The organism is Candidatus Chlorohelix allophototropha (assembly GCF_030389965.1).
Classification (GTDB): domain Bacteria; phylum Chloroflexota; class Chloroflexia; order Chloroheliales; family Chloroheliaceae; genus Chlorohelix; species Chlorohelix allophototropha.
On sequence record NZ_CP128399.1, the window covers coordinates 173,015 to 230,685 of the forward strand.

General features: G+C 46.1%; 47 protein-coding genes (2 of these 47 running past the window's edge). 24 read left to right on the top strand and 23 right to left on the bottom strand.

Annotated features, from left to right (window positions below; translation table 11 throughout):
- The 7 genes from OZ401_RS00800 to OZ401_RS00830 form a co-directional block, all read left to right on the top strand.
- Positions 1–462, top strand: the 3' portion of a protein-coding gene (locus OZ401_RS00800; protein WP_341468808.1) for a hypothetical protein. The gene continues 135 nt to the left of window position 1, outside the view; the window shows 462 of its 597 coding nt (coding positions 136–597); its start codon lies beyond the left edge, outside the window; its stop codon occupies positions 460–462.
- Positions 463–473: 11 nt separating this feature from the next.
- Positions 474–1,823, top strand: coding sequence for a TldD/PmbA family protein (locus tag OZ401_RS00805; protein ID WP_341468809.1), 1,350 nt, complete (start codon positions 474–476; stop codon positions 1,821–1,823).
- Positions 1,823–3,592, top strand: coding sequence for an ABC transporter substrate-binding protein (locus OZ401_RS00810; RefSeq protein ID WP_341468810.1), 1,770 nt, complete (start codon positions 1,823–1,825; stop codon positions 3,590–3,592). Before OZ401_RS00805 ends, OZ401_RS00810 begins: the two co-directional genes overlap by 1 nt.
- An 11-nt stretch (positions 3,593–3,603) precedes the next feature.
- Positions 3,604–4,788: a sensor histidine kinase gene (locus tag OZ401_RS00815; RefSeq protein WP_341468811.1), complete on the top strand. Its 1,185-nt coding sequence runs from the start codon at positions 3,604–3,606 to the stop codon at positions 4,786–4,788.
- Positions 4,785–5,441: a response regulator gene (locus OZ401_RS00820; RefSeq protein WP_341468812.1), complete on the top strand. Its 657-nt coding sequence runs from the start codon at positions 4,785–4,787 to the stop codon at positions 5,439–5,441. The genes OZ401_RS00815 and OZ401_RS00820 overlap by 4 nt, the downstream gene beginning before the upstream one ends.
- A 174-nt stretch (positions 5,442–5,615) precedes the next feature.
- Entirely contained in the window at positions 5,616–6,599 is a 984-nt protein-coding gene (locus OZ401_RS00825) for an ABC transporter ATP-binding protein (RefSeq protein WP_341468813.1), read from the top strand.
- A 28-nt stretch (positions 6,600–6,627) separates the two neighbouring features.
- Complete coding sequence (locus tag OZ401_RS00830) at positions 6,628–7,710, top strand: ABC transporter permease (protein ID WP_341468814.1); 1,083 nt, start codon at positions 6,628–6,630, stop codon at positions 7,708–7,710.
- 55 nt (positions 7,711–7,765) lie between these two features.
- On the opposite strand, the gene hflX is transcribed toward OZ401_RS00830, so the two are convergent.
- The 3 genes from hflX to OZ401_RS00845 all read right to left on the bottom strand — a co-directional run bounded on the left by hflX (position 7,766) and on the right by OZ401_RS00845 (position 11,737).
- Positions 7,766–9,238: a GTPase HflX gene (hflX, locus tag OZ401_RS00835; RefSeq protein WP_341468815.1), complete on the bottom strand. Its 1,473-nt coding sequence runs from the start codon at positions 9,236–9,238 to the stop codon at positions 7,766–7,768.
- A gap of 208 nt (positions 9,239–9,446) precedes the next feature.
- On the bottom strand, positions 9,447–10,409 hold the full coding sequence (gene miaA, locus OZ401_RS00840) for a tRNA (adenosine(37)-N6)-dimethylallyltransferase MiaA (protein ID WP_341468816.1): 963 nt from the start codon (positions 10,407–10,409) through the stop codon (positions 9,447–9,449).
- Entirely contained in the window at positions 10,409–11,737 is a 1,329-nt protein-coding gene (locus OZ401_RS00845; protein WP_341468817.1) for a peptidylprolyl isomerase, read from the bottom strand. Before OZ401_RS00845 ends, miaA begins: the two co-directional genes overlap by 1 nt.
- A gap of 372 nt (positions 11,738–12,109) precedes the next feature.
- Here OZ401_RS00845 and OZ401_RS00850 point away from each other — a divergent pair, with 372 nt between their 5' ends.
- Entirely contained in the window at positions 12,110–12,565 is a 456-nt protein-coding gene (locus tag OZ401_RS00850) for a response regulator (RefSeq protein WP_341468818.1), read from the top strand.
- A gap of 140 nt (positions 12,566–12,705) precedes the next feature.
- Here the strand turns inward: OZ401_RS00850 and OZ401_RS00855 are convergent, their stop codons facing one another.
- The 6 genes from OZ401_RS00855 to OZ401_RS00880 all read right to left on the bottom strand — a co-directional run bounded on the left by OZ401_RS00855 (position 12,706) and on the right by OZ401_RS00880 (position 18,164).
- Positions 12,706–13,044, bottom strand: coding sequence for a hypothetical protein (locus tag OZ401_RS00855; RefSeq protein ID WP_341468819.1), 339 nt, complete (start codon positions 13,042–13,044; stop codon positions 12,706–12,708).
- A 135-nt stretch (positions 13,045–13,179) separates the two neighbouring features.
- The gene (gene dnaX, locus OZ401_RS00860) at positions 13,180–15,006 is read right to left on the bottom strand and encodes a DNA polymerase III subunit gamma/tau (protein ID WP_341468820.1); all 1,827 of its coding nucleotides are present in this window, start codon (positions 15,004–15,006) and stop codon (positions 13,180–13,182) included.
- Positions 15,007–15,099: 93 nt separating this feature from the next.
- Complete coding sequence (locus tag OZ401_RS00865; RefSeq protein ID WP_341468821.1) at positions 15,100–15,441, bottom strand: response regulator; 342 nt, start codon at positions 15,439–15,441, stop codon at positions 15,100–15,102.
- A 257-nt stretch (positions 15,442–15,698) separates the two neighbouring features.
- Positions 15,699–16,232 carry a CRISPR-associated protein Cas4 gene (locus tag OZ401_RS00870; protein ID WP_341468822.1) on the bottom strand — a complete coding sequence of 178 codons (534 nt, stop codon included), beginning with the start codon at positions 16,230–16,232 and terminating at the stop codon, positions 15,699–15,701.
- Positions 16,233–16,234: 2 nt separating this feature from the next.
- Complete coding sequence (locus tag OZ401_RS00875) at positions 16,235–17,422, bottom strand: M48 family metallopeptidase (protein WP_341468823.1); 1,188 nt, start codon at positions 17,420–17,422, stop codon at positions 16,235–16,237.
- A 19-nt stretch (positions 17,423–17,441) separates the two neighbouring features.
- Positions 17,442–18,164, bottom strand: a complete 723-nt coding sequence (locus tag OZ401_RS00880) for a hypothetical protein (RefSeq protein WP_341468824.1) — start codon at positions 18,162–18,164, stop codon at positions 17,442–17,444.
- A 178-nt stretch (positions 18,165–18,342) separates the two neighbouring features.
- Here OZ401_RS00880 and OZ401_RS00885 point away from each other — a divergent pair, with 178 nt between their 5' ends.
- On the top strand, positions 18,343–20,235 hold the full coding sequence (locus OZ401_RS00885) for a universal stress protein (protein ID WP_341468825.1): 1,893 nt from the start codon (positions 18,343–18,345) through the stop codon (positions 20,233–20,235).
- 14 nt (positions 20,236–20,249) lie between these two features.
- Here the strand turns inward: OZ401_RS00885 and OZ401_RS00890 are convergent, their stop codons facing one another.
- Positions 20,250–21,587 (bottom strand): helix-turn-helix domain-containing protein, encoded by a 1,338-nt coding sequence (locus OZ401_RS00890; RefSeq protein WP_341468826.1) that lies wholly within the window; start codon positions 21,585–21,587, stop codon positions 20,250–20,252.
- A 275-nt stretch (positions 21,588–21,862) separates the two neighbouring features.
- Between OZ401_RS00890 and OZ401_RS00895 the strand changes: the two genes are divergently transcribed.
- A complete protein-coding gene (locus tag OZ401_RS00895; RefSeq protein WP_341468827.1) occupies positions 21,863–24,829 on the top strand; it encodes an alpha-mannosidase in 2,967 nt (988 codons plus the stop codon).
- A 46-nt stretch (positions 24,830–24,875) separates the two neighbouring features.
- Here the strand turns inward: OZ401_RS00895 and OZ401_RS00900 are convergent, their stop codons facing one another.
- From OZ401_RS00900 to OZ401_RS00910, 3 genes are read right to left on the bottom strand one after another with little or no spacing between them, the layout of a single operon-like run.
- Complete coding sequence (locus OZ401_RS00900) at positions 24,876–27,080, bottom strand: glycosyltransferase family 39 protein (RefSeq protein ID WP_341468828.1); 2,205 nt, start codon at positions 27,078–27,080, stop codon at positions 24,876–24,878.
- A complete protein-coding gene (locus OZ401_RS00905; protein ID WP_341468829.1) occupies positions 27,077–28,384 on the bottom strand; it encodes a nucleotide sugar dehydrogenase in 1,308 nt (435 codons plus the stop codon). Before OZ401_RS00905 ends, OZ401_RS00900 begins: the two co-directional genes overlap by 4 nt.
- Complete coding sequence (locus tag OZ401_RS00910; protein WP_341468830.1) at positions 28,374–29,612, bottom strand: glycosyltransferase family 4 protein; 1,239 nt, start codon at positions 29,610–29,612, stop codon at positions 28,374–28,376. Before OZ401_RS00910 ends, OZ401_RS00905 begins: the two co-directional genes overlap by 11 nt.
- 259 nt (positions 29,613–29,871) lie before the next feature.
- Here OZ401_RS00910 and OZ401_RS00915 point away from each other — a divergent pair, with 259 nt between their 5' ends.
- Positions 29,872–30,609, top strand: a complete 738-nt coding sequence (locus tag OZ401_RS00915; RefSeq protein ID WP_341468831.1) for a hypothetical protein — start codon at positions 29,872–29,874, stop codon at positions 30,607–30,609.
- An 86-nt stretch (positions 30,610–30,695) separates the two neighbouring features.
- Here the strand turns inward: OZ401_RS00915 and fusA are convergent, their stop codons facing one another.
- The gene (gene fusA / locus OZ401_RS00920) at positions 30,696–32,750 is read right to left on the bottom strand and encodes an elongation factor G (RefSeq protein WP_341468832.1); all 2,055 of its coding nucleotides are present in this window, start codon (positions 32,748–32,750) and stop codon (positions 30,696–30,698) included.
- Positions 32,751–33,007: 257 nt separating this feature from the next.
- On the opposite strand from fusA, the gene OZ401_RS00925 reads away from it, so the two are divergent.
- Positions 33,008–34,099, top strand: coding sequence for a glycoside hydrolase family 172 protein (locus OZ401_RS00925; RefSeq protein ID WP_341468833.1), 1,092 nt, complete (start codon positions 33,008–33,010; stop codon positions 34,097–34,099).
- Here OZ401_RS00925 and OZ401_RS00930 read toward each other — a convergent pair.
- Together OZ401_RS00930 and OZ401_RS00935 are read right to left on the bottom strand one after the other, a co-directional pair.
- On the bottom strand, positions 34,096–34,665 hold the full coding sequence (locus OZ401_RS00930) for a glycerol-3-phosphate responsive antiterminator (RefSeq protein WP_341468834.1): 570 nt from the start codon (positions 34,663–34,665) through the stop codon (positions 34,096–34,098). The two genes, OZ401_RS00925 and OZ401_RS00930, sit on opposite strands and share 4 nt — an antisense overlap.
- 5 nt (positions 34,666–34,670) lie before the next feature.
- On the bottom strand, positions 34,671–35,066 hold the full coding sequence (locus OZ401_RS00935) for a c-type cytochrome (RefSeq protein ID WP_341468835.1): 396 nt from the start codon (positions 35,064–35,066) through the stop codon (positions 34,671–34,673).
- Between the two features lie 101 nt (positions 35,067–35,167).
- On the opposite strand from OZ401_RS00935, the gene OZ401_RS00940 reads away from it, so the two are divergent.
- On the top strand, positions 35,168–37,243 hold the full coding sequence (locus OZ401_RS00940) for a beta-galactosidase (protein ID WP_341468836.1): 2,076 nt from the start codon (positions 35,168–35,170) through the stop codon (positions 37,241–37,243).
- A 105-nt stretch (positions 37,244–37,348) separates the two neighbouring features.
- On the opposite strand, the gene OZ401_RS00945 is transcribed toward OZ401_RS00940, so the two are convergent.
- Complete coding sequence (locus OZ401_RS00945) at positions 37,349–38,527, bottom strand: hypothetical protein (RefSeq protein WP_341468837.1); 1,179 nt, start codon at positions 38,525–38,527, stop codon at positions 37,349–37,351.
- A gap of 410 nt (positions 38,528–38,937) precedes the next feature.
- Here OZ401_RS00945 and OZ401_RS00950 point away from each other — a divergent pair, with 410 nt between their 5' ends.
- Both OZ401_RS00950 and OZ401_RS00955 read left to right on the top strand, forming a co-directional pair.
- The gene (locus OZ401_RS00950; RefSeq protein ID WP_341469882.1) at positions 38,938–40,437 is read left to right on the top strand and encodes an acyl-CoA carboxylase subunit beta; all 1,500 of its coding nucleotides are present in this window, start codon (positions 38,938–38,940) and stop codon (positions 40,435–40,437) included.
- Positions 40,438–40,621: 184 nt separating this feature from the next.
- Positions 40,622–41,857 carry an SDR family oxidoreductase gene (locus tag OZ401_RS00955; protein ID WP_341468838.1) on the top strand — a complete coding sequence of 412 codons (1,236 nt, stop codon included), beginning with the start codon at positions 40,622–40,624 and terminating at the stop codon, positions 41,855–41,857.
- A 144-nt stretch (positions 41,858–42,001) separates the two neighbouring features.
- Here OZ401_RS00955 and OZ401_RS00960 read toward each other — a convergent pair whose 3' ends face one another.
- The 6 genes from OZ401_RS00960 to OZ401_RS00985 all read right to left on the bottom strand — a co-directional run bounded on the left by OZ401_RS00960 (position 42,002) and on the right by OZ401_RS00985 (position 48,360).
- Positions 42,002–42,187 carry a hypothetical protein gene (locus tag OZ401_RS00960; protein WP_341468839.1) on the bottom strand — a complete coding sequence of 62 codons (186 nt, stop codon included), beginning with the start codon at positions 42,185–42,187 and terminating at the stop codon, positions 42,002–42,004.
- 110 nt (positions 42,188–42,297) lie between these two features.
- Positions 42,298–43,980 carry a zf-HC2 domain-containing protein gene (locus OZ401_RS00965; protein WP_341468840.1) on the bottom strand — a complete coding sequence of 561 codons (1,683 nt, stop codon included), beginning with the start codon at positions 43,978–43,980 and terminating at the stop codon, positions 42,298–42,300.
- Positions 43,977–44,732: an RNA polymerase sigma factor gene (locus OZ401_RS00970; RefSeq protein WP_341468841.1), complete on the bottom strand. Its 756-nt coding sequence runs from the start codon at positions 44,730–44,732 to the stop codon at positions 43,977–43,979. The genes OZ401_RS00965 and OZ401_RS00970 overlap by 4 nt, the downstream gene beginning before the upstream one ends.
- Positions 44,733–44,989: 257 nt before the next feature.
- Positions 44,990–45,448, bottom strand: a complete 459-nt coding sequence (locus tag OZ401_RS00975; RefSeq protein ID WP_341468842.1) for a zinc-ribbon domain containing protein — start codon at positions 45,446–45,448, stop codon at positions 44,990–44,992.
- A gap of 445 nt (positions 45,449–45,893) precedes the next feature.
- Positions 45,894–47,597 (bottom strand): CTP synthase, encoded by a 1,704-nt coding sequence (gene pyrG, locus OZ401_RS00980; RefSeq protein WP_341468843.1) that lies wholly within the window; start codon positions 47,595–47,597, stop codon positions 45,894–45,896.
- 112 nt (positions 47,598–47,709) lie between these two features.
- Positions 47,710–48,360, bottom strand: coding sequence for an MBL fold metallo-hydrolase (locus OZ401_RS00985; protein ID WP_341468844.1), 651 nt, complete (start codon positions 48,358–48,360; stop codon positions 47,710–47,712).
- A 307-nt stretch (positions 48,361–48,667) separates the two neighbouring features.
- On the opposite strand from OZ401_RS00985, the gene OZ401_RS00990 reads away from it, so the two are divergent.
- From OZ401_RS00990 to OZ401_RS01030, 9 genes are all read left to right on the top strand, one after another.
- The gene (locus tag OZ401_RS00990; protein WP_341468845.1) at positions 48,668–50,365 is read left to right on the top strand and encodes a spermidine synthase; all 1,698 of its coding nucleotides are present in this window, start codon (positions 48,668–48,670) and stop codon (positions 50,363–50,365) included.
- 5 nt (positions 50,366–50,370) lie between these two features.
- Complete coding sequence (locus OZ401_RS00995; protein WP_341468846.1) at positions 50,371–51,024, top strand: fused MFS/spermidine synthase; 654 nt, start codon at positions 50,371–50,373, stop codon at positions 51,022–51,024.
- A gap of 61 nt (positions 51,025–51,085) precedes the next feature.
- Entirely contained in the window at positions 51,086–51,484 is a 399-nt protein-coding gene (locus OZ401_RS01000) for a hypothetical protein (protein ID WP_341468847.1), read from the top strand.
- Positions 51,485–51,592: 108 nt separating this feature from the next.
- Positions 51,593–53,395, top strand: a complete 1,803-nt coding sequence (locus OZ401_RS01005) for an NAD(P)/FAD-dependent oxidoreductase (RefSeq protein WP_341468848.1) — start codon at positions 51,593–51,595, stop codon at positions 53,393–53,395.
- Positions 53,396–53,433: 38 nt separating this feature from the next.
- Positions 53,434–53,994: a hypothetical protein gene (locus tag OZ401_RS01010; RefSeq protein WP_341468849.1), complete on the top strand. Its 561-nt coding sequence runs from the start codon at positions 53,434–53,436 to the stop codon at positions 53,992–53,994.
- A gap of 255 nt (positions 53,995–54,249) precedes the next feature.
- The gene (locus OZ401_RS01015; protein ID WP_341468850.1) at positions 54,250–55,035 is read left to right on the top strand and encodes a FadR/GntR family transcriptional regulator; all 786 of its coding nucleotides are present in this window, start codon (positions 54,250–54,252) and stop codon (positions 55,033–55,035) included.
- Positions 55,036–55,132: 97 nt separating this feature from the next.
- Complete coding sequence (locus OZ401_RS01020; RefSeq protein ID WP_341468851.1) at positions 55,133–55,957, top strand: acyl-ACP desaturase; 825 nt, start codon at positions 55,133–55,135, stop codon at positions 55,955–55,957.
- Between the two features lie 156 nt (positions 55,958–56,113).
- Positions 56,114–57,268 carry an acyl-CoA dehydrogenase family protein gene (locus OZ401_RS01025; protein WP_341468852.1) on the top strand — a complete coding sequence of 385 codons (1,155 nt, stop codon included), beginning with the start codon at positions 56,114–56,116 and terminating at the stop codon, positions 57,266–57,268.
- 99 nt (positions 57,269–57,367) lie between these two features.
- A protein-coding gene (locus OZ401_RS01030) for a hypothetical protein (protein ID WP_341468853.1) crosses the window boundary here: on the top strand, positions 57,368–57,671 show its start. The gene runs 1,040 nt beyond the window's last position; only the first 304 of its 1,344 coding nucleotides appear in the window; it begins with the start codon at positions 57,368–57,370; its stop codon lies off the right edge, out of view.

Genomic DNA, 57,671 nt, shown 5'->3' on the forward strand with positions numbered 1-57,671 from the left:
CCCTATGCGCAACCTCGTAAAAGTGGGTTGCCCGGTTGGGTATGGCTATTTCTAGCCGGGTGGATTGGAATTATTATACTAGGCATAATAGTGGTAGTGTTTAGCCTCGCTACGGTGTCAACGTGGCGACAAGATGCACTCAATGTAAGCGACCAGTTTTTAAAAGCAGCCCGCGCCGGTAATGCCGATAAAATGTATGAACTGGTTTTGCCTTCTGCCAAAACTCGTTTGACCCGTGCCAGTTTTCAAACTTTGGTGAATCAGCGTCGCAGTTATCTATCCCGCTATAGCAATTTGACCAATATCACTTCCAAAATTTCCACAAACAACGGAAATACTGTTATAAACTTGAGTGGCAAGATAAATTATAGCGATGGGCGTACCGGAAGTTTCACTGCTGCGCTACAACAGCTTAATGATTCCTGGTATATAACGGATTACTCTGTAGGAACGCCCCAATAGGAGATATTGTTATGCCGGAGGTTCTTGGTAAAGAGCAACTTATTCGATTTTTGCAGGATACTTTAAGTTTTGCTCATGCCGACCAGACAGAAATTAGTTTCAACGGTGGTACAACCGCGCTCACCCGTTTCGCCAACAATTATATTCACCAGAACGTGCAAGAGTATAACACCGTTATAAAGGTGAGGAGTATTTTCGGTCAAAAAGTTGGGATTGCCAGCGGTAACAGCCTGAAACCGGAAGCTTTGAAAGCGTTGGTACAGAACGCTGAAAGGTTGGCTCAATTACAGGTAGTCGATCCTAATTTTAAATCATTGCCCGGACCGGAACTGGTTACAGCCGTAGATGTGCCTGAACCGGATGCAGCAACCTACGATACCGACCCACAAGTGCGCGCCCACGCTGCCGGTATAATCTGCCGCAAAGCGGAAGAACGGGGCGTTGTTGCCAGTGGCGCATTTAGAACACAGGGTTTTGAAATGGCAGTGGTAAATTCGCTAGGGCTTTCAAATTATTATCGAGGGGCAAGCAGCGATATTGTGACGGTGGTAATGGGTGAGAATAGCAGCGGTTATGCCGAACGTCTTAGCCCCCGTGTTTCTGAAATAGATGGCGAAACAATAGCGGATGAAGCTATTAACAAGACCTTGCGAAGCGCGAATCCTGAATCACTAGAACCGGGCGAGTATGAAGTAATTCTGGAAGAATATGCTGTACGCGAAATGCTCTCGTATATGAGCTTTCTTGGAATGGGCGCACAATCCGTTCAGGAAGGGCGCAGCTTTATGCAACTGGAACGGCAGTTGATGAATCCGCTCGTAACTATTTATGATGACGGGAGTGACCCGCGCAACATAATAATGCCTTTCGATGCGGAAGGGGTTACTAGGCGGCGGGTTGATATGATTGCCGCAGGAATTGCAAAAGCGGTAGTTTACGACACTTATACTGCTAATCGCGAACCCGGCAAAATTACTACCGGGCATAGCATCGGTACACAGAATGAATCAGGTGCTATCCCACTTCACCTTTTTATGGAAGCTGGTGACAGCAGTAAAGAAGAAATGCTTAAGGGTATCAAACGTGGTGTTTGGGTTACACGCTTTCACTATGTTAACCCCCTTGTGCCTGATAAAGCGATATTAACAGGTATGACCCGCGATGGCACATTCTTGATCGAAAACGGCGAGATTGTACGTCCCGTAAAGAACCTGCGTTTCACCCAAAGCGCGGTTGAAGCCTTGCGGGATTTAACCGCTATTACACGAAACCGAATTTTGTTACCGAATTTCCATTTCGGTTCACTGGTTCCGGCAATCAGGGTTGGCAAATTCAGGTTTAATAGCGCAACGGAGTTCTAATGCGATTGTTCAGGTTTCTGCTTGCAATACTGGTTTTGAATCTTATTCTTGGTGCTTGTACCGAGGAAACCGTCAATGTTACTACTCCCGTACAGCCTACCCCACAGTACACGCAAGCAGCAGTAAACGGTACACCTTCTGCTGCTATTGAGGCAACTACTCCGGCTAATTTTAAGCCCGACCGGGAATTTATTTTCGGGCTGAGTCAAGAACCGGTTGCTTTTATGCGTACTAGCCCCCTCGACCCTACTACCGGCATAGGGCTTGACCCTGCTAATTTGGTAGATCAACCTTCCTTGATCATCGTTCGCCAGATTTTTGACACTCTTTTCGAGTTTAAACCCGGTAGTATGCAATACCAGTATGCCCCTTTCATTAAACCCGATGGCGTTTATATGTCGGAAGATGGTTTAACCTATACGATTCGTATTGGGGGTGGGCTAATTTTTTCCGATGGTACTCCGTTGGATGCGGAATCTTTGCGCTGGAATTTTATTCGCTGGTCAAACCCTAATAGCATTTATCATAAGGGCGATTTCACCACTTACCGCAATTTTTTTGTGGATTTACCCGGTTATCCCGGTTATCCCGGTATTCTTGATCTAGATCGTTTAGAAGTGCCTGACTCCCGCACCTTGGTGGTGCATCTTAAAGCGCCTATGCCTACTTTCTTTCAGGTTTTGTCGATGCCGCAGTTTGCGATAGTATCTCAAAGTTCTTTCGATAAGGAAGGGAATTTTATCAAGCCGATTGGTAGCGGATCGTATATGGTGGATAAAACTTACGACCGCCGCGCCAAACTAGAGCAGCGCTATATGACTTTGAAGAAAAATCCCAATTATGCGGTGGAGAAAGACCCTGCTCGGTTGCCTGCTCGCACCATTGAAACCATCGTTTTGAAGGTGTTGGCGGGAAATCAGGACGGCTTGCGCGCTCTACGCAGCGGTGAAATCAGCGCAACCGACAAAATTAAGCCAGAGGATGTAGCCGCTAACCTTAATGACCCGCTTTTCGAAATCCAACGCCGTCCCGCCTTAAATCTAGCTTTTATCGGCATTAATCAGTCTCGTGCGCCGTTTGATCGGGTAGAGGTACGGCAAGCGCTTGCTTACGGGATTAATACTGCTGCCTTGGTGGATAAATATTATCAGGGCTTGGGGACAACTGCCGCCGGGTTTTTGCCCCCTTCCGCGCTTGGCTTCCGCACCGATCTAAAATCTTATCCTTATGATCCTCAAAAAGCGCGTGATTTGTTGGCGCAGGCTGGTTATATCAACGGTATCCCAACTCCAATAGAGTTATGGGTCATGCCTATTCCGCGCCTATACTATCCTGACCCCGGCAAAATAGCACAGGCTATTGTCGATGACCTTGCGAAAATTAATATCAAGCTAGTGTTACGCGAAGAAAGCTCTTGGGTTACTTTTAACCCCCATCGGGATGATGGACTTTATACTCTTTATATGGGTGGTTGGCAAGGTGAAAATGGTGACCCTGAAGAGTTTCTTTTCCGCTTTTTTGGGGAGGAACGCAAGGATTTAGGCTATAACAATCTGGTGGTGCGGGATTGGCTACAGTCTGCCCGTAATGATAGTAACCTTGGTAACCGACGACCTATCTATCGTCAGGTTACCGATCAATTGTTAAATGACCTTCCGTTAATACCATTGGCTTATATGGATTGGCCTGTAGCAGTATTACGTAATATTAGCGGCTATGAACCTAGCCCCAATGGCATCGAAAATTGGGCATATTTGAGCTTCAAGTAGGCGAACGGTATATGAATCGTAAATCTTTCAGGCAAATGTTTAAAAATTGGCGAGAGATATATCTGATAGCTTTTATAGTAATTATTACCTATATGACCATATTTTTAAATCCTCGCCGTTCTTTTTCTTTGCTTGAAATTATAGTGCTAGTTGTACTGGGGTTTGTATTTTTGATTATAGGTGTAGCTCTGGCGGAATATGAGAAACGCAAGCCCACACTTTTTATAAAGATTACTTATTTCGTTATAATGATTCCTCTAGCCTCATCTATAACTGTTCTAAGCGATTTATCCGGCGCTTTCTGGTTGATTATGATGCCCCTTGTTTCTATGACGATAATCATGTTATCGCGCTTGTGGCAGGTTGTGGTCAACATTCTTATCATCATGGCTTTAATATTGCCAATAGCTTTGCTTACCAGTTCGTGGGATCTTTTTGCTACCAACCTGCTTTCTTTTGCGGCGGCAGTGCTATTCGTTGCGATTTTTACCGAGTATGCTATGCGTGAAGGTAAAGCCCGGCTAGAGGTTGAACGACTTTTGGGTGAGTTGGGTGAGGCGAATCTCAAATTGCGCGAATATGCTATGCAGGTTGAAGAACTGGCAATAACCAAAGAGCGCAATCGGCTTGCTCGTGAAATTCATGATAGTTTGGGGCACTATTTAACCACGATAAATATGCAAATTGAAGCTGCGAAAGCCCTTATAGATCGGGACAAACCGCACGCCCTCGAAGCCTTGGACACGGCGCAACGTCTTACTCGTGATGGTTTATCGGAGGTAAGACGTTCGGTTGCCTCATTACGCGCCCTGCCCTTTGAAAACCGTTCTTTACCAGAAGCGATTTCGGAATTGGTGCAAGAAAATAATTCTAGCGGTATCCTGACCGAATTTGACGTAAACGGAGAGGTGCGCCAATTAGGTCCGCAATATGACCTTGCCCTATATCGCACCGTTCAAGAAGGGCTTACCAATATACGTAAACATTCTCTGGCTACTACTGGCGCATTAACGCTTATATACCAGCCCGAAAAGGTTAGCCTTACCGTACAGGATAATGGGGTTGGTACAGTAGAAAATGGTCATGGCTTCGGTTTGATGGGTTTGAAAGAAAGAATACATCTGTTGGGAGGAGAAGTAAAAGTGGAAACTGCCCCCGGTAATGGGTTTAAATTATGTGTGGAGTTGCCTGTATGACTCAAACTATCCGCCTTTTATTGGTAGATGATCAGAATCTTTTCCGCGAAGGTTTACATATTTTGCTCTCGACCCAACCTGATTTTGAAGTAGTGGGCGAGGCTTGTAATGGTGAGGAAGGGCTTAAACTGGCAGCTACACTGAACCCAACAGTGGTATTGATGGATTTGCGTATGCCTGTGCTGGGCGGCGTTGCTGCTACCCGTCGTTTGCATAGCGCACAGCCTGAAATACGAGTAATCGTGTTGACCACCTTTGATGATGATGAAGATGTATTCGAGGCATTAAAGGCAGGAGCAGCGGGTTATTTATTGAAAGATACCCCCTCGGCGCGCCTGTTCGAGGCAATCAGAACAACAGCGCGGGGCGAGTCTTTCTTGCAACCCTCCGTGACGGCAAAACTGGTAGCTGAGTTTAATCGCTTATCGGCTGCGCCTGTTCCTCCAAAACAAAGCTTAACCGAGGCACTTTCCGAACGTGAGCTTGAAATCTTAAAATTGGTGGCAGAAGGTTTTAGCAATCGAGAACTCGCCACCGCTCTGTTTATAACTGAAGGTACGGTTAAAAATCACCTCACCAATATTCTGAGCAAGCTCAATGCTCGTGATCGTACTCAGGCAGCGTTCAAAGCGCGCGAATTGGGGCTAATCTAACCCCTAAGAAATTACCGCTATAGTAATATAGACCCACTATGACCTCCGTCTAAAGTCCTATTCCCAAATATGACCACGCCTATGACTTTCGGGACATCCCCTTTTGCTCTTAACGGGCTAATATATGGTTGTGAGCAAGTATATCTAATCCAGAAAACAAAGCGAGGTTAACAGATGTTGGCAGAATTAAGTCAAATCCCTGCTGTGAATGAAACCAATCAAACCGCTACCGCCCTTGAAGTTCGGAACTTGAACAAGACTTATGGCGGCAAAAAAGCGGTAGATGATGTAAGTCTTGCAGTATTGAAGGGTGAAATCTTCGGGATACTTGGACCTAACGGTGCAGGAAAAACTACCATGCTAGAAATTATCGAAGGCTTGCGCTCTCCTGATTCAAATCCCTCCACCAGTATTAGGGTAGATAATCTGAATGTCTTAAATAGTAAAGATCGGGCAGAATTGCGCCATCGCATTGGGTTGCAGCTACAAGCCAGCGCCTTGTTTGATGAACTGACGGTACGTGAAAATCTTGAAATGCTCGCAATGCTTTATCGCACTAGCATTCCCATAAAACAATTGCTGAAGGAATATGACCTAGAAGAAAAAGCTAAATCTCGACTCGATACACTTTCGGGAGGGCAAAAGCAACGGGTAGTGCTGGCGGCTTCCCTTATAAACAATCCAAGCGTGCTGTTTTTGGATGAGCCTACCACAGCCCTTGACCCCCAAGCGCGTCGCAATATCTGGGAAATTGTGCTTAAGGAACGGCAGAGTGGCAAAACCATTATTCTCACTACTCACTACATGGAAGAAGCCGAGAAGCTTTGTGACCGGGTAGCGATTATGGATAACGCCCGTATAGTAGCGCTTGGAACTCCTGCTACTTTAATCCAACGCTACGCCAGCGCGCAACGGATTACCTGCCGTTTTGAAAATGGTGGTTTGAAAGAAGAAGTGGTAAAAGCATTACCGGCTGTCGAGAAGCTATTTCCAATATCGGGTGGCTACAATATCTATACCGGAGAACTGACTGCTACCTTACCCGCTCTGTTACATGCTTCCCAAAGCCATAACGCGCCCCTGCTTGAGATTGTAACCCAGTCTCCCAGCCTTGAAGATGTATTCCTTAACCTGACCGGTAAGGCATTGCGGGATTAAGCACACCAAATAAATTGAGGAGAAAACAATGAAAGTCCTGTTTAAGATGACCGTATTGCAGTTCAAAATGCTGCTTCGAGATAAAGCTCTAATAATCGGTAGTTTGGGTCTTGCGGTAGTTTCCATGTTAATTTTCGGCGCTTTGTTCGGTAGCAATACGCCGCAACCACTGTCAGTTGGTGTTGTCGATTTGGATAAAACTGCTACGAGCGCAAAAGTGATTGCCGCTCTAAAACAAAATGATGCAATCAATTTGGTTGATGGCGACCAGACCGCCCAAGTGGATGAACTTAAAAAAGGAAACCGCGCGGCAGTTGTTATTCTAGAACCGGGTTTTGAAACAGGCTTAGCCAATGCTGATGCCAAAGTGCAGATTTATATAGATGACTCAAATTTGATCAACTCGGCTCGCACACGTGGCTTGCTTTACGGGATATTTGATGGCTTTAACAAACAGGCAACCGCTTTCAAGCCCATAATCTCGGTGCAGGAACAGGCAGTAACGGCTCGTCAATTACGTAGTATAGATTTTCTAACACCCGGTATGCTTGGTATGACCATAATGTTTGCCAATATGTTTGTGGGCGTAGCTCTCATAAACTGGCGTGAACGCGGTACGCTGAAACGGTTAAGTGCTACTCCGCTCAAAGCATGGCAATTGATGGGCGCGCAAATTATAAGCCAGTTCGTGCTTAGTCTTGCCCAAGCCGCTTTGATACTTGGTATTGGGGCTGCCGTCTTCAATGTGCAGGTCAAAATGGAATGGTTGCCGCTTATCTTCCTGTTCGTGATTGTAGGCACTTTTAGCTTGATGTCTTTGGGTTATGTGATTGCGAATTTTGTGCAGAAGCGCGAAGCGGCTCAAAACATTGTGATGTTGGTAAGTTTGCCGATGATGTTTCTGGCTGGAAGCTACTTCCCGGTCAACCCTGATGGTTTCCTGAAGGTACTGGTGGATGTACTACCGCTTACACACCTTAACCGGGCGCTTCGAGAGATAATGCTGAACGAATCATCGTTTAGCTCGCTGGCGGTAAACTTGGGAGTGCTGGTAGCCTTTGGAGTAGTGCTAATGGCTTTCTCGGTGCGAACCTTCCGTTGGGTCAAGTAATCCGGATAAAAAATTACCCCCTTACCTGAGTTTTCAGGAAGGGGGTTTCTTTTATTTAAGAAGCCCGTTTGAAAGCGTAAGGTCTGAACATTGGCTCAAGGTGGGCGGGTATCCGTCCCTCGATATGGGTGCCTTCGTCCAGAAATTGCTCTTTGTCAATATGACCCTTTTGGTGGAACAGCGCCACTAATTTGTTCTGGCTATAGGGGATGTTCAGCTTTACCTTGACCAAACCGCCATCCAGCATATTCTGAATTCGCATTAATAGTTGGTCAAGCCCGATGCCCGTCTGTGCAGATACAGGCACATAATCATCCGGCAGTTCAAATTCCTTCGATAACTGCTGGCTGATAGTGGCAGGATTTCCGCTTTCAGGCTCTTCCAAATCAACCATCAGGTCGATTTTATTTAGCGCCATAATGCGGGGCTTATCGTTCGCCCCCAACTCTATTAGCACTTCCTCAACTGTTTCGGCTTGCTCTTGCGCATTTTGGTGCGTGAAATCCAGCACGTGAATCAGCAAGTCGGCTTCGTTGACCTCTTCTAAGGTACTGCGGAAAGCATTTACCAACCCATGCGGTAAGCGTTGAACGAACCCTACCGTATCGGTCAACAATATGTCGCGACCATTGGGCAGTTTTACGCGGCGCGTGGTGGGGTCGAGCGTGGCGAAAAGTTTGTCTTCTGCCAGCACATTGGCGTTAGAAAGCTTGTTCAATAGGGTGCTTTTTCCCGCGTTGGTGTAGCCTACCAGCGAAACCACCGGAATACCTTCGGTGCGGCGACGTTCGCGGTAAAGTTCGCGGTGATTATGCACATGCTCCAACTGCTCTTTCAAATAGCTGATGCGGGTACGGCTGGCGCGACGGTCAATTTCCAACTGCGTTTCACCGGGACCCCGCAACCCCACGCCACCACCCGTCTGGCGCGAAAGGTGCGTCCACAACCGAGTCAGGCGTGGTAAGCGGTATTCCAGTTGTGCCAGTTCAACTTGCAAGCGTCCTTCTTTGGTGCGGGCGCGTTTGGCAAAAATATCTAGAATCAGCGCGGTGCGGTCGATAACCTTAACCCCTAGATATTCTTCCACTTCGCGCTGGTGAGTAGGAGAAAGTTCTACATCGAATATCACCACATCCGCTTCCATGCTCTCGCGCATGGCTTTAAGCTCGTGCAATTTGCCTTTGCCTATGAAATATGAGCGATTCGGTGTGCTAATTTTCTGGTAAGTTTTGCCGATTACCGCTACCCCATCAGTTTCGCATAATTGCTCTAATTCCAGCAGCGAATCTTCGACATCAAACAGGTCGCCCTGTTGTCCCACGCCAACCAGTAAGGCTTTCTCTTGCGGTTCACCCGTTGGATAAACCGGAACTTTGGAACGTTTGGGCTTAACAATACGGGGTTCTTCAAAAAGATGCTCGTATGCGCTCGGTGCAATTTCAGGCGCAGTATCTCCATTATCGGAAAATTTATCGGGGTTGAGTAAGTCGTGATTTTTATCGTTTTCGGAAAAGGTCTGCGTAGGCATCCTCCGTGTACGCTTTCGCGAGCTACCTCGCTCGTGAAAGGCTAATTTTTATTACTTAAATTTACTAACACAACAAATTGTGTTGTCGGGGGGTAAATAACACTATTTATCCCCAATTATATCAACATATCCACAATGGTCAACAGGCAAAGTTTCTGACTTGCTTTTGCAATAGCAAATGCTTACCTGTATATAGTATACATCTATACTATAATACGTTAGAGCCGCTTAAAAAGTTCCATTCTCTTAAAAAATTCTCAATAGCTGCCTCAGCCTGTGAAGCATAATTACTTTCTGTAGCGTCTAACCATATAATTGCCGGGTCGCGTCTGAACCAAGTATGTTGCTGGCGTATATAGCGATGGGTGGCAAAGCGCATGCGGTTTTTTGCCTCATCAAGACTCATTTCGCCGCGCAGATAAGCCCCTACCTGCCCGTAACCAAGCCCGGTCATAGCGGGTGATGAGGGGGCGTAACCTGTTTCCAGCAAGCGTCTGGTTTCTTCGACCAACCCGCGTCTGAACATCTCTTCGATGCGTTCATCGGCGCGTTGGTATAAGGCTTCTCGTTCCAGTGTCAAGCCAAGTTTCAAAATCCGGTAGGACGCACCACGCTTACCGTGTACCTCAGAAAATTTGCGTCCGGTACTGCGGTAAACTTCCAGCGCGCGAATGATACGCCTGGCGTTATTGGGAATGATATGAGCGCAAGCTTCAGGGTCTAGCTGTTGCAACTCGAGGAAAAGAGCCTCAGCACCATGTTCGGCAACTTCTTCTTCCAGTTTGCGTCGGTACTCGAGGTCGGGCGCTACGTGAGGTACTTCCCAGCCCTCACACATTGCATTGATATAGAGCATCGTACCGCCTACTAGAAAGGGCAAATTACCGCGCTGCTGTATATCCTCAATGGCGCTGCTTGCCAAACGTTGGAAATCTGGAAGGGTGAACTCACTATCCGGGGGCACAATATCTATCAGATGGTGGGGGACACGGCGCAAATCTTCAGGGCTTGGCTTGGCGGTGGCAATATCCATCCCGGTATATACTTGGCGGCTATCCGCGCTGACAATTTCACCACAAAACTTTTCAGCCAGTATAACTGCAAGCGTACTTTTGCCGACAGCGGTAGCGCCGGTCAGCACTATCAATGGTTTTAAGGGCGTTTGTTCCACTATAAGAAGAATTTTACATTAGCCGCCTGTATTTTGGCGCGCATCCAATTATCAAAAGCCACGCTGCGTCCGTATGATAAACCAGCCAGATATTCCCATTGGCTGGCATCTAGCGGGCGGTTCGGTTCGTAGCCTGTCAACGTAACCAATATCCAGCTTCCCCCATTTTGTATGGGCGCTGCAAATTGTCCTATTTTAAGACCTTTTAGCAAATTAAATAAATCGGTTTCCACCATCTGCTCGACTACCCAACCTGCATCACCTTTACGGTAGGCAGTCAGCATATCCTGAGATTTATCCTGAGCAGCTTTAGCAAAGGCTTCCGGCAAATTTGCAATTGGTATAGCCTGCAAATCTTTCATGGTAGCCTGCGCCGTAGCCTCATCTTTAAAAACAATCTGGCTGAAGCGCCATTGTGGAACTGGGTCGCCTATTTTTGGCAATTGCGCTCTTAGCTTCTGGTCAAGCTTTCGAGAAACTACCGAAGGTTCTGCCTCAAATCTTCGATAATCATCGCGAGTAAGTCCCGTAATCTGCTTGAGCGCATCAAAGAAAGTTTGCTGACGTGCCACGGCGGTAGCAGCGGGTGACAGAATGGGATTAGGCGTTGGCAGAATAGTTGGGGTGGGCAAGGCAGTCACCCCCGGAGGCAGTGTTACAACCGCAATTGTAGCCAATTCAATCGCCGCTGCCGCCGTGTATACCGGACGGGCAGTAGCGGTCGCTTCTAGGTCGGATTGACTAAAGGTTTGTACCGGGCCAATCTGGTTTCCAATCTCAATATCTATTTCGTCGGCAGTAGCAGTAATTCCAAACTCCTTTTTAGCTTCATTTATCAGAATTATATCTTGGAGATATTGTTGTAGTTTGCGTTTATCCACCGGTTGGTAAGGCAACTCATCTAGTTGCTTTTGCAGTAACCGCAGTTGTTCAATATCCAATGCAGTCGGCTGTGGGCTTACCACAAAGGTCTGGTAAAAAAATAGGTCGCGGAAGGCGTAAAAGCGACGATAACGTAAATAATCAGCAAAGGTAATTGTTTGCCCATTCAATTCTGCTAGTAGCTGATTTGAAGGTAACGGTGTATTGGTTGGTCCCGCAGGTTGAGGGGTGTTGGTGGGAATAGCAGGTGTATCGGTTGGTAATGGAATCGGCGTAGCGTTTGGTGTGCGTGTCACAGGAAGGGGAGTACCGGGTTTAGCATTGGTAGGGATGCCTTCCGGTAGGGTGGGAGTCGCATTAAGGACTTCTCCACAGCCTTGCAATAGCACAGTTACCAACCACAGGCAACCAATCCATCTAATTACACGCAATTGATTTTTGTTCATTATATATCCAGAGGTTCAATTTAACGCCCATTAGCTTGTTTAGAACCTCAAATTGGTTATCAAACCCACTATCCTTAGTCAACGCCGTTATCTACCATCCAACTCTGTAATTCATTTGGATAGTCCGAGTATAACCTATAGAGGAAATCAGAGCAATTGGGGCAACCCTAATGAGTAAAATCAAGAATTTTAATAATAATTTTATTCTATAGGTGGTAATTTTAACCCAACTTTTATAGTAAACCTATATGATAAGGTCAAGGAAAAGTAGTTTATATAATTATGTGTTCATTAAAACATTGTTTTATGGGTATCGCTGTCTGGCAAATCACGTAGAAAACCTAATCAACGTCACACCAGAAGGCGGTATTAATGAACCTACAAATGCTACCACTCAAGGATACTTACAAGCTAAAAGCACTTTCTTCAACACCTAAAAAGATTTTGATAATAGATGATAATTTCGTGCAGGCTTCCAAAACTAAGTTTATTCTTGAAGGCAAAGGTTATGAAATCGCCTTAGTGAGAGATGGAATTGAAGGTATTAAAAAAGCTGACGAAATTCGCCCTGATCTAATCGTTCTAGATCTATATCTTCCAAAGGTTAATGGATTTGAGGTATGTAAAACTCTTAAATCCACCAATAAACTGCGTAATATACCGATTATCGTTTTTAGTAGCGAAAACAAGTTGAAAAATATGGTAACTGCTTACGAAATGGGCGCAGATTATTACGTGGTTAAAGGGGAAGAAGGGGAACATGTGTTGGTGTTGCTACTAGAGACGGTTTTTAGTCGTATGGATCGCTCTAGCCTACGCCCTTTCTAGTTTTTTTTGGACAAATAACCTGCTTAAACGGCATAAGCAATCAACCACAATCGCCCGGTCACTCCGGGCGTTTTATTTTGTGCAACAAAAAAGGCTTTGTATTAAAAAAACCACAAAGCCTTTAGAAAACCCAGAATTGTTTACATCGCGTTCGCTGGAAGCGGCGGCATTCCTTTACCGGTTGGTACATACACTACTCGGCTAAAGCTGGTGTGATAAGTGTATTCACGCCCAGAGTACTCTAGTTTGATTAAAAAGCCGGGATTAATCCCCTGTTGTTTCTTTAATCCCGCTTGCAGGTATCCCAATTGCGAGTCAGGCCATGTTACCGGAGTAACCGATACCAACTTGATTTTACCAACAAGCTCAGGCATATCTTCAATTCCGAGTACTTCCGCTAGGTCTTCCTTTGCCCGCTGCACCATTTTATCTTGGCTATTACGGGTCGCGCCTTTTACCCAAACTGCTCCTCCAGCCATATTATTTCTTCCTTTCCCAAAGTACGCAGAAAATGCCCGCGTTTAATTGCTTTTTTTACGCTAGACTCTACTTAAATTATAGCCTAAAGGCTTTGAAATAACAGAGAAAGGTATGTTAATAATTCGGGAATGAAACTAATCAAAATCCTGTACAGTAGCGTTAAAGATTCGCGCTGCTGCACGTGAACGTTCGTCCAGCGGTGAGCTACCTTTCCCGGAATTTTTAGAATCTGTACGCGCAGAACCACCCGCACTATTCGGGTTGGTACTTTCATCAGATACGCACTGGATATAAATTGTCTGACCCAATAGCTGACTATACTGCTCTTCTACAAAAATTCTGGTCTTTTCCTGAGAAATTTTCTCACGATGGAACTGGTATTTGAAAGCTAGCATAATTTGCTTGCCTTGTACTCCTATTGGTTGCGCTTCGGTAAGTAACGCTTTTACGGTGACTTGTGCGCTACCGATTTTATCCAGCAATTGTCCCCATACTTGTGTTACTTCAGCAAGAGTCAGGTTTGCGCCATCTGTTGCTGCTGGCGTAGAGGGCGTTTCTTGCTGGTTTACAGGCGCTAAGGGGCGTAGTGGGTTTATTACAGGCGGCTGTTTTTTCACCTGCGCTACTTCTGCTGGGTTTGCTGCTTTGGCAATTGGTGGCTCATCCTCATCAATAGGGGACACTATGGCTGGTTCTTTTTGCACCGCGGCAATGGCAGGACGGTGCTGATTAATGACAGGCGGTTCTCTATGCGCTACCGTCGGGGTAGGGGCAGCACGGTTAGGGACTTGGCGGGTTGTCGCTTGAGGTTGCACAACCGTTTCAGCCAACACTGCTTCCATAAGCGCAATTTCAAGCGGCAATTGGGTATAAGGTGATACCTTCAGGTTATAATCAACTCCGCTGAAAATTTTGAGTAAGGTAATTAATTCAGATAAATTTATCCGCTTTGCCTGTTCTTGCATCCGATCCAGTAGCTCGTGCGGTAAATCGAGTAATTCGCGCGCCGATGGGTTTGCCTTGAGTAGCATCATGCCGCGCAGGTGTTCTACCAATTCACGATTGAAACGCTTCAAATCAACACCACTTTGCACCAGATTGCTGATTTGCTCAAGCCCTGATGCAAGCCCACGTTCAAGCAATGCCTCTACGAAATCGGGGACAGCCTCACTATTCATTACACCAAGCATTTGCTTGACAGTTTCGAGGGTGATATTCCCATCGCTGAAAACAATTAGCTGATCAAGCAGGCTAAGAGCATCGCGCAGACTTCCGGTTGCCTGCCGCGCTACCAATTCGAGAGAAGCTTTTTCAGCCTGCACTTTTTCTTCGCTGCATACAAACCGAAGCCGTGCCACTATTTGTTCAAGGCTGATACGCTGGAAATCAAAGCGTTGACAGCGCGATAATACTGTTGTCGGGATATCTTGCGGGTCGGTAGTAGCAAGCACAAAGATGGCGTGCGGAGGCGGTTCTTCCAGAGTTTTGAGCAGCGCATTAAAAGCAGGTTCGGTCAACATATGTACTTCGTCAATTATATAGAATTTCTTGCGTAATGCGCTGGGTTGGAAATTTATTTTATCGCGTAAGTCGCGGATATCTTCAATACCCCGGTTACTGGCAGCATCAATCTCGATTAAATCCATCGCTCGCCCCTCGCTGATGCTGCGGCAAGCTTCACATTTGTTACAAGGGCGTGCGTTGATTTCAGTTTCGAGGCAATTTATTGCTTTGGCTAATAGGCGTGCGGTGGAAGTTTTTCCGGTGCCTCTGGGACCACAGAAAAGATAGGCATGCCCGACTCTTCCGGTGGTAATGGCATTTTTCAGGGTGCGCGTAACTGCATCTTGACCGACCAGTTCGCCAAAGGTTTGTGAGCGCCACTTGCGGTAGAGTGATTGGGAGCGACTTAGCTTGTCGGGAGTATCGTCACTCTCCATTGATTTCTTCACTATTGCCATTTTAAAGTCTAATCCCCACTGTATGTTGGCATTTGGAAATTTCAGATGGGCATATTATAGACCATCAGGGGGATTCTGCAAAGCTGAACAGGCTCAGTGATAGCGTTTTAGTAAGTCCAATAACTCGCGTACCAGAAAAGGTTTGAGTAGAAAACCATCGGCTAAACCGGGATTTTTGATAAGCTCAAGCTCAACTTCAGAGTAGGCAGACATTATTAATGCGACAATTTTCTGATTCTTGTTTTTTTCGCGATAACGTTTGATAAGCTCAATTCCATTGCCTTCGGGCATATCAAAGTCGGTAAGCAATATTTCAAATTTCTGAAAAGTAGCTTTATCTAAAGCATCACGAAAACCAGTAGCCTGTATCACCTCATAGCCGGCTTTTACTAGCACCTTTTCCATAGTTCTAACTAAGCCAGAATTATCATCCACAACCAGTATCTTCATCAGATTTAAGGCTAGAGCGCTCCCAGACTTTTGAATTTTTAATGAATTACCTTTGTCACTTTTATATTTTAAATCAGTTGTACTTATTGTACTAATTAAATGGCTAATTTACCAATAAATAACAACTATATTTACTTATTGTAATACTCAAAAATAGATTTGTCATGTTTAGGTAGCCCAAAGAGATTACTAATTCTACTATATATTGAGGATATTTTAATATAAACAGTCGCATTCAAAATTTATTCATGGCAGATTTGATAATAACCGCAATTAAAACAGCGCTTTGTCATATCGTGACCAGGCTCAGGCAATTTACAACCGGGCGTTGCTGCGTATTTTTCTAATTCTCTCATTTCTGAAATGATTTCTAGCAATTCGGTTTGTAAGACGCTGTCCCACTCTATTCTGAAAGTTTGCTGGGCATAGCGTAAAATGCCGTAAGCTGGTTTTTTGTGCCAGTCTTCTTCCAATAATAGACAATATGCTGCCAGTTGGAGAATATCGCTGTAGTAAGGTTGGGGCGCAGTACGTTTGGGTTTGACTTCGATCGGAATGAACCCCGTTCGGGTTTTGACGATGTAATCCGGTTTACCGGTAAGGTTGTGACGCGCACTATATAGGCTCTTTTCAACCCGTTCCCAGCCCTCGGTATCACTATAAACAATCCGATATTGAAATGGCAAACCGGTAGAATTTGCTGCATTCCTCGACCAACGCACAAATAACAAGCCCACTACAAGTAAAATAAGAGCAGTCGCAATAAGCCAAAGCATAATTAATTTGAACCTGATTCGCCTTGAGGATATCCTGAGTCGGGGTAAGGATTCAAGCCTTGCTTCCGGGCGTAATTTTCTCCTAGCCGCACTCTTTCCGAAATCGGTGGGTGGGTGTAAAAGAGCCAAATTGCCCAACCGGGTGGATTTACTTCCGCCAGATTCTGGTTAGCCAGTTTTTTCATGCATGTAATAAATGAGGCTACATTTTCAGTTATATCCAGTGCATAATAATCCGCTGCCTTTTCGCGGCTACGGCTGTAGGCGTTAGTTATCGGATTTGTAAACAGACCAAACCCTGTCAGAACCAATGCCAGCAATGGGAAGGCTGCCACATCGCCAATCTCTCGGAAACCAAAAGCGCCAAGCGTATTTTGTAGCAGCAAGTTTGCTATAAACAAACCTACCATGGTTATTATCGCATCGAAGAAAATTCCACGCCATATATCGCCATGCACATGGTGTCCTAGCTCGTGCGCCATAACCACTTCGATTTCATCGGGGGTAAAATGTTGAGTGAGGGTATCACCAAGCACAATTCGGCGGGTATTGCCCACTCCGGTTACAAAAGCATTGGAGGCGCTGGTACGACGGCTAAAATCCATCGTATAAATGCCCTTGACTCTTGCCCCGGTTTTATCGGCGAGTCGCAGCATACGTTCGCGCAATTCATCGTTTTCTAGCGGAATAAATTTATTAAATAAGGGCATTATAATTACAGGAGCAAGGTTTGACATTATTATCACAAAGAACAGGTAAAATATACCCCCTGCCAACCACCACCACTCCGGTAAGCTTCTCAAGCCCAGATACAGCAGCGAAATCAAAAATAACCCGATTATCCCTCCTATTACTGCGCCCTTGAAAACATCAATGAGCCAACCCCCTAACGTTTGGTGGGAAAGCCCGTACTTTCGAGGTAAATATAAGCTGCTGTAAAGATTCAAGGGAAAAGTCAGGATGGCGTAAGCTCCGCCCATCAAAATCATATATAACAGAACAACCAACCACTGGTTATTATTCCAGCTTTCAATCAGCTTCCGTATTTCCAGCGAAAATCCGCTGAAAAGTACCAGTAACAACGCTGCCAGTCCTAACCCGCTATTAACAAAAAAGAGCGTTCGTCGCGTTGCGGCATACTTGCTTGCCTTGCGCTGACGATTCTCGCTCATTTCAGTAGATATGGTCATTTTGCAACCTGACTTTTATCTAAAGTTTGGACACTTTTGAACTTTGATCACCCGCTTTGAGGGTATTTGTCTGATTACCCGTGACTTTTGAATATAATTGTACCGCACTTGGTGGCGCTTTGTACCATTCTCCAGAACTGGTAACACCACCCTGCGGTGGCATACCTTTGCCATCCCAATATACCCGCTCTTGTGGCTGGGGCGCTTTGCTTTTGTTGGGGTTTTTCTTTACATTTGTCGTGTAAATGAAATATCCGATGGTAAGAAAAGCGGTTACTACCAGAAAACAAATGCTCCATACTGTCGCCCAATCAAGATCATCCTGCTCCTGCGAGTGGTTTGCAATTCGCGCTAGGATTGTCCCTCCTTGAGAATCGTAGAGACTTAGTTTGAGAAGCCCATCATTGCTTTCAAACTCAGCTTCCGCGTAACAAGTCAGGCTTTTGCAATAGGCGTTAGCCACATCGTATATTGGGGTTTGTACAATTGCTTTGACCGGATTGCTGTTGCTTGCGTCGGTAATGGTAAGTACATTAAAAGTGTCGGAGCCGAAATTCTCCTGAGATATCAGAGTTACAGTACCTTTGACAAGGGTGTTTGCGGTGTTTTTAGCGTCAAGCGCATCAAAGAAAGTAAATGGGCCGATAATCAACAGCGCTACCCACGCAATTAACCCTATTATGAGGAATATACAACCGGTGGAACTGCTTGTTTTGGGCTTGGTTTTTTTTGTGTTTGCCATTTTTGCTTTCCTATCAGGTAAGGGTGCACTAACACTATTATAGCCTGTAAAAAGTAATACGCAACAAAAATTATAATGTAACAGAAAAAAATAAGAAGAAATTTGCGATTGACAAGGTTCTACGGCTAGCATATCATTCAGACATGCGCCACTATAATTTCTACCATCAGGCTCACGGATGTATAAGGTAATTGTACCGATTCTAAATCCAAATACGGCTGAGGATATGGTACATTTGGCTACCACACTTTCGGGTGTTTCTTCCGAGAAAACCGACCGTTTAAAAGTAACGGTACTTGGTGTGGTGGTTGTTCCGTCCGATACCCCTTTGAGTCAAGGTGCAAGCCTAGTCAAAGCTTACCGTACAATGCTGCGCTACATTCCCCCTGAAAATAATAATAAAGTGGAAGTGCGTACCGAGGTACGAGTCGCGCGTGAAGTTTGGCAAGGGATTGTGGAACAGGTACGCGAGGAAGGTGCGAACCTGTTGTTGTTGCACTGGAAAGGCGCTACCCAAACTCCGGGAGCAATCTACGGTTCTACCATCGATATGCTGATGCGCGACACACCCTGCGATATGGTGTTAGCACGCTTTAATGGCTTCAAGCCCGCTAAAAATATTTTGATACCTGTTCGGGGCAGTGGTTATAGCAGCCTAGCTTTAAAGTTAGCTTCCAACATTTCCGAAGTTTGGGGAACTAAGCTTACGGTTTTGCATAGCTTCTCACAACTTGTCCCCGGTACTGTCGAATCTGCGTCTGATTTGAGCGATTATTCTCCTGCTTATACTGATTCGTTTGGTTCGGAAAACACCTTTAATGCCTCTGAAATTTTAAGCGAATTGCCTCCCGGCGCGGGTTTATTAACCGTTCAGGGTGATCCTACTACCAGCATTTTACGTGAAGTTCCACATTATGACATGGTGGTGGTAGGGGCAAGCGGCGTAGAGGGAAAGCCTTCAGGTGAGAACGAGTCAATGGCTATCCGGTTATCCCGACGACTTGAAACTCCTTTACTGGTGGTTAAGGCTAACCGCCCGTTGACTGCAACTAAACCGGGTGCGCCGCATCGCGATGATGAGCGGTTGGCTGAAATCATTGACCAGTGGTTTGCTCAGAATACCTTCCGCTATCGTGAGTTCCGCAGCATGAGCAGTCTTACTCTACTCAAAGCCAGTAATAATTTGAGTATTAGTCTCGTTTTCCCGGTCTATGGTAAAGTGCAACCGATGAATTTGGCGGAGAATATCCGGCGCGCTCGTTTTGCCTTGATGCGTGATTGTGCTTTGGTAGATGAAATTATTATTTCTGCTCCCGGCGCTTTGTTTGACCCTGATGAGCTTACTCTATTGGGTGCAGGCGAGGGCGAGGAAGTGATATATGTTCATTCCGATAGCCCCCACTCTCCAGAGCAGAGTAACGGACCGGGGGAGGCGCTGTGGCACGCTATGCGTAAGGCGCGTGGTGATATTGTAGTATGGGCAGATCCAAGCGTAAGTGGGTTTGAGCCACGCCACATTTATGGGCTGGTCGGTCCTTTGCTCACCTATACCAAATTTGTAATGTCCTGCGGTTTTTTCTCCGAAGAAGACGAAAACGATTTTCACCCGGTAATGGATGAACTGGCAGAACTGAGTATCCGACCTTTACTGAGTGGCTTCTTTCCGCGCTTGTCCGGGGTGATAAATCCGCTCTGTTTGGTGGGTGCGGCACGCCGCGATAGTATTGAACGTTTGCCTTTCTTTACCGAGTCAGGCTTTATGCCGGGTCTGCTGATAGATGCTACGGCGCGAAATGGCTTAATGTCGTTGGTACAAGTAGATTTAGGTGCGCCTGCCGCCAGTGTCTGTGCTGTAGCTCCACAGCGTACCAGTGCTGAAGTAATGGAAGTGTTATTGCGGCGAATAGAGGATCGCGCTCAGGTGCATTTATCCCAATATTTCAATTCTTCTTTAAAGGCGATACACCGGGAAAACGGGGCTTTTTTCCTGAAGGTAGTGCCTCAAAACTCCCCTGTACGAGAGTTGCCGCCTCCAATTTTCGCCCCCGGTTACTATCGCAACCAATTCTAAGCCCCTTTGGCGGGCTACTTTGTAAAACTTAAATAGGCGCTACGATATACTTCGAAAGCTTCTTGCAATTTGTATTTGCCTTTTAGTGCATCAGCATAGCGTTTAAGCACCCGGTGGTAAATTTCTATCTCACCACTTTCTTTAAGGACATTAATTGCTTCTCTGTATTTTGCAAAGCCTTCTTCTTCTCGTCCAAGCGCTAAATATTCGTCCGCCAATTGTGCCAGAATTTGCCCAAAAATATGGTTTCTGGTAGTGTTTTGAACGCTTTGAATCGCCAGTTCCGCCTGCTCCAACGCTTTTTCATATTCCCTATTCAGGTGATAACAATAGGCTAGGTTTAATCTAGCGTTTATCATTGAGTCAGTATCTCTACAATATTTTGCTAACCCTATTGCTTTTAGTAGCGTTTCCAGAGCCTCTTCAATTTCGCCATCTTCCGCCTGCGCTCGTCCTACCATTGAACGCAAGATTACTACTGAATTCCATTCTTGGATTTGTTCGAATAGTTCTGCACTTCTCAGCAAATACAGTTTGGATAAAGCTGGATTATTCAAACCCCGATAAGCCAACCCCAAGCCCCAGTAAATACCGGCGAGAGATTGATTATCCTCGTTTCGTTCTGCAAGGCTGGCTGCTTCTCGGTAATATGTTACCGCCTGTTCGTTTTCGCTGAGTATATAGTTCTCGTTGCCAAGGTTGGCGTATATATACATTGTAAAACGGCGGTCGGTAATTTTGCCTTTGGAAATCGCATCCAAACACTTAAGATGCTCTTCTCTCGCGCGCGGAAAATTCCCGGTTAAATAATAAACCTGCCCGATGTGATTGCGTACTCGCTCAAGCTCAAGTATTTGGTCTGCCTCATTAATAATCGGTTCTGCGCTACGTAGTTCGATTGCAATATTCAGATGTTCAAGCGCCGCCTGATAATTCTTGAGTTTTAGTTCTGTTTCGCCAAAAATTGAATGATAACGCGCCAGTAAATCAAGCGGGATTTGGTTGTTTTCAAGCTCTTTCAGAAAGGCAAGCGCGTTTTCAGGCTGGTTCATTTGCAATACAATATGGGCGTTCATCAAGTGCATCTCGATTTTTTCACGAGATTTTCTACCGCTGAAATATTTGATTGTTTTCAGTTGTTTGTGCAGTTGCTCAAGATTAAGGTTCAGTTGCTCTGCTAAGAAATCTAGAAATTCCATTGAAGGCAGAACTCGCCCCTGTTCTACCTGGCTGAGATATGCTACTGAATAATGCGGCGCTACCAGTTGATGTTGGGTTAATCCTCTATGTAACCGCGCCTCTCGAATTAATTGATGAATGCTTTCCCCACCGGGGTTTGCAGAATTAACCATTTAAAATCCGTAATGAGTATAATGATACAACTAACAATAATCACCCTATGTCTAGACTTATAAAGAATTATATGTAAATCTACACAATCTGCAAATACTGTATAACGCCTTTCCAAGTTTGGCTGTAGCTTGAGCTATGACAAAACGGTCAAATTGTATTAAGTGAAAGCGCGCGCCTTTTTTCCAATCCGGTTTAATGCAAACCTTTCGCTCATCCCTTATAATGAATCTTAATTATGATCTTTTTTGTTAATGCTAGAAAAGAGAAAACAGTTATGTCCATTGTGGAAATAGGGGATACAAAATCGCAGCCGGGAAACCCGCAGCAAGAACACGTTCTGGTGGTCGTAACCCATACTCACTGGGATAGAGAATGGTATCTGCCCTTTCAGAATTACCGTTTCAAATTGGTACGCTTGATAGATAAACTTCTGAATATTCTTGATACCAGCCCTGACTTCAAATATTTTATGCTTGACGGTCAAACCATTGTGCTGGACGATTATCTTGAAGTGTGCCCTGAGCGCGAAGCCGATTTGAAGCGGCATATTGAAAGCGGACGTTTGCTGATAGGTCCTTGGTATATCCTACCTGACCAGTTTTTAATAAGCGGCGAAGCCCACATACAAAATATGCTGCGCGGTTTGAAAGCCTGCCGGAAGTATGGCGCATCTATGCAGGTGGGCTATATACCCGATTCTTTCGGGCAAATCAGCCAGATGCCCCAAATCTTGCGCGGTTTTGGCATTGATACCGCTGTTTTCTGGCGAGGGGTTGGTCCTGAAATTACCCAAATAGAATTTCTATGGGAAGCACCCGATGGTAGTATTGTAAATTCGGCTCATTTGCCCGGTAGCGCCAATATCGGCGGCTATAGCACCGCTCTAGCTTTTAATACCGGGGTTGCATCGGCGGTTGCGCAGTTGGGAGCGGTTGAGAATTTTTTGATAAAACGTTCTACCAGTGGTGTTACTCTTTTAATGAACGGCGATGACCACGCAGAGCCTACGGCTGATCTGCCCGAAATTCTTAAAAAAGTAGCGGAAATAATGCGAGAAAAGGGTAAAAATTACCGCTTTGTACACGGCACACTGCCCCAATTTCTGGAAATGGTGCGACAGAGCGGCGCGTGGGAAAATCCCAATGTTCCGCGACATCGTGGCGAGTTCCGCAACCCCAAATTAGCGCACCTGTTACCGGGAGTTACTTCGGCGCGTATGTGGATAAAACAGTGGAATCATCGGGTCGAGGGCTTGCTAGAACGCGAAGCGGGTTTGGCGTTAGCGTGGTTCAGAGCTTTGCCAAATGCTAAATCTACTTATGACCCTGCTTCCTTGCAAGGGCTTTATGATACTGCTTGGAAATACCTGTTGCAAAATGACCCGCACGATAGCATCTGTGGTTGCAGTGTCGATCAGGTTCATGAAGAAATGAAGACCCGCTATGCTTGGGCGGAGCAAATTTCTATCGATTTGCGCGATGAGGGTTTCCGTTCTATCGCAAATCTGGTCGATACTGCGGCGATTTCAAACGAGGAGAAAATCCAACCGATAGTGGTATTCAATCCCATTCCCTTGAAACGCACCGATACTACCACGCTTACCGTTTCGGTAAATCCCGATTTCGATGATTTTGTAATCACCGATGCTGAAGGGGCTATCTACCCGCACCTAATTACCCGCCGCGAACGTGAAGTCTTATTCAGTATGGATATCCCGGCATTTGCGCTGATGGGCATGAAGAGCCATGCAGATGATGACGGTCGGGTGATGGGTTATAGCATGGTCGATATCAAATTTGATCGGCAGCTATCTAACAAAGAGATTGTGACGGTAGAGGTTACGGCAGTATATAACAGCGCTGCGCCTACCAATCCTGCTTTGATGAGTTATGCTCTTAGCGAAGCTCAGAAGTATATGGATGATGGGGTTCAAACCTTTAAGATGACCGCTTATCGGCAAAGTTCGCTCGCCTTGCAGTTTTTGTCGCGTGATGTGCCGCCTACTGGTTACAAAACTTTTGCCTTACGCGCCAGACACGAAAATGAGCCTGTTTTCAAGCAAGAAGTAAAGAATGCACCGGAGACAATCGAAAACGAGTTTTATACTATAGATGTTGAGGCTAAGACCGGGCTTCTCACTATAGTAGATAAAGAAACCGGGGCTGTTTACTCGCAAATAAATCGTTTCAGGGATGTGGCAGATGCGGGGGATGAGTATAATTTTTCACCCATACCGCAGGATAAAGGAATCGAGAGCTACTTTGACGCTCCCCAGATTTTCGTGCGTCTTTCCGAACTGGAGCAATCCATCGAGGTGAATACTGCGCTGGAGTTGCCTTATAGCCTCAAAGCAGATCGGCAATCTCGTAGCGAAGAGATGACTCTGTGTTCCCTTACCACCGTTGTGACGCTTACTCCCGGTTCGCGCCGAATTGATTTCGAAACCGCTTTCCACAACAAGGTGGAAGACCACCGTTTACAGGTGCTTTTCCCTGCGCCTTTTGCAGCAACCGAAAGCAAAGCGGAAGGTATTTTTGATGTTATTACCCGCCCGGTGGGTGTGCCTCGTTTCGATAGCAAGTGGCTTGAAGACCCTATGCCACAAGCGCCTCAGAAAACCTTTGTGTCAATAAATGATGCAGAGTCTAAGCTAGGCTTAACTGTTATTAACCGAGGTTTGCCGGAACACGAAATAGTGAAATTACCTGATGGCAACAGCGCCATTGCGATTACACTTTTGCGTTCGGTGGGTTGGCTCAGTCGTGACGACCTCAAAACTCGGCGCGGTCATGCCGGACCCGGTATGCCAACACCCGGCGCACAATGTCAGGGACGGCACTATTTCCACTATGCTCTTATGCCTCATAAGGGCGAATGGCTGGTTTCAGGCGCACAGCAGCAAGCACACGCCTTTAACCATCCTATGATTGGCGTGATGGCAGCGAAACAAGTGGGAGAGTTGCCAATTTCCCAGAGTTTCGTGGAAATTCAGCCGCGCGTGATGGCTCTCAGCACTATTAAAGGCAGTGATGACGGGGCAGCAGTTATTGTACGGCTCTGGAATCCGAGCGATAGAGATATTCCGATTTGCAAGGTACGTTTCTTCCGGCAATTCTCTAGTGTCAGTCTGGTCAATTTAGAGGAAAACGAAACGGTGGAGGTCTTGCAGCAGGAAACAGACGGCAGTTACAATTTCTCGGCTTACGCCCACAAGATTCTAACCTTGCGCCTCGACTTCTAAATCTTCTGGCTCTCTTCTTTCTTTGTGAAAGGAGAGAGCCATTCACTTATTTAAGGGTGGCAGATTCGACCATCACGCCTAGTTCGCGGCGGCTGTTCGAGCCGGGTACGAAGGTATCCGCCCCTAACCCGATGATAATGTCCCCGCTCAAGTTTGAGGGTAGTTTCAGGTTGTAGGTTTCCCAATTGCGGGAAGTTTGCACCTTGCCTAGCAATTGCCCGTTAGCATAAACTTCAACCAGCGGTGGCGTAAGGCTGTCAGGACGGAAACCGCGCAGTCGCAAATTCACCTCAGCGAGGTGTTGCGTACCAGCGTTGGGGAATTTGAGCCGCGCAAGCTCTTGCCCGCTATCCCCACGCCCTGAAGTCCAGCGATACAATTTGCCCGTTTGGGCATCTTTTTCGTAGGTTTGGAAGCCGTAAGTGTAACCCCAATCAAACTCACCGATAGCAAGCGTGTTGTCGGGTAGTGGGGCAGTCGGCAATTTTTCCCATGCCCACTCGTCTGCCTGTTGGTCAAGTCCCACTTGACGGGTATTAAACTCGCCGCGCGCGTAAGCTTTATTGCCCTGTAGCAGATATATATAGCCCAGTGCGATATGGCTTTGCGAAATATCCTGCGAAGTACGCCCTATTCGCCCTATAGCGTCATCAAACCGCCCTAATGCCGCCTCGGTCAATCCGATACCGATTTGTGTGGCTGGTACGCTCTGGTCGGCTTTGGCATAAGCGTCAAGCGCTTCCTGATATTTACCTTCAAGTCGCAAGCGGTCGCCTTCCTGCGCGTTTTGCTGCTCATTCCACCGTTCTATCCCTCTGGCAGTACCCCATTGGTTATCAAGTCCGGTGAGGTAGGCGATAGGCCCGTAAGAAGGCAACACCGCCGCTAGAAAGAGTACAGGTAAAACCAATCCCGCCGCATAGCGCAAAAACTGGCTGTTTCGCAAAGGACGTTTGAACCACGCCAACACTTCGCGCCAGTTTGCCAGCGTATAGGCAGCATACAGCAACAGGAAGAAGTAAACCGACACCCGGAAGCGCGTTACTGCGAAAAAGGCGAAAGCCAGAATCATGTTCTGCGCCGTCCAGATTACCACGAAACTACGGACTGCTCGGCTAGAGGAAGGCGCAGTCACCAATCCTAGCATCGCCAGCGCCCCTGCCACCACATATAGCAGGTCGTTAAGGGTTGCATCCAGCAGCAGCCATGGCGGGTTTATCTGACCTAGCGAATACCCGGCAGACAGTCGTTCATCTGCACCAAAGTTAATTTGCCAGAAATCCAGCGCTTCTTTGAAACCCTTATCAAAAATGAAGGAGGCGGGGTCTTTGAAAAAGATTTCCAGCCCTTTTTGGTAACCAACCGAATCGCGCTCAGCCATATTCTTGACCGCTTCGAGGGTTTGAGAAACCAGCGCCCCATTCCTGCCCTTCATTGCTCCGAGGAAGAAATTATAACCCCCAGTATTGTCAATGAAAGGACGACCGTAAACGCTTGCATTGCGCAATGCCCAGGGTGATACGGTAATGGCAAAGATTATCAGCATTACCACAAACGCGCCTATAGCGGGCTTCCACTTGCGTCCTGTGCCAATCCAAAACCATATCGCCAGAAAAGGCACGAAGCTTAGCACTTGCCCGCGTGTTAGGGCGGAAAGACCTAGAAAGAAACTGCCCCCAACCAGCGTTAGCCACTCTTTGCGGTTTTCCGGTAGCCATTTATTGCGGGAATCGGTTTTTGAGGAGGCGAAGAACTCGGCAAAAAAGCAAACAGTCAACAGAAATAGCAGTATAAAGAGCGTTTCGGATAGCAGCAGATAGGGAAAAACCACAAAGGGCCACGCAACTGAAGCCAGCAGCGCTGCCACTAACCCGGTGCGCCTTCCATAAAGCCGCTTACCCAGCCAATACAGCAGATAGACCGAAGCAAGGCTCAGACAAATTTGGACTAGCCGGATGATTATCAGGTCATGACCGAAGAATTTGAAAAAACCCGCCAGCATGAGAATAAAAAGCGGCGGGCGTACCCATGTTGCGCCATCGTAAAACTGCCATCCGCGCCCATCCGCCAGTATTGAGCTAATCTGGTAATATTCAGCTTCATCAATAACAAAATAGCGGTGCGTTGCAATCAGCCAGACCAGCAACCTCAGCGCCAAACCTGCGCCGAGAATTGCCAGCAACACCCAATCAGGGCGGAATCTTGACTGCTTTTTAAGGGCGGTAGTTAGCCCTTGTTGGGAGGTTCTCACAATAAAACTATCTTATCCCGATTCTCGCCCACTTTCGCGGTGGCGTTGCGTGTATCTACCACTACTTTGGCTTCGCGTACAATCGCTTCGTAATCAAAGGCGCTATGATCGGTGATAATCAATACACAATCTGCTTCATTCAGCGTTTGTTGCTCAAGCTTGACCGATTGATAGGTGACATGCCCTTCCTGCAACTCCGGCACATGCGGGTCGTGATAGGTTATGTGCGCCCCATCTTTCTCCAATAAGGAAATAATCTTAATGGCAGGAGACTCGCGGAAATCGCTTACGTCCTTCTTGTAGGCTACACCCAACACCAGAATTTTTGCGCCATGCAAACCCTTGTCGCTGCGATTCAGGGCGCGTATCGTCAGTTCACGCACATGATAGGGCATTTGCAGGTTGATTTCGCCTGCCAACTCGATAAAGCGAGTGTGGAAATCATACTCACGCGCTTTCCAAGTGAGGTAGAAAGGGTCAATCGGGATACAATGTCCACCCACGCCCGGTCCCGGCGCAAATTGCATGATACCGTAAGGCTTGGTGTTGGCAGCGCGTACCACTTCCCACACGTCCAGACCCATTCGATCGCAGAGCAGCGCCATTTCGTTTACCAGCGCCACGTTTACCACTCGGAAGACGTTCTCGAATATCTTGGTCATTTCGGCAATGCTAGGCGAGGATACAGGCACAACTTTTTCCACTACATTAGCGTAAAGCGCAACTGCCAGTTCGCGGCATTGTGGGGTAACCCCGCCTACCACTTTGGGAGTATTTTCAAAACGCCAGCCCTTGCTCCCAACCGCTCCGGGGTCGATGCGTTCCGGTGAAAATGCGAGATAAAAATCCTCGCCTACCTTCATGCCTCTGGATTCCAGTACAGGTTGGATAATTTCCTGAGTAGTGCCGGGATAGGTGGTGCTTTCTAGCACAATCAGTTGTCCACGTTGCAGGTTAGCTGCTATGTCTTTGGTGGCGGCTTTGATGGCAGTTAGGTCAGGGTCTTGCGTTTTATTAAGAGGGGTAGGCACACAAATGATAATCGCGTCTTGTGCTGCCAACACGCTGGGGTCAAAGCTGGCTTTGAAACTGCCGTTAGCCAAAATCGGCAAGAGCCTCTCACTCTGGATGTCATCTATATAGCTTTCGCCCCGGTTGAGCATTTTAACCCTCGCCTGAGTAACATCCAGCCCGGTCACCCGAAATCCGGCTTCGGCATAAGCTACACCTACCGGCAAGCCCACATATCCCAAACCAACTATTCCAACCTTAGCCTGTTTATTGTTGATTTTGTCAATTAGCATTTGATTTTGCGTCCTCAAAAACTTTCTGATAACGGCGTGCAATTTCAGTCCAGTTCAATTCGCGCTCAACTCGCGCTCGCCCCGCCGCAGCAAATTTTTTTCGTTTCTCACTATCCGAAAGAAGCAGACAGATTGCTTCTGCCAGCGCGGCTGAGTCACGCTGTGCTACCAATAATCCGTTTACCTCATCCTCAACTGCCAGCGATACTCCCCCAATATTTGAGGCGATTACCGGCACTCCTGTTGCCAGCGCCTCCATTAATGTATTGGGCAAGCCGTCCACATTGCCACTCTTATCCACAATACTTGGCAATAAAAAGAGGTCACACCCTGCCAGATACTCCGGTACTTTATCGTGTTGGATCGCTCCTGTGAAAGTCACTTGGTTTTTTACGCATGCTGCCCGCGCTTGTTCTTCCAGTTCAGCGTGCAAATCACCTTGTCCGGCAATTATCAGCCGTGCTCTGGGAAATTTTAGTAAAACCTGCGGTAATGCTTTGATGGCGTATTCAAAGCCTTTTTTGTAAACTAATCGCCCGATACAAAACAAGATTTGCTCATCTTCACCGAAACCCAATTTCCGGCGCAATTCAGGGCGTGGCATTGCAGGCGCACGAAATACCGAAGGGTCTGCTCCGTAGGGTATTACTACCGCTCTGTGCGGTTGCAGAGGTGCGCCTAGCTTTTGCGCTCTTTGCATAAGGTCGGGGCTAGAGGCAGTGACCGCTGCCGCCCGTTTAAAAGCCCAACGCGCTACCCATCCTACCGGCTTAAGTCGTTCCGCTACATATACATCCGAACCGTGCATGCTGATTACCACCGGGATTTTACGGAGCATGCCGATTAATACGGCAACCGGGGCGTTTGGTATAACCCAATGAGCTTGAATCATAGCAAAGCGTTCACAGCGTGTCAATTTCCACATATGCCAGAAACTACTCAACAGCACAAATGGTAAGAGCAGATAAATCAGCGGTCGAATCCTGACATCACCCTCAAGTGAGGCGGCATAGCCCCATATATTCCATTTTTTGAAGGGGCTATAGTGAAAATTAAATAGTTTTACACCATTTTCGACAGGCTGACGGTGCAAGTCGGGATGATAGGGCATCAGCACAGTCACTTTGTGTCCCAGTTTTTGTGTGTTCTGGGCTATTTCCTCGATAAATGGCGCAGTGACATCCCCCGGATATTTAGGGTAGGAGGAGGTCAGCATCAGAATTTTCAAGTCCGCAAATGGCTCCTTTGTTACAAAATTCTCAAGTATCGGGAATTATAACCCTTACGGCGAGATTTTGCATGCGGGTAAAATCCAATTCTTTTTGCTAAGCGCAACTTCTAATTAATTGCTTAACTTCACACTAAAGTTGTGACGCATTTTATAATTATTCAGCTACTCGGACTGGTATAGTCATAGCAGTTAACTAATACTTATTACTCTCTATTTTTATTTATTTTCCTCGTTAGTACCCAGAGGAGCGTACAACATGACTAACCAAACCGGACAAATCACCAAGCCGCAAATCATCCAATCTATAAATAATACACGGCAACTGCCGAGCTATAATTACCCACAGCTAAACCAGCCTAATTATTATTATGCGCAGCAATATCATCGACATCCACAGGCATATAATTACCTACCTTACCAATCTGTACACTCGATGCTGGTACGACGTATGAAAAAGCCTTCGATTAATTACTTTTACCTTGCGGTCGCGGTTGGCGGTAGCTTGGTTACAATTTGCCCGTTCCTGCCCTGGATTGATTTCTTCATGTCTAAAGGGGTTTCAAGCGCAAATGGGTTAGGTATGTTCAGCAATATGAGCGGTACTGCCCCGGACTTTGGCGCAATTCACGGCATACCTGTTTTAATTGCCGGGTTGGTAGTAATGTCTTTGGGTTTTGGTGGGTTGATGGTTAGTAAGAAAGGCTATTCTGGACTGCTTATCGGTGCAAGTGTTTTCAATACCAGTACGATGCTTTACAAAATGGTTGATATTACCGGATTGGTGGAAAAAGGTAGTTATCAGGGTATTCCGGTGAAGATGGATTTTGGGTTGTATATGGGCGTAGTTGGGTCGATGATAACGTTGGTGGCAAGCGTGTTGGCGATGGCTTACTGCATCTCTCGCTCTAAAAAGAGCATTGGCGAGGATATGAAGGAAGTAGCTGAGGGAATCGGTGAAGGCTTCAAACTTATGGGCGGGCTTGGCGGTAAATAAAAACTCTTGGGGGTAGTAAGTAGGGTGTAAAAAAAGGGCGAGGAAAAACCCCCGCTCTTTTTCTTTACTCTTAAAAGGGTTTATAACTAATGCGCAGCGGCGGCTTCTATTTCCTTCTTGTGTTTCTCGATTATGTGATCCGCAATATTTTGCGGTACAGGCTCATAATGTGAAAAAGACATTGTGAAGATACCGCGACCCTGAGTCATACTACGTAAGTCGGTAGCATAGCGCTGCACTTCGGCGAGAGGCGCTTGTGACTCAACAACGGTGTAACCATTGCCAATCTGCTCCATACCCAATACCCGCCCACGTTTCTGGCTGTTGATGTCGCCCATCACATCACCCATAAAGTGATCCGGCACGGTGATTTTCAGGTCGTAAATCGGCTCTAGCAAGACGGGCTTTGCTTGCAAAGTGCCCTTCTTGAAAGCTTGCGAAGCGGCAATTTTGAACGCCATTTCACTACTATCCACCGGATGATAGCTACCGTCGTACAGATTTACTTTGATGTTTACCACCGGGAAACCCGCTACGATGCCTTCTAATAGTGCCTCGCGCACTCCCTTTTCTACCGCCGGGATGTAATTGCGTGGCACTACACCACCCACAATTGATTCGGTAAACTGAAAGTCGGCATCCTCAGAGTGAGATACTTCAATCAGCACGTGACCGTACTGACCATGACCACCGGTTTGCTTCTTGTGCTTGTACTCGGCTTTGCTACTGCCCAGAATAGTTTCGCGGTAAGGCACTTTGGGTAGCTCTATGGTTACGTTCACGCCGAATTTGCGCTGTAACCGCTCGGCAGCCACATGCACATGGCTCTCGCCCATTCCGCTGATGATTGTCTCTCCGGTAAAGGAGTCGCGCTCAACATGTAAAGTCAGGTCTTCCTCTACCAAACGACCAATACTGGCGCTCATCTTATCAAGGTCGGCTTTGGTCTTAGGTAGAATGGCGGCGCGATAGAGTGGCGCAGGGAAGTTAATCTTCGCCAGTTCCACTGATTTGTCAGGGGCGCTGATGGTATCGTTAGTGTTGGTTTCCTGCAATTTGACCACCACCCCAATATCTCCAGCTACTACTTCCGGAACAGGAATTTGCTCTTTTCCCCGCACCATTAAAGCAGTGCCCACGCGCTCGGATTTGCCTTTGCTGGCGTTGTATAGCTGCCCTTCACCTTTGAACACGCCGTTGATTACCTTAAAGTAGGTAATACGCCCAAACGGGTCTGCGACGGTTTTGAAGACAATAGCTGCCAGAGAAGCATTCGAGTCGCATGCTTTCCCTTCCTCGCTTGGCGTAGGCGCAGCCAATGCCAAGAAATCAAGCAATTGGGCTGTACCGATATTGCCAGTTGCGCTTCCACACAGCACTGCATAGAGTTGTTGAGAGGCGACCGCTTTTGGCAAAGCCTTGCCCAACTCTTCTTCGCCTATTTCCTCCCCATCCAGATAACGCAACATCAATTCTTCGTCTGCCTCGACAATGCGCTCCACCAATTTTTCGCGCAGGCTGGCAGCCTGTTCTTTCAGGTCGGCGGGAATTTCCGCCACTTCAAACTTGCCATCGCGGCTGTTACTATACAGGTAAGCTTTGCGGGAAATGAGGTCAACTATTCCTCTAAAACCGCTTTCTTTGCCTACCGGAATTTGCAGCGCGGCTACATTTGATCCGAAGGAATGTTGGGCTGCTTCAAGTGCATTGAAGAAATTGGAATTTTCGCGATCGAGTTTGTTTACAAAGAGGATGCGTGGTAAATTTCGCTCGGCGGCAAAGCCCCATACCTGTTCAGTGCCTACTTCAACCCCACCGGTGGCATCAAGCAGGATAAGCGCCGAATCGGCGACACGCGCCGCAGATTTAATTTCACCTATAAAATCAGCGTAGCCGGGAGCGTCAATCAAGTTAATCTTGGTATCGTTCCACTCGCACGGCACAACGGAGGTGCTAACGCTAATATGGCGTTTCACCTCATCCGGGTCAAAATCGCTAACGGTGTTGCCATCGTCCACGCGACCCAGACGGTTAATAGTCTTGCTATCGAAGAGTAACGCTTCGACTAAAGACGTTTTACCCGCTCCGCCGTGCGAAAATAGGCCTACGTTTCGAATCTGTTCCGTTCTGTAGCTTTTCATAGGCTCTTCTCCTTTCCGGAACAACCTGGTACCGAAATGAGTCAGGTTTTGTAATTGCAATGATTGGAGGGAGATAACTGGCGGGGGTACCGCTGAAGATATACCGGCGCTGAGCTTTCTACCCTTCCCCTCTGTTTGTTCGCTTTAGCAAAGGCTAACGAAATCTTTACAGTATGGATATTATAGCTTAATCGTATAAAAGTTCAACATGGCGCATTTTGAATATGAGGCTATCAGGCTAGAATAAGGGTTAAAATATGGCAAATAATTTTACTTTTAACGGGCTTGGCATGAGCTTAGGAAACTTGGCGCGCCTTTCCAATGCGAAATCTCGCTCCATCAGTGCCGAGAATTTCAGCGGTGAGAAAGGGCGCGGCGGTAGGGCAACCATCGGAACAGGCGCAGGGTATGCCCGTGAGCTTGGTCAGGGTTGGAAAATTTCCCCTTCCGTTATGCTCAAGCCTCGCGCTACTTTTACGCTTGCGGAAATAGATGGTTCAGGCGCAATTCAGCACCTCTGGATGACCACTTCCCCTAATAATTGGCGTAGGCTGGTTTTACGCTTTTATTGGGACGGTGAAGAAAAACCCTCGGTTGAATGTCCCTATGGCGATTTTTTTGCCAATGGCTGGTGTGAACCGTGTAAGGTTAATTCATTACCTATTTCGGTAAATCCGAATGGTGGTATGAACAGTTACTGGGAAATGCCTTTTCGCCATAGTGCTCGCCTAACTATCGAGAATCTGGCGGAGGAAGAGGTGCAATTGTACTACCAGATAGACTACACTCTTACCGAAGTGCCGGAAGATTTGGCATATTTTCATGCCCAATGGCGGCGCAGTAATCCACTACGTTACGGGGAAGTGCATAAAATTCTGGATGGGGTGCAGGGCATCGGGCAATATGTAGGTACATATCTAGCGTGGCAGACGAATAATAACGGGTGGTGGGGCGAGGGTGAGGTCAAGTTTTATCTGGATGGAGACCACGATTTCCCCACCATCTGCGGAACAGGCACCGAGGATTATTTTGGAGGAGCATGGAACTGGGAGTATCCCAAAGGCGAATATGGCATTTATTCAACTCCATTTCTGGGTTTGCCGCAGGTTATAAAGCCGGATGGGCTTTATCGCAGCCAGATGCGTTTTGGAATGTATCGCTGGCATATTATGGATCCGGTGCGCTTTAAGCAAGATTTGCGGGTGACGGTGCAAGCGTTAGGTTGGCGCAGCGATGCGCGTTACCTACCCTTGCAAGACAATATTGCCTCAACCGCATTCTGGTATCAGACCGAACCACACCAACCATATCCGACCTTGCCAGACGCTAACGGCTTAGAGGTTATTTAGAAGCGTAAGCCCCAAAGTGCGCTTTTGCTGGTTGAAACGGCGCTTGCCCCTGCTTCAAGTGCCTCTCGAATGTCCGTTTCATTGCGCAAGATGCCGCTGGCAATCAGCGGTTTTGTGACATCGCGCCGGAAATCTTCGGACAAGTGCGGTACGACTACGCCGGGTAATACTTCTACCGCATCTGGGGAGAGGCTGTGTAATAAACCAATGCCGGTATGATAAGCCGCGCTGTCCAGCAGAAACAGGCGCAAGATGGTAACCAAACCTAGCCCTTGTGCCTCTTTTAATAACTGGCTACGCGTGCTTACCACCCCTTCCAGCCCAAGATTGTCTCTCAGATAGCGCAATCCGGCTTTATCGCGCCCGATTCCTTCCACTAGATCAATATGCACCAATGCCAGCGTTTGTTGCTTGCGGGTGCGCTCTATTACCTTCTCCATTTCGAAGATGTCACCTTTGAGAAACATTAGGGTAGGCGGGTGGTGTTGGAGCGCTGCCTCAAGGCTGGCGTGATCGCGCACTGCCGGGATTATGGGGTGGGCTTTCAATTTTTCAGAAAGTTCCATAAAGCCTACTTCCCGCTAAGTTCGGTAGAAAGATAAAGATAAATCGAGGCAAGGTCTGCATCGCTCAAATTAGCAGATGAAAAGGAGCGCATTTGCCCTTTGCCATTGCGTACTTGCCAAATAAGGAAGGTGTAATCTCTTGTTGCACGTGAGCCTGTAAGCGCTGGTCCCTTCGCCGGTGTTTTACCATCATTCGGGTGGCATATTGTGCAGTTATTGCGAAATAACTTCAAGCCTTGTTCTGCACTTGAGCCTACCCCAATAGTCGGAGTCGGTTCATTTTGGGTTACACCCACAGTATTGTTCTGCAAAAGCAAGGCAATTCCACCCAATAACAAAACAGCCCCTACTATAAGTAGTAGCCGTAAACCGTTAAGTTTTGCCTTTTTTTCATTTCTCATAGCCTTTAGTTTAGAGGATTAACAGGTGGTTGACAAGGTGAACTAGTTAACCTACCATTTAGAGGAAAAATTAAAAGCTTATTTTTATAGAGGTCTTAAAAATGTCGAATTACCTGCCCCGCCCCGTTTTGGGTGTGGCTTATTATCCTGAACATTGGCCTGAAGAACGTTGGCAATTAGATGCCGAGCAAATGCGTACAATTGGCTTAAAAGTCGTGCGCCTCGCTGAGTTTTCGTGGGGGAAAATCGAATCTAGCCCCGAAGAATATGATTTTGAATGGCTGGATCGCGCTATTAATGTGTTAAATTCACAGGGGTTGCGGGTAATTCTCGGCACTCCTACCGCTGCCCCCCCTCCATGGATGGCAGAACATCGCGGCGATATACTAGCACATACCCGCGATGGGCATGTTCTTACGGTTGGGGGACGACGTTTCTATTGTCCTAGCAATGCCTATTATCGCACTCAAGTTAACCGAATTGCGCGGACAATGGCGCATCACTATTTGAATAATTATTCCGTCATCGGTTGGCAAATTGATAATGAAATGGGCAATCATGGCAATTGCCGCTGTTATTGCCAACGTTGTGCTACCAACTGGTATGCTTGGTTGCAAAATCGTTATCAAACAATCGAGGTACTAAACCGCGAATGGGGCACTATTTTCTGGGGTCAGATTTATAAAGAATGGTCGCAAATTCCTTTGCCCACCCAAACCGGCGCAGGCTATAGCCCTAGCTTAGAATTGGATTATCGCCGCTTTGCCAGCGATAATGCGCTGGAATATTTCAATTTACAGGTAGATGCGATTCGTGAACACTGGGCACCCAAACGAGGTTTTATTACCCATAATGTATTTTATGGGGATGATAACGTCAATTTTCAAGATTTAAGCGCCCCGCTTGATTTTATTTCTTGGGATAATTATCCGCATGGTATGAAGGCAGCATCAGAAATAGCTTTCTATCACGATTTTATGTTTGGTTTGAAACAAGAGCCTCATTGGGTGATGGAACAGGGGGTTGGGCCGGTTAACTGGACTAAATATAACCCTCCGGTATATCCGGGGCAAGTGCGCCTTTGGACGCTCCAGAACTTTTTGAGAGGCGGGCAGGGCGCGGTATATTTTAGCTGGCGGCAATCACGTTTTGGGGGCGAGCAATATCATAGTTCTATCATATCTCACGAGGGCAATCAAACCCGCGCTTATTATGAGATTATGGATTTGAGCAAAGAACTGGACGCTTTGCCGCCCAACTTTTTCAGACGACAAAAAGCGCGGGTGGCTATCCTTTTTAGCTATGATGATTTATGGGCTTTGCAACTGGAACCCCACAACGCGGCTTTCGATTACCTTCAAATTGTAAAGGATTTACACAATAGTCTTTGCAAGCGGTATATTCCGGTTGATATTTTACCGCGTGATTACCCGGCAGTAAAATTGAAAGAATACTCCTTAGTGATTGCGCCTGCACCAATTATTGGAGATTATTATACCTCTGATATGTGGCGTGTCTATGTGGAGGAGGGTGGCAAGCTATTGCTAATGACTAGAGCGGGGGCGAAAGAGCCAAGCAATGTTTGGTCTGACGAGGGGCAACCCTACGCTCTGAAGGATTGGCTGCATATAGGGGTGGAGGAATATATTTCTTTCCCACCTTTCATACCGGGCAATTTTAACACCGAAATTCTAGGAAATCAGCCTGCTCGCGGTGATATATCGGTGCTTTTGTGCGATGAGGTAACAGGTAGGCAAGTGAATGCCCGTCGATTATGGATAGAACGATTAGAGACGGGCGAAGATGTAGAGATTATTCTACGCTATGGTAAGTCGCTTGAGCTTGATTTCTTTGCCGATTCAGTAGCGTTAGCATGCCGAAAGCTCAATTCTGGAGAAGCCTATTATCTAGGAGTATTGCCCAATGAGCAGACTTATCGCTACCTATGGGAAGAGTTATTTCAACTAGAATGTGCTTCTGCTATCCCTAATTTGCCACTGGTCGAGGGTTTGGAAGTGGTACGAGCCGGGGATTTAAACCAATATTTCGCTTTGATTAACCATAACAGCCATTCGGTTCAGGTTCCGCTCAATCGAATTTATCGAAAAATAAAGGGCGAGGAAGTTTCAGAAATAAACTTACCGCCCTTTGGAGTAGAATTATTTTATTTATCTTGAGCGAGTAAAGCTCAAAATATGACACAGCGAATCGTGTCTATTTTCTAAAGCTTTAGCTTTAATACAATTTCAGGCAAGTGGCTTAAACCCCTTGCCTATTATTTATTATAACTGTTCCAAGCGCTGTGCGAGTTGGTCACACAGGTGGTTGGTAACGTCTCCGCGAGAATCGCTAAAAGTCCCGGTGAGAATAACCCACGTGCCAGAATCATTGTCACGTCCAAGCATCAGAGTAGAATCTGGGCCGCCTTTTCGCATTTCGAGCGTAACTTCTACATAACTGAGCGGGAAAATTTTCCGATAGTGAGTCCAATGCTTGCGACCACCGTAACAGAAAATGTAACGTGGCGCTTCATTTTTAGCCTTGAGAGATTCGTACATATCTTGGAAAAGGCTGATTCGTTCCGGCAAAAACATTTGGGTATAGAGCTTGCGGTCGCGCAAATGATATTGCAACATTGAGTTGTCGCTGATTCTGATATTGCTATAAAGCCACTCGTTACCAACTGGTAAAGGCAAAAGGTCAGCGATCAGCACATTGCCAGCGGTAGTACCAAAGCTGGCTGCAAAATATTCTTCCAGCTTTTCCGCGCTTGGATAAATCCCTTCGCCATTGAAGCGAACCCCCATAAACGCCATTATTTTGTGTTCGGGTGTAGCAAAGTGGTAAGAGACCGGAATTTTCTCCAAGCGATAGCACGCTTGCAAATCTGCAAAACGTTCTTCGTAAATTTCCATCGCAAGGCGGTGTTTTAATTCCAGAGTGCCAAATTCACTTTGTTCTTCCATCCCCAAAAACCAAATGGGGGCGTTTTGATTACCATAGCCGCGAAATTGGGAAAAGATACGGATTTCGTCTGCTCTGAAAAGCTGGTCATTAGGATCATTTGCCAGCAAAGTACGGTGTAAGGGTGGTACTTCTGAAGCTAGCACCTGCCGCCGAGTAGCTATATTTTCCCGTTGCGGTTTAGGCTCTTTCTCCGGCTTTGGAGTTTGAGATTTGGTGGTAGCGGAAGATTTGGCTTTCGAATCAGTTTTTGGCACACGGGTAGGGCGTGCTTTAGCAGCTTTAAGTAACTCTGCCTGTTCCTGAGTCTGTCGTGCCCAATCTTCATTCAGCATATTACGTACAATATTCGCCTGTTGCTCTATAGTAAGCTCGGCGGTTGTACCATCCTCATAGGAAACCAGCATTTTTGGTTGGTTTATGCTGATTACAGTATAAATTCCGCGACGATTGCGGTACTGTTTACCAATTTCGAATTCGAAGTCTTGCATTGTCATTTCTCATCCTCTTGTACTTAAATCATAGCACACCGATAGATTTGTGTCTATCAAGTTAAAAGGATGCTTACTACGTCAACTAGGCTCAACTTTTGGTATTTTCAAAGCTTTTGTGCAAATTTGAACCTAAATCCCAAAAATTGGGTGAGTAGCTATAAAGACTGTGTTATGAATTACACGAAAATATATTAAATGTGGTAATATTCGAGTCGCGGGTATTATATTTGTAAGTCGTTTATTCTCATAGAGTGAGGTAATGAGGCATGTCTGACGCAGACGCGAAAGCCAAGCTTGAAGCCAGCGCTGGCGGTAATACCACTCAGCAGCCCGCTTCCTCGGCAAACGGCGTGGTTAAAGTAAAATCTAATCTTGAAAAAGTGGAAGAGTTGCGCCGCTTACGCAAAGAGGCAATGCTAGGCGGTGGTCAAAAAAGAATTGATGCGCAACATGCAAAAGGAAAGTTAACCGCACGTGAGCGCATTGATCTTCTGTTGGATGAGGGTACTTTTGAAGAGCTAGATGCTTTTGTAACCCACCGTTCCACAGATTTTGGACTGGAAAACCAGAAATATATGGGTGATGGCGTGGTCACCGGCTATGGAAAAATTGATGGCCGTTTGGTTTTTGTCTTTTCCCAAGATTTCACCGTATTTGGTGGTTCGCTGTCCGAAACACATGCAGAAAAAATCTGCAAAATAATGGATCTAGCGATGAAAAATGGCGCTCCGGTTATCGGCTTGAACGATAGTGGTGGTGCGCGTATTCAGGAAGGCGTTGTATCATTAGGCGCTTATGCTGATATTTTCTTACGCAATGTGTTGGCAAGTGGTGTTGTTCCCCAAATTTCCGCAATTCTTGGGCCTTGTGCTGGTGGCGCGGTTTACAGCCCTGCTATGACCGATTTTATTGCGATGGTGCAGGATACCAGTTACATGTTTGTGACCGGACCAAACGTGGTCAAGGCGGTTACCCATGAGGAAGTTGATTTCGAGTCGCTTGGTGGCGCTGCTACACACAACTCGGTTAGTGGTGTGGCTCATTTTGCGGCAAAAGATGAAGTGCAATGCCTTGCGCTTCTGCGTGAATTGATCAGCTTCATGCCAAGTAATAACGTGGAAGACCCACCCTTCGTTCCTACCAATGATCCATCCACTCGCCGAGACGAGATATTAAATACTATTGTCCCTGACTCGCCGAACAAGCCTTACGATATGCGTGACCTTATCAGACATGTGGTGGACGACGGGAAATTCCTCGAAGTTCAGGAATTCTACGCCCAGAACATTGTCATAGGATTTGCTCATATGGGCGGGCGCAGCGTTGGAATAGTAGCACAGAATCCGGCAGTATTGGCAGGGGTACTAGACATCAATTCCGCTGATAAAGGTTCTCGCTTTGTACGATTCTGCGACTGCTTTAATATCCCAATTGTCACCTTAGTAGATGTACCGGGCTTTTTACCGGGTGTTGGACAGGAATACGGCGGTATTATACGGCATGGTGCGAAACTGCTTTATGCTTATTGCGAAGCTACCGTTCCAAAGGTAACAGTTATAGTGCGTAAAGCTTATGGTGGCGCTTACGACGTTATGAGTTCTAAGCACGTGCGTGGCGATATTAACTACGCTTGGCCTAGCGCTGAAATTGCAGTTATGGGCGTAGATGGTGCGGTTAATATTATTTTCAAAGACCAGATAGAGAAGAGCGAAAACCCCGATAAGACTCGCAAGCAACTCGAAGCCGAATATACCGAGAAGTTTGCCAGTCCCTATGTTGCGGCAGGGCGCGGTTATATCGATGATATTATCGAGCCAAAAGATACCCGTTTCAAGATTATTACCGCGTTGGAGATGCTCAAAAACAAACGCGATACTAATCCTCCGAAGAAACACGGTAACATACCGCTCTAGTTTAGTCGTGCCTTATAAATTTTTTTAAACCCCTTGCCAATTATTGGAAGGGGTTTTTTATACTGTAGCCACTACTACTGCGCTCAAGGTTTTTTGATTCTATTCTGACAACAAAAATATAGCACCTCAGTGCTATTGCGCTCACCTTGCCACTTGATGCCGGTGGCAGAAAGGATTGCGGAATATGGTTAGCAAACTACCTCAATTACCTGAAAAGGATTTGTGTATCCTTACTGGCGCAACTGGCGCTTTAGGTCAGGAATTATTATGCCAAATGCTGGAGAGGCAGCCTAATTTTCACATAGTAGTGGTTTCGCGTGCCAATAAAGAAACTACTGCTGAGCGGCGTATCACTTCAATTGTGCGTCGCCATTTTACCGGGGAGGATTTGGAAAAGAAATTAAGCCGCTTGAGCGTGCTTGATGGTGATGTTACTTTCCCGCGCTTGGGCTTGTCCTCAGAAGATTGGTATGATCTGGCTTCTCGTACTAAGCAGGTTTTGCATTGCGCCGCTGGTGTAAGGTTTGATCAGCCTCTTAGCGATGCACGTCGGATAAATCTGGAAGGTACTTCTCATGTCCTTGATTTGTCACGCGCTGCTAGAAAAGCAGGTAATGAAGGTCGGTTTAACTACATTAGCACTTCTTATGTTGCCGGAAAACGTAGCGGCGTGGCATACGAAGATGAGCTTCAACATAAAGCCGGTTTTCATAATACTTATGAGCAGACGAAATATGAAGCCGAGTTGCTGGTACGGGCGGCAATGAATGACTTGCCCGCTTCCATAATGCGCCCTAGCATTATAGTAGGGGACTCTCGAACCGGCGAAACGATCAATTACAAGGCTTTCTACTGGCCCTTACGCGCTTATGCCAATAATCAAATGCGGGTGATGCCTGCCAATAAACATTGTCGGGTTGACCTTGTACCGGTGGATTACGTAGCTTCCGGCGCTGCTTACATGTGCAACTTACCTCAAACGATTGGAAATACTTACCATCTTACTGCCGGGCGGGCTAACCTTGTAACAGTACGGGAAGTTGCTAAAGCCGCACTTTCTTACTTCAATGTCAAAAAACCTATTGTGGTTGATCCTCGCTTGGTAAATTTGTTGAGTGGACCTGCTGGTAAATTCCTGCTTGATGAGCGCACTTATAAGACCATAAAATTAGGTTCACCCTATTATCCGTATCTGGGTATGCGGCTCGAATTTGATAATACTAAAACTGCTACGTTGTTGAAAGAAGCTGGAATCGAAGCTCCAAGTGTGCGCGATTACTTTACCACTTTGTTCCAATATTGTGCGGAAACGGATTGGGGTAAGAAGCCACGTCAAGTACAAGCTGCCAAGAACAGGTCTGAAAAAGCTTCGGCTGAACTATCCGCTACTACCGATCCTGTGGTTACCATCAAGGCTTGATAAGTCTGAATAAGGGTAATAGCTATTGGGGAAGGGTTGCATAAACCCTCCCCAGTTTATTTGCTTTAAAATTGCTGTAATTGCGGTTGCAATAAAAAAAGAGGGCAAAATAACCCCTCTTTCATCATTTTAAAACTCAGGCGACTAGTATTTAGTGCAGTCGCGATGGTAGAAGTTAGTCTGTCTACTGCCATCCGGCTTGAGCGTCTTTACTACTTGCAGCGTGCGTTCGGTGGTCATATTCCCGCACTTTTCGCAGTTGTGTCCGGTAGGCAGGTTTACGTTCTGACCGGTAGGCACTGTTTTTGAAAGCTTTACGTCTTTTGCCATTTTAGTTCCCTACTCCTGATTGAGATTAAGCGCAAACAAAGCCCGATAACCACTTTGGCGTTATCGGGGCAAAGAATATTATAGCTCTCCGATTGATTAATAGCAAGTAGTTATAAACCCGGTTGCCAGACGGGCGGAACCTTGCTTTCAGCAATTATTCGTGGGTTAGAAGGTCTATCTCCAAACAGAGCAGTATAAATCTGCCCGGTTTGGGGGTTAAAATCGGCATAGGCTGAAGCATCGAAGGAAAAGCCGGGATTAATAACGTTTCTAAGGCACTGCGATTGCTCTGAAACAGGATTAGCCCAGCAAGTTCGAGGCAAGCCTCCTTCTGTCATATAAAAGTAGAAACCAGAACTATCGGAAGTCCAAGCAATTCTGCTTGCGCCGCAATCAGTTCCCCTACCCAAGTTTCCTGTGAAAATTGTTTTGAATGTGACAGTCGGTTTTAACATCCCTGTTATACCTTGATTTAGATCGTACAAAACTGGGCGAAATCCTGAACCTGTATATTCCAGTACCACCAATTTATTGCCTTTGGGCGAGATACTGGCAGCGGCACACAGATTATCGAAAATATTAAACGAGCCAATTTCAGAGCCATCAAGGTTTACTACTCGGTTTTGTCCTACTAGCACCCGCTTTTCATCGTCAAACCATTGTGGTGTCAGACCGGTATAGTCGTTGTTCAAAATCAAAGTGGTGCGGTTTTTCATGTCCAATATCGCCGGTTGCCCATCGAGTACGCCGTTTCCTGAGTCTCTTATTGGACCAGCTAGAAAGGTCATTTTTGAATCGCCCGGTGACCATATGGGTGCTACTCCCTCACCTACATAATTATCCGGCGCTGCTTGTGCTATAGGCGGATTGTCAACGCGGAACTGGTAAATGCCGTATTTGTGGTTATTAGTCTGGTAACCGACTGCTGCAAGCCCTTTCGCGTTGTTAGACCACACAAGCTGTCGCCACTGCACTTTACTTTCGGCGCTTTTCAGGCTCAATTGCATTTTAGTAGAACCATCGCTGTGCGTCAGGTATATTTCCCCATCCTCTTTTCCGATGTAAGCGATCCAGCCAGCCGCAACTGTTTTATCAGGCGCACTTACCGGAGCCGCACTAGCAGCAGGAGTTTCCGTTGGGCTGGCAGTTACCGCTATCATCGGTGTATCGGTTGCTTTAAGCGCAATGGCAGGGGTAGCAGTAGGCCCAGATGGTTTTGGATTGATCAAAGCTATTTCGCTAGTTGGTATAGGTACAACCGGAACATTGAGCGGTGCAACGGATGGAAAAGGTATAAGCGGTTTATCTAAAACCGGAGAAATATCCGCAGCGGTGGGTGAAGAGGTCGGTTGCGTATTTGCTATAAGGGTAGGAATAGGGGTTACAGTTGGTATAATTTGCTCGGATGGTTTTTGTGTCTGGTAAATTAACAGGAAAAAGCCGATCAAGGTAACCAGTAATAGTGCCGAATATGCTACTACCTGCCTGAACCCAGTACCGTATGCTAACCCTAGCCGCGTAGGTTGTGCTACTTTAGAAGGGATTCGGTGCTTTTCCAGATTTTTTAAAAGATTTGTGACAGGTGGTACGGCTACATTACCCAGATATTCACCGAGGCGGGCGTTTAAGAAGCGGTAATCGGTGAGTGTATTGCGACAATCCGAACAAGCTAGTATAAATTCTTCAACTTGTTGTTTTTGTGCCGGGTTTGCTTCGCCATCTTGGTATAACGAAATCAATTGCTCAGCTTCGCGGCGGTGTATCTTGTGAGGAGTCTGGGTTAGCTGACTCATAGCTGTTCCTCTGCTTCATTTCCGAACAATTTATTGGATGTACTCTGTAATATCAGGGCTTTACGCAGGCTTTCTTTGGCACGGAAGATTTGTGATTTAACACTAGATAAGGAGTCTCCGGTAATTTCACAAATTTCCCGGTAACTGAAGCCATCAACATGTAACAATAAGGCGGTCAGCTTTTGCCGCCCAACCAACTTGATGGCTCTTTCCAGTTCGTCGGTTAGAACTGAGCGATTCTCAAGACTACCGCCAGGCTCAAGTGCAGGTGTATCTGCTAAGCTATCAAAATCGTTTTCCGGTTGATTTACATCAGACTTTTGCCGAAATGAAAAAAACCGGACAACTTTATGCCGTCTGATTTCGCTAAGTGCAATATTGCGAGCAATAGCATATAGCCATGCAGACATGTTATCCGTAGGACTTTGTATTGGCAAACCACTATTTTGGTTTATCTCGCGTCGGCGTATCAGATGGCGATATGCACTCAGGAAGGTATCCTGAGTTAGGTCGCTGGCTAGTTCGGCTTCACCGACAAGCGAGTAAATAAACCGAAATATTCGAGGTTGAAACTGATTAATAATCCCATCAAAGTTAGCAGGATCCCAATCATTCCCAACCTCACCTTTAAAGATTTCAGTATCCGACATTGCGCCAACCTTATGTTCGCCTGCGGTGCAACTATCCGGGTTGGTTCGGTTTAGAATTGTAGAAGAGTAGTAAAAGTCCAGCTTTATTTTTGTATCGCGCATTACCTGAGTAACACAACCACTAAATTTGAATAAATATTAGGAAGGTCTGTTAAAAAATATAATGCACAAATACGGCTAAAAGTTGCACCACAAACATGAATAAAAGAATTAGAATATAAAGGCTATATCTATATTAACACATTACGGAAATACTTGACAGGGGAAATGAGGAAAACTAAACCGAGGAAACCTCAACTTGAGGTAAAGAGAGGCGGGTATATAATTTGGATTTAGCCCGCCTAATAAATGCTAGTTGTTTAAAGAACCTGTTCAGACTCCTTATTTGATTCTTCGTGTTTTTCGTCCTGATTTTTTTCTGCTGGTGCTAATTCAGACGGCGGTATGGTAGTATTAGCCCGCATTTCGTTATAACATTTGTAACAGTAAACGGGTCGAGAAAGCCTTGGACGAAATGGAACAGTAGTATCTTTACCACAGGCAGCGCAGTTTATCTTGGTAGTTTCTTTTACAGTACTGGTAATTACGGCTGGTGTAGTAGACTCTGTCGGCTGCTCCTGAGCTATTTCCGGTTGTGTTGGTACTGGAACTTGGATACTATTTAGCGCTGCTGCTGTTCTTCTATTTGTGCGACATTCATGGCAACGACCGGGCTGGTTTACTAAACCCTTTTGTTGGTAGAAATCTTGTTCACCTGCGGTAAATAAAAAATTAGTGCCACAATCCTTACAAATCAAGCTTATATCTTCAAATTCCATCTGAAACCCTTCCCCGTTATTTAGTTCAGTTATACCCCAAAGAACGCTAGTATAACCTCACCACTGTGAGCTTAACCTTTTACCCTATAACTTTAAATTTGGTAGCTTCCCCTAATTTGTAAAAGTATCTGCGAGTTCTAAGTCTCTCTCCGTAACTTTCAAAAGTATAATTCATATTTATGAAAAACGCAATAGTTTAACAGATTAAAGTCTAATAAAAACCCCTTGAAAAAATATTTCGCCTAGTGGTAAAGAAGATAAAATTCAGCCACTGTTAAATATTAATTCGAGTTTTTGTATATATATTATTTACACGTTTGAGCTTAGATTTTAAAAATAGGCTGTTCCGACTTATTTTTAACCTATTAAAAAAATATGAAGAAGTATATAAATGCTAAATTTTAAAATGCGCCCAACCAGAGTTAGTGGTTGAGCGCTTCGGATTCTACGAGTTAATTGAAGATAGTTGATAACCAACTGCTTTTCCAGTTACTTGGAGTGTCTCATCGAGTGGCAGAATATGTTGTTCACCTTCGTGGATTACTTTCATAGCGGCTGCTACGAAATCGCGGAATAGGGGATGTGGACGATTCGGTCTCGATTTAAATTCGGGATGAAATTGAGTACCTACAAACCAAGGATGATCTCGTAATTCGATTACTTCTACCAGTCTGCCATCCGGTGAAAGCCCGCTGAGAATAAGTCCGGCTTTAGTAAGACGCTCACGGTAGGCGTTATTGAATTCAAAACGATGGCGATGCCGTTCTAGTACTTCTTCTACATTGCCGTAAGCCGCCGCGGTTTTAGTTCCGGGTGTGAGGCGACAAGGGTACAAACCTAGTCGCATAGTTCCGCCAAGGTCGGCAATATCGCGTTGGTCAGCCATCACGTCTATTACTGGGTCAATCGAGCGAGAATCCACTTCGGTGGTATTTGCAGTTTTTAAGCCGACGACGTGACGGGCAAAATCGATAACTGCCATTTGCATTCCGTAGCATAGCCCCAGATAGGGGATTTTGTTTTCGCGTGCAAATTTGGAGGCAACGATTTTCCCTTCGATGCCGCGATCGCCAAAGCCTCCCGGTACTACAATGCCATCCACCTTTTTGAGCAGTTCAACGGCTCGCTTATACCCTTGTTCCCCTTCAAAAGATTCGCTGTTTATCCAATCTATTTCGACCGAAATATTGTTATGAAGTCCGGCGTGCTGAAGCGATTCCGCCACGCTCAGATAGGCATCGTGTAATGCCACATATTTTCCAACCAAACCGATTCGAACGGTACGCTTTGGGGTGCGGATTCGCTCAACCAAATTTTTCCATTCTTCCAGTTCGGGAATACGAGCGGGTAAACCAAGCCTTTCTACTATGTAATTGCCAAGCCCATATTCTTCCAGTACCAACGGTACTTCATAAATTGAACTGGCGGTCTGGAGTGGCACGCACCCTTCCATTTCCACATCGCAGAATAGAGCAATTTTGGAACGTACTTCATCCGGTATCGGGTGGTCGCTGCGTAGGATTATGACATCGGGGCTGATTCCGATGCTGCGCAATTCTTTGACGCTGTGTTGCGTAGGTTTGGTTTTTAATTCGTTGGTAGGTGAAATCATGGGCAGCAAAGTCAGATGGATGTATAAGACGTTGTTACGCCCGGCATCTTTGCGCATCTGGCGAATGGCTTCGAGAAAAGGTTGACCCTCAATGTCGCCAACTGTACCGCCTACCTCAACGATTACTACATCTGGGTTGCCATTGCGGGCTACTGCACCGATTCGAGATTTGATTTCATTGGTGATATGCGGAATTACTTGAATAGTGCCCCCTAGAAAATCCCCACGTCGCTCTTTGGCAATTACATTGCTATATACCTGTCCGGTAGTAACATTAGAGGCGCGGCTGAGATTTTCGTCGGTAAACCGTTCGTAATGTCCCAAATCGAGGTCGGTTTCTGCGCCGTCATCGGTTACGAAAACTTCGCCATGCTGGTAGGGTGACATTGTACCGGGGTCAACATTTAAATATGGATCTAATTTCTGGATTTTAACCGAGAATCCCCTGCTTTTAAGCAAGCGTCCAATACTGGCTACGGCGATGCCTTTTCCGACCGAAGAGACTACTCCACCTGTAACAAATATATACTTCGGCATTCTTTCAAATTCCTTTCCTAATAAGGCTTCGCACAGGCTGCGCCCGTATTCTTTACCTCGGTTAAATCGCTTATAAAAAGGGGGAGGCGGGACTTAGCCCGCCTCTTGCTGCTCATTTGTAACTGTTTCGATGGTCTAGAACTATGACCTTCGTGCCTTCCGGCAAATCCGAGGGCTTTACAGTTAATTTTTCCTGTGGTGAGATATCTTGTATCCCCATTTCCTTACTGAACTTACTGATGTCGTCCAGTTCCGCGTCTAGCCCTTCCACCCGGTAATGCATTGGGATTACGATGTGTGGCTCAATTTCACTGATTATTTCAGAAGCTTGATTTACAGTGATAGTTCCTTGATTGCCGACCGGCACCATTAGTATATCAATCCGACTCATCAACTCAAGGTGTTCCGCTGTTAGCGGATGTCCAAGCGTGCCGAGGTGACAAATCGACATGCCTTCTAGTTCGAAGACATAAATAGTATTTTTGCCGCGCAACTTGCCTTTTTCCATATCGGCGTAAGAGCCAATTCCGGTGATGAATACTTCGTTTATTTCATATTCACCCGGACCTAGAATAACTTTAGGTTCGCCCTTAACCGCTTCAATAAAACCGTAGGAATCCCCGTGACGGCTTATAGTAACAATATCTGCACGTGGTCTTCCAAAATCATATCCAAGCCGTTTACTATACGGGTCTGCAACAATTGTAGCTTCACGGCTGCGAAGACGAAAGCAATTGTGACCGAGCCAGGTTATTTCTGCCATTTTAGATTATGCCACTGCGCCTTTTTCTAGATTTTTTTGCTCGTACAAATATATACGAGCTTAGACAAGCATTAGAATTTATAGCCTAAATGATACCACATTTTTCAATTCCATTAAAGTGACAAGATTCTTTTTCCCTAAATCTGGTAAGCTACTAGAATTATCCACAATATATTATGATACTACAATAAATAGGCGAATGTTTCTCGTTTGCGCTAGCGTTTTGGTTGGCTTGCCCGCATCATACCTAACGGTTATAATGACCTGAAGTAGTGTTGGTTTTTTACTCTTGGAGATTTATAAAATAATGGCAATAGAACCAAAGAATGCTGGAACTGGGTCTTCCGAATCCAGCGGTTTTGGGGGCGCATTGGGGATGAACGGGGCTGAGCAAGTTCTAGTTGAAGAATCATCCGGCTCTGCCCTAGCAAAACCTCCTTTTTTGCTCACGATTGTATTTGTGGGCGGAATGTCGGTAATGGCAACTGAGATGTGCGCCAGTCGTTTACTTGCTCCCTATTTTGGCACTTCACTGCTTATCTGGGCAAATATCATTGGCTTTGTCATTGTTTATCTCGCCATTGGTTATTATCTGGGTGGGCGTTTAGCAGACCGCTTCCCGCGCCCAGAAGTGCTTTACCAGCTAACTGCTTTTGCGGGTCTAGCAATGGGTTTAATCCCTTTCCTGACGCGCCCCATTCTTGATATTGCTTACGACGCTTTCAGAAATGTAAACGGTGGGATTTTTTACGGTTCGCTAGTTGGTATCCTGTTGCTGTTTTCTGCTCCGGTGATACTGTTAGGCTGTGTTACCCCTTTTGCAGTTCATCTGCGCGCCCGAAGTGTGAAAAATACCGGTAAGGCTGCCGGTGGAATCTCTTCATTAAGCACTATTGGAAGTATTCTTGGCACGTTCATTCCGGTACTGATAATGATCCCGTTGGTGGGAACTCGCACTACCACGTATACCTTTTCGCTGGTATTGCTGGCTTTCTCAACGGTTGGGTTGTTTTTGCTGCGCTCGCGCCGAGTGCCTATTTATGCCGGGTTTATGGCGATAATACTGGCGTTAGCGGTTCTGACCATACAGGGTGTTACTCGTCCGGCGGTAAACGGCGAGTTGGTATTCGAGAAAGAGTCTGCCGACAATTACATTCAAGTGGTAAAACGCCCGGTTGGCGACGGTACTTACCGCTTTGATTTGGTTCTGAACGAGGGCAGGGCGGTTCACAGCATATATTATCAAGACCCTAACCGTATTCTTACGGGCGGTCCTTGGGATTACTACATGATTTCGCCTTTCTTTAATAAAGATATTAAAGAAGCGGATATCAAAAGGTCTATGCTCATTGGTCTTGGCGCGGGTACCGTTTCAAAGCAGTTAACTCGTGCCTATGGCTCAAATATCCAAATTGAGGGAATTGAGGTTGACCCTGAGATTATTGAGGTAGGGCGCAAGTATTTTGATATGAATGAGCCTAACCTCAAAGCTATTGCCGATGATGGGCGCTATTACCTGATTACCAGCAAAGAAAAATATGACATTATCGGAATGGATGCCTACAAGCAGCCTTATATTCCCTTCCATCTGACTACTCAGGAATTTTTCAAGCAGGTGCGCGACCACCTTACTCCCACGGGAGTAGCAGTGGTAAACGCTGGAGCGCCTGAATACGCAGATGGCAAACGCGATTACCGTTTGGTTGAGGCGCTGGCAAGTACCATGAAAACGGTCTATCCGAATGTATATCTGGTGAATGTGGATGGTTACTTTAACACTATGGTAATCGGCACTAACCAACCCACTTCTATTGATAATTTCAGAGAAAATATTACCAAGTATGTTTCTAACGACCTTATCAAAACGGTAGGCACTACTGCGTTGGAAAAAGGTAATATCCGCGAGTGGAATAAAGCAGATGCTTTTTTCACGGATGACCTTGCGCCGGTTGAGCGCGTGATTGATACGATTATCCTAGATTATGCGCTGGGCGGAGGTAAGTAAGCAGTATGAGTGCAGTTAGCCTTGAAAGAGAACCCGCTAAAGTTCCAGCAATGCGCGTCCCGTTGCTGCTTACAATTGTATTTGTATGTGGCATGTCGGTAATGGCGATACAGATGTGCGCCAGCCGATTAATTGCCCCTTTCTTCGGCACTTCCTTGATTATTTGGGCAAATTTAATCGGTTTTACCATGATATTTCTGGCAGCAGGCTATTATCTGGGTGGTCGCATTGCCGACAAATACCCTCAACCTGCGGTATTGTATCGGCTTATTGCGATAGCCGCTGTTTTTACCGCCTTAATACCTGCCCTTTCTTCACCGCTTATGGATGTGGTGGGTAGCACATTTAAAAGCGCAAACGGTGGAATGTTCTTCGGGTCGCTTTTCAGCATATTGCTCTTGTTTGCAATACCATTGGTGTTGTTAGGTTGTGTATCACCCTTTGCGGTAAGATTACGGGTAGCGCAGATCGGCTCTGCCGGTAAAACCGCCGGAGGGATTTCTTCATTAAACACGCTGGGGAGTATCATCGGCACATTTATACCGGTGCTGTTACTGATTCCCTCTATCGGTACACGCCTTACCCTGTATATTTTCGCCTTTGCCTTGCTGGCTTTCTCGCTGGTGGGGTTGTATTTAGCGCAAAAGAACTGGAAGTAAAGCTTATTTGAATGCGGTAGCGGCAAAGTAAACTGGAACTATCTCAATAAGGAGAAAATTCGTGAGAATCAAAATTAAACGGCGTGTACGTACCAGTAGCTCAGAGCAATGGGCGCTGTTCGATGCCGATGTGATGGATGAGAATGAGCAACCCACTAATATCGGTAAAGCGGACGTTCACTATGACCCGGAAATGGTATTCGTAACCATGTTGCTGTGGTCAGAGTTTACCGAAACTTTGGACGAAACTACTGTGCAGCAGGTTATTGATGAGATTATGGATGAAATAACCGAGCCGGTGGGAGCCGCAGCCGATTTTAGCCTTGACTTTTTCACTCCTAGCCTCAAAGATTACAAATTCCAGACCAGCCTTGAAGATGAGGAAGAATGGGATGAGGCTGAAGAAGAGGAAGAAGACGAAGAACCGCATGAGCGGAATGGCAAGAATCCCTGGAATTAGTAAAATTTAACAGAATCCGCTCTAACATTTCACCTGCAGGGTTAGCATCTTTGGGCTTCTCAAGGGTATAATTATATTTCTAATTAATACTGTTGATAGGCAAAAAAAATGCTAACCTCTAAAATCGCATACTCGGATAACCATGACGATCCAGCGACTGCTGCTTGCGCACCTTGCGTGGCAGAAGCAGTTTTACCTGAAATAAGGTCATCCGAATCTGAAACCCTCGCGGATAGTCTTTCTCAAAAGTATCCTCGAACTGTAGCCGCCCTTCGCCAAATTGAGGGCGGTCTTCAGCACCTTACATATATCACTGCTATTGAAGAACGCTGGAAAAAAATAGCCAGAGGCGAAATGCCCCAAGAAGGGGAGGTGCTGCATTACGTACCTTCTGAAGCCGACCTACCACCTTCAACTGAACAATATGATTTGGTATATTGCGGTGGTGTGCTAGGTTTGTTTAGCGCTGCGGTAATGGCACGTAAAGGCTTTCGTGTACTGGTTTTTGATCAGCGGCGCGTAGGTACTAGCCATCGCGAGTGGAATATCAGCGATGAAGAACTGGAGAAATTTGTTGAAGCCGGGTTGTTTACCCGTGAAGAACTTGAGCAAGCGGTATCTTCTCGCTACAAACGCGGGGTTATACGCTTTTATAACAAGGATATCGGCGTAAAACCGGCAGAATTGTGGCTTGATCGGGTTTTGGAAGTTGCTATAGACCTTGGCACTTTGTTGGAAATGGCAAGGCGCAAATTTGAAGAGGCGGGCGGAGTCATTCGTGATTTTCGTTCCTTTAAAAAGGTCTATGTTACTGAGCAGGGTAAAGTGCGCTCGGTGGTGGAGGTACAAAACCAAGCGGGGGAACTTGAATACTATAAAGCACGTCTGACGGTTAATGCGCTCGGTTCGATTTCACCTCTTTCGCTTGTACTTCAAAACGGAAAACCTTTTCAGGGGATTTGCCCTACTGTTGGTTCAACCGCTATTAACTTTAAAACTGGCAAAGGTGAAAAAGAAGTTGACCCTGAAATTGGCGATGTGCTTCTGACGGTGGCGCATGCCCAATCCGGGCGACAATTGATATGGGAAGGTTTTCCCGGCAGAAATGGCGAAATGACGGTCTATGTTTTTTACTATGATACCGTTTCGCCCGATAAAGCCGCAGCACAAAGCCTGCTCGACCTTTTCGAGCGTTATTTTGAGCTTCTAAGCACTTACAAAGAACCGGGCGAAGGATTCGCGCATATAAAGCCGGTTTATGGTTTTATTCCGGCGCGACACTTTCAGCATAAGGTGGAAAGCGCTAGCAAACGCGGGATAATCTCGGTGGGGGATGCTACTTCGCCACAATCCGCTCTTACTTTTTGTGGCTTTGGTTCGCAGGTCAGAAATTTACCGCGTCTAACTCGCTTGCTCGAACGTGCGTTGCAAGAGGAACTGCTTGAGGAAAAGGACTTGCGCAGAATTGGCGCACATCAGACTAATATCAGCGAACTCTGGGTATTTAGCCGTTTTATGCAGCCCTACAAGGCTGATGAACGTCCTGAAGATGTAAACCGGATTATGAATGTTTTTTGCGACAACTTGAACCGTCTTGGTCCTGCCTTGACCAGACGCTTTTTTCAGGATAAAGTTCTATGGAGCGATTATAACCGGATTACTTTTGGTACTGCGATTCGCTACCCTAAAGTTTACCCGCTTACCTTTGAAAACATCGGGATGCAGGGGGTATGGTATTGGGTAGTGGATTATATACGATTGAGCAGAGAAGCCATTTTGTGCGGGCTTTACCGCAAAGTGGGGCAGAAACGACAGGCTAAATTGCTCAACTGGTTGGAAAACCGCAATAAGTCGTTGGCGTTGGCGCTTTCGGCACGGCATGAAGAATGGCAAGCCAGTGGCTGGTTATAGCAGTTCTGGTGGTTTTTAATTAGGAGATAACTGGTTAAATGCAGAAAATTGATTTATCAAAACTGGTCTTAAAGGGCGAGGTTAAAAAGAATTATTCGATTAATGCCAACGCCGATTTGATATACGAATACCTCAGCGATATTCGTATTCTATTGAAACATGTACCCAATGTTACCAAGGTTCAGCTTCGCCCGAACAGCGGGAGAGCACGGCTCTACTTCAACTTTAACATACTGGCAGTTTCAATTGATGCGGTGGTAGATATTGACCCTGTGTTTAATCAGGAAACTCGCAATATCCAGTTTACCAATCCAGAAACCCCTTTTGCGCCCATACCCAGTGGTTTTGTAACAGGTACTTTTGTGGCTGATATGAGCGTTACCGCGAAGGATGAGGGCAATTCTCGCATTACCAGTCAGTTAACGCTTGGCTTCGATTCGAAGCAAGTGGATATGATTTCGATGTTCTCGAAAAGCTTTATTCAGTCTCAAGGTCCCGGTCTGCTTAAGGATTATATGGAACGGCTAAGCCTTGAGTATGTTAACCGTCTAGCTGACCATTTTTCGGTGTGGCAGCGCGAACGCAAAAAGGCGGTCTAAAAACCTACTTTCGAAGTCATTACCCTTATCCGTTATGGATAAGGGTTTTTTATTTACCCCTTATTTACTTTATCGGCAAAACCCATTGACTGCCTGTTTATTACGTGCTATTATCTATTCATATGATTTGTCTGACAAATACCCATTTTGCATCAATCACTAATAATTCAAACATCGCGCTACTGGTTTTACTTTTATGTTCTTTAACAAAGGGGCTTATACCCCTCTAGTTGTACCGGAAAGGGCGATACCCGATTGAGTAACGATTTTGCTTTGCCCAATTATTACACCATGCAAGTAAATGGTTCTACACCGAAAGAAGAACACAAGAAGCGTACTAAGTTACAATTTGAGACCCTTAAAGTGCCGCGTGCCAGCGAACTGGTAGCAGAAAAATTGCGTTCAATCATTCTATCTGGGGTTGTCGTTGAAGGTCAGAATTTGCCGCCGGAAAAAGACCTAGTTTCCCAATTAGGGGTAAGCCGTGCCACTCTACGCGAAGCTTTGCGGATGCTAGAAACCGAAGGGTTAATCAGCACCAAAACCGGTCCCAAAGGTGGTGCAACGGTGCGTAGACCCGGTTCGGCAAATCTCACCCGTTCGTTGGCATTGCTATTACAATTGGAAGAAACTCCCTTCCAAATGTTACTTGAAACACGCCGAATGCTGCAACCGATTTGCGCCGAATTGGCAGCGCAGAGAATCTCCTCTGATGAATTGCAAGGCTTGCAAATGGCTCTGGAGATGATGCGGCACAATCTTGATGACATCCCGAATTACCTTGAAGCCCAGTTACGCTTTCATCTTGGTATAATCTCAGCCGCCCATAATGATGTACTCAGGCTTTACACCACTTCAGTTGGTGAAATAATTACCGCTCAAACTGCCCGGATTGGTTTGAGTGAGGCAGAACGCCGTACCGGTTTGAAAGCTGCGGAAAGTATTCTGGCAGCAATTGAGGCACATGACGGCGCACTTGCGGCACGGCGGGTTGAAGCCCATCTGCGGGCTTTTGAAACAATTCTACATAGGGAAAAATAAGTATGCTCGTATTGAAAGCTTGCAAAATTTTAACCCTAGTTTTGTATTAGTAGTTGTGAACTACCAACAGGGTAGTAAGTAGTAAGGAGACCTTGAAGTGGTTTTTTCAGGTTTGTATGATAAGTTAGAACGCGCCCGGTGGAATATGAATGATATTCCACTTGACCAGATAGATAAAAGTAAAGTTGACGCTGAAATGCTGCATGATGTCAAGCACGTTTGCCTGACTGAACTCGGCTCAATTCCCGCCACTCGCATGTTTATGCGTGATTTTGCCGATGATATGGATTTTCAGCGTTTCATTAATGTATGGAGTTTTGAAGAAGGTAAACACAGCCTTATTCTGGAACGCTGGTTGAATGCGAACGGGGTTGAGCTTGAACCTGAGCAAGTGCAAAAGATTAACCTTGAATTTGAGCCTGCTCCGTGGATTGAGACTTTGACGATGCACTTTTTGGGCGAACAGCGTTTAGGTATGTGGTATTCCTCTTTTGCGGGGATTGGCAAGAACGCTGCCGAAAAGTTTTTGCAAGAGCCGGTATTGCGCAAAATTTTTACCCAGTTGTCGGCGGACGAATGGCGACATGCCGGTTGCTATTTTGTTTATCTCAAGAATACCGTTGCAAAAACTCCTGAATATCTGCAAAACATCGCCCGCATGATGCTGTGGATGTTGCGTAGCAAATATCGCCATCCCACCAATATCACCGATCCTTCAGTGGTTGACCAGTTGGAAGACCCTAACTATTTCAGACATATGGTTGATCGCTACACTACTTCAGTGGGAGAGAAGGCGATGGAAAAGCGCGTTTTGAGCAGCTTTTCAATACTTACCGGAATACAAATTGAAACACAGAAGGATGTTATAAAATTTCTGCGCAATAAATTTGGTCAGAAATCCTTGGAGGAAGTACCTTCCTAACAAGCTAACCGGGGTAATGGCTGACATAGGTTTGCGGCTTCGCTTGTAAATAAAGCGTAAACTTGTGTATTTACCGAGTCTCAAAGCCTCGACTTTTTCTCAGCGATGAAAAATGTAGGTAGCAACGGCGCTACAAATGTTGAAAGGTGGTAATAAATGGATTTTAATTTGCCAGAAGAACTGATTGAATTAAAGAAAAGCGTGCGGGAGTTCGTAGGAAACGAACTTTTACCGATCCAGCAACAGGTTGAGAAAGAAGATAAAATTCCAGATGAGGTGCTAAAGAAAATGGCATCCCTGGGATATTTCGGCTTTCCTTTCCCAGAAAAATACGGTGGCGTAGAGATTGGCTATTTGGGCTATTGCCTTGCATTGGAAGAACTAGGGCGTGCTAATGCTGCTTATAGCAATATAATCGGCGCACATACCAGCATAGGTTCTAGCAGCATTTATTACGGTGGGAATGAAGCTCAAAAACAAAAATATCTGATACCACTGGCGGAAGGCAAAAAGTTGGCAGCCTTCGGTTTGACCGAACCCGGCGCTGGCAGCGATGCCGCCGGTATTCGCACTACCGCCTACAAGAAGGGCGACCATTATTATATAAACGGTCAGAAAATCTGGATTACCAACGGACCTTATGCCGATGTAGTGGTGGTATATGCCTCAACTGATAAGACCCTTGGTCCCAAAGGTGTCAGCGCCTTTATCGTAGAGAAAAACTTCCCCGGCTTTGTGGTGGGCAAAACCGACGAAAAGATGGGCTTGAAGGGTAGTCATACCTGTACCCTTTATTTTGAGGATTGCGAAGTGCCGGAGGAAAACCGCATAGGTCCTGAAGGTACAGGCTTTTACACCGCCATGAAAACTCTGGACGGTGGGCGCATTACTCTGGCGGCTGGTGCAGTAGGGGCGGCACAGGCGTTGCTCGATTTGTCGGTTAAACATGCAACCGAGCGTGTCCAATTTGGCAAACCTATCGGTGCAAATCAGGCAATTCAATGGATGCTGGCAGATATGGAAGTAGAAATACATGCAGCACGACTTATGACTTACCATGCGGCGTGGAAACTGGATAACGGGCAGCGGGTGAGCCATGAGGCGGCAATGGTCAAGGTGTATGCCAGTGAAATGGCAAATCGTGTAGCAGACAAAGCCTTGCAAATTCATGGCGGTTTGGGCTACATGCAAGAATATTCGATTGAGCGTGCCTATCGCGATGCTCGTATTTTGCGCATCTATGAAGGCACCAGCGAAGTGCAGCGTATGATTATCGCGGAGGACTTGCTAAAAGCAGTTCGGAAGGATTAAACTCTAGTATAGCTGAAAAGGGCAGGATAGTTGCTTGCCTGCCCTTTTTATGTGCTAGCCTATCAGCCATAGTCTGCCGTTACACAGAAAGACCGGAAAATGTCTTCCAAAGCAGCCGCAGAAACAACTCCATTTGCACGAAATCGGATTAATATCGGTGAAGGTAAAATTTGGCCTGTTGCTATTTGGTTTGTAGGTCCGGTTCTACTGCGGTTGATATTTATGCCAGTCAGCCATACTTGGGATACCCAGATTTGGTATTCTTTCCTCGCCGATATAAAATTCGATCATTCTCCCTATGATACCCTGCAAACACTCTCTTATGAAACCCGTTCCGAGCGAATTTACCCCTACTACGAGTATTTCGCTTACCCTCCCGGAATCTTGTATCTGTATTATCCTA

Excerpts from the sequence above, each read along its gene's own strand:
- OZ401_RS00805 (WP_341468809.1), top strand. The coding sequence starts at position 474 with ATGCCGGAGGTTCTTGGTAAAGAGCAACTTATTCGATTTTTGCAGGAT.
- OZ401_RS00810 (WP_341468810.1), top strand. The coding sequence starts at position 1,823 with ATGCGATTGTTCAGGTTTCTGCTTGCAATACTGGTTTTGAATCTTATT.
- OZ401_RS00815 (WP_341468811.1), top strand. The coding sequence starts at position 3,604 with ATGAATCGTAAATCTTTCAGGCAAATGTTTAAAAATTGGCGAGAGATA.
- OZ401_RS00820 (WP_341468812.1), top strand. The coding sequence starts at position 4,785 with ATGACTCAAACTATCCGCCTTTTATTGGTAGATGATCAGAATCTTTTC.
- OZ401_RS00825 (WP_341468813.1), top strand. The coding sequence starts at position 5,616 with ATGTTGGCAGAATTAAGTCAAATCCCTGCTGTGAATGAAACCAATCAA.
- OZ401_RS00830 (WP_341468814.1), top strand. The coding sequence starts at position 6,628 with ATGAAAGTCCTGTTTAAGATGACCGTATTGCAGTTCAAAATGCTGCTT.
- hflX (WP_341468815.1), bottom strand. The coding sequence starts at position 9,238 with ATGCCTACGCAGACCTTTTCCGAAAACGATAAAAATCACGACTTACTC.
- OZ401_RS00845 (WP_341468817.1), bottom strand. The coding sequence starts at position 11,737 with ATGAACAAAAATCAATTGCGTGTAATTAGATGGATTGGTTGCCTGTGG.
- OZ401_RS00850 (WP_341468818.1), top strand. The coding sequence starts at position 12,110 with ATGAACCTACAAATGCTACCACTCAAGGATACTTACAAGCTAAAAGCA.
- OZ401_RS00855 (WP_341468819.1), bottom strand. The coding sequence starts at position 13,044 with ATGGCTGGAGGAGCAGTTTGGGTAAAAGGCGCGACCCGTAATAGCCAA.
- dnaX (WP_341468820.1), bottom strand. The coding sequence starts at position 15,006 with ATGGCAATAGTGAAGAAATCAATGGAGAGTGACGATACTCCCGACAAG.
- OZ401_RS00870 (WP_341468822.1), bottom strand. The coding sequence starts at position 16,232 with ATGCTTTGGCTTATTGCGACTGCTCTTATTTTACTTGTAGTGGGCTTG.
- OZ401_RS00875 (WP_341468823.1), bottom strand. The coding sequence starts at position 17,422 with ATGACCATATCTACTGAAATGAGCGAGAATCGTCAGCGCAAGGCAAGC.
- OZ401_RS00880 (WP_341468824.1), bottom strand. The coding sequence starts at position 18,164 with ATGGCAAACACAAAAAAAACCAAGCCCAAAACAAGCAGTTCCACCGGT.
- OZ401_RS00885 (WP_341468825.1), top strand. The coding sequence starts at position 18,343 with ATGTATAAGGTAATTGTACCGATTCTAAATCCAAATACGGCTGAGGAT.
- OZ401_RS00890 (WP_341468826.1), bottom strand. The coding sequence starts at position 21,587 with ATGGTTAATTCTGCAAACCCCGGTGGGGAAAGCATTCATCAATTAATT.
- OZ401_RS00895 (WP_341468827.1), top strand. The coding sequence starts at position 21,863 with ATGTCCATTGTGGAAATAGGGGATACAAAATCGCAGCCGGGAAACCCG.
- OZ401_RS00905 (WP_341468829.1), bottom strand. The coding sequence starts at position 28,384 with ATGCTAATTGACAAAATCAACAATAAACAGGCTAAGGTTGGAATAGTT.
- OZ401_RS00915 (WP_341468831.1), top strand. The coding sequence starts at position 29,872 with ATGACTAACCAAACCGGACAAATCACCAAGCCGCAAATCATCCAATCT.
- fusA (WP_341468832.1), bottom strand. The coding sequence starts at position 32,750 with ATGAAAAGCTACAGAACGGAACAGATTCGAAACGTAGGCCTATTTTCG.
- OZ401_RS00925 (WP_341468833.1), top strand. The coding sequence starts at position 33,008 with ATGGCAAATAATTTTACTTTTAACGGGCTTGGCATGAGCTTAGGAAAC.
- OZ401_RS00930 (WP_341468834.1), bottom strand. The coding sequence starts at position 34,665 with ATGGAACTTTCTGAAAAATTGAAAGCCCACCCCATAATCCCGGCAGTG.
- OZ401_RS00935 (WP_341468835.1), bottom strand. The coding sequence starts at position 35,066 with ATGAGAAATGAAAAAAAGGCAAAACTTAACGGTTTACGGCTACTACTT.
- OZ401_RS00940 (WP_341468836.1), top strand. The coding sequence starts at position 35,168 with ATGTCGAATTACCTGCCCCGCCCCGTTTTGGGTGTGGCTTATTATCCT.
- OZ401_RS00945 (WP_341468837.1), bottom strand. The coding sequence starts at position 38,527 with ATGACAATGCAAGACTTCGAATTCGAAATTGGTAAACAGTACCGCAAT.
- OZ401_RS00950 (WP_341469882.1), top strand. The coding sequence starts at position 38,938 with ATGCTAGGCGGTGGTCAAAAAAGAATTGATGCGCAACATGCAAAAGGA.
- OZ401_RS00955 (WP_341468838.1), top strand. The coding sequence starts at position 40,622 with ATGGTTAGCAAACTACCTCAATTACCTGAAAAGGATTTGTGTATCCTT.
- OZ401_RS00960 (WP_341468839.1), bottom strand. The coding sequence starts at position 42,187 with ATGGCAAAAGACGTAAAGCTTTCAAAAACAGTGCCTACCGGTCAGAAC.
- OZ401_RS00965 (WP_341468840.1), bottom strand. The coding sequence starts at position 43,980 with ATGAGTCAGCTAACCCAGACTCCTCACAAGATACACCGCCGCGAAGCT.
- OZ401_RS00970 (WP_341468841.1), bottom strand. The coding sequence starts at position 44,732 with ATGCGCGATACAAAAATAAAGCTGGACTTTTACTACTCTTCTACAATT.
- OZ401_RS00975 (WP_341468842.1), bottom strand. The coding sequence starts at position 45,448 with ATGGAATTTGAAGATATAAGCTTGATTTGTAAGGATTGTGGCACTAAT.
- pyrG (WP_341468843.1), bottom strand. The coding sequence starts at position 47,597 with ATGCCGAAGTATATATTTGTTACAGGTGGAGTAGTCTCTTCGGTCGGA.
- OZ401_RS00985 (WP_341468844.1), bottom strand. The coding sequence starts at position 48,360 with ATGGCAGAAATAACCTGGCTCGGTCACAATTGCTTTCGTCTTCGCAGC.
- OZ401_RS00990 (WP_341468845.1), top strand. The coding sequence starts at position 48,668 with ATGGCAATAGAACCAAAGAATGCTGGAACTGGGTCTTCCGAATCCAGC.
- OZ401_RS00995 (WP_341468846.1), top strand. The coding sequence starts at position 50,371 with ATGAGTGCAGTTAGCCTTGAAAGAGAACCCGCTAAAGTTCCAGCAATG.
- OZ401_RS01005 (WP_341468848.1), top strand. The coding sequence starts at position 51,593 with ATGCTAACCTCTAAAATCGCATACTCGGATAACCATGACGATCCAGCG.
- OZ401_RS01010 (WP_341468849.1), top strand. The coding sequence starts at position 53,434 with ATGCAGAAAATTGATTTATCAAAACTGGTCTTAAAGGGCGAGGTTAAA.
- OZ401_RS01025 (WP_341468852.1), top strand. The coding sequence starts at position 56,114 with ATGGATTTTAATTTGCCAGAAGAACTGATTGAATTAAAGAAAAGCGTG.